The sequence below is a fragment of the Candidatus Methanoperedens nitratireducens genome (assembly GCF_000685155.1).
GTDB classification, from domain to species: domain Archaea; phylum Halobacteriota; class Methanosarcinia; order Methanosarcinales; family Methanoperedenaceae; genus Methanoperedens; species Methanoperedens nitratireducens.
The window spans coordinates 109,821-156,638 of record NZ_JMIY01000001.1 but is presented as its reverse complement, the minus strand read 5'-3'; the positions used below and the strand labels follow the sequence as shown (position 1 = coordinate 156,638).

The 46,818-nt window shown below is 43.6% G+C and carries 55 protein-coding genes; 26 read left to right on the top strand and 29 right to left on the bottom strand.

Annotation, left to right across the window (positions count from 1 at the left end; translation table 11 throughout):
- Positions 1 to 246: 246 nt before the first annotated feature.
- The 4 genes from mntA to ANME2D_RS00790 are packed head-to-tail and all read left to right on the top strand — an operon-like array spanning position 247 to position 1,831.
- Positions 247 to 651, top strand: coding sequence for a type VII toxin-antitoxin system MntA family adenylyltransferase antitoxin (gene mntA, locus ANME2D_RS00805; protein ID WP_048088297.1), 405 nt, complete (start codon positions 247 to 249; stop codon positions 649 to 651).
- Between the two features lies 1 nt (position 652).
- Entirely contained in the window at positions 653 to 1,066 is a 414-nt protein-coding gene (gene hepT / locus ANME2D_RS00800; protein ID WP_048088296.1) for a type VII toxin-antitoxin system HepT family RNase toxin, read from the top strand.
- A gap of 2 nt (positions 1,067 to 1,068) precedes the next feature.
- Positions 1,069 to 1,266, top strand: coding sequence for a hypothetical protein (locus ANME2D_RS00795; RefSeq protein WP_157833889.1), 198 nt, complete (start codon positions 1,069 to 1,071; stop codon positions 1,264 to 1,266).
- Positions 1,250 to 1,831 (top strand): DUF6036 family nucleotidyltransferase, encoded by a 582-nt coding sequence (locus ANME2D_RS00790; RefSeq protein WP_048088294.1) that lies wholly within the window; start codon positions 1,250 to 1,252, stop codon positions 1,829 to 1,831. The genes ANME2D_RS00795 and ANME2D_RS00790 overlap by 17 nt, the downstream gene beginning before the upstream one ends.
- A gap of 82 nt (positions 1,832 to 1,913) precedes the next feature.
- Here ANME2D_RS00790 and ANME2D_RS16625 read toward each other — a convergent pair whose 3' ends face one another.
- On the bottom strand, positions 1,914 to 2,519 hold the full coding sequence (locus tag ANME2D_RS16625) for a diacylglycerol/polyprenol kinase family protein (RefSeq protein ID WP_157833888.1): 606 nt from the start codon (positions 2,517 to 2,519) through the stop codon (positions 1,914 to 1,916).
- A 90-nt stretch (positions 2,520 to 2,609) separates the two neighbouring features.
- On the opposite strand from ANME2D_RS16625, the gene ANME2D_RS00780 reads away from it, so the two are divergent.
- Together ANME2D_RS00780 and hypD are read left to right on the top strand one after the other, a co-directional pair.
- On the top strand, positions 2,610 to 2,825 hold the full coding sequence (locus ANME2D_RS00780; RefSeq protein ID WP_048088293.1) for a HypC/HybG/HupF family hydrogenase formation chaperone: 216 nt from the start codon (positions 2,610 to 2,612) through the stop codon (positions 2,823 to 2,825).
- Positions 2,822 to 3,895, top strand: coding sequence for a hydrogenase formation protein HypD (gene hypD, locus ANME2D_RS00775; RefSeq protein WP_048088292.1), 1,074 nt, complete (start codon positions 2,822 to 2,824; stop codon positions 3,893 to 3,895). The genes ANME2D_RS00780 and hypD overlap by 4 nt, the downstream gene beginning before the upstream one ends.
- Positions 3,896 to 3,911: 16 nt before the next feature.
- On the opposite strand, the gene hypE is transcribed toward hypD, so the two are convergent.
- A complete protein-coding gene (gene hypE / locus ANME2D_RS00770; protein ID WP_048089212.1) occupies positions 3,912 to 4,925 on the bottom strand; it encodes a hydrogenase expression/formation protein HypE in 1,014 nt (337 codons plus the stop codon).
- A 42-nt stretch (positions 4,926 to 4,967) separates the two neighbouring features.
- Positions 4,968 to 7,250, bottom strand: a complete 2,283-nt coding sequence (gene hypF, locus ANME2D_RS00765) for a carbamoyltransferase HypF (RefSeq protein ID WP_048088291.1) — start codon at positions 7,248 to 7,250, stop codon at positions 4,968 to 4,970.
- A gap of 430 nt (positions 7,251 to 7,680) precedes the next feature.
- Between hypF and ANME2D_RS00760 the strand changes: the two genes are divergently transcribed.
- Positions 7,681 to 9,168 carry an MFS transporter gene (locus ANME2D_RS00760; protein ID WP_052368492.1) on the top strand — a complete coding sequence of 496 codons (1,488 nt, stop codon included), beginning with the start codon at positions 7,681 to 7,683 and terminating at the stop codon, positions 9,166 to 9,168.
- A gap of 17 nt (positions 9,169 to 9,185) precedes the next feature.
- On the opposite strand, the gene ANME2D_RS00755 is transcribed toward ANME2D_RS00760, so the two are convergent.
- The 8 genes from ANME2D_RS00755 to purM form a co-directional block, all read right to left on the bottom strand.
- The gene (locus ANME2D_RS00755) at positions 9,186 to 9,890 is read right to left on the bottom strand and encodes an ABC transporter ATP-binding protein (RefSeq protein ID WP_048088290.1); all 705 of its coding nucleotides are present in this window, start codon (positions 9,888 to 9,890) and stop codon (positions 9,186 to 9,188) included.
- A 37-nt stretch (positions 9,891 to 9,927) separates the two neighbouring features.
- Positions 9,928 to 10,662, bottom strand: a complete 735-nt coding sequence (locus ANME2D_RS00750; RefSeq protein WP_198527320.1) for an ABC transporter permease — start codon at positions 10,660 to 10,662, stop codon at positions 9,928 to 9,930.
- Positions 10,663 to 10,665: 3 nt separating this feature from the next.
- Positions 10,666 to 11,532, bottom strand: coding sequence for a substrate-binding domain-containing protein (locus ANME2D_RS00745; RefSeq protein WP_052368491.1), 867 nt, complete (start codon positions 11,530 to 11,532; stop codon positions 10,666 to 10,668).
- Between the two features lie 93 nt (positions 11,533 to 11,625).
- Positions 11,626 to 12,171 (bottom strand): TOBE domain-containing protein, encoded by a 546-nt coding sequence (locus ANME2D_RS00740; protein ID WP_048088289.1) that lies wholly within the window; start codon positions 12,169 to 12,171, stop codon positions 11,626 to 11,628.
- A gap of 64 nt (positions 12,172 to 12,235) precedes the next feature.
- Positions 12,236 to 12,535, bottom strand: a complete 300-nt coding sequence (locus ANME2D_RS00735) for a hypothetical protein (RefSeq protein ID WP_157833887.1) — start codon at positions 12,533 to 12,535, stop codon at positions 12,236 to 12,238.
- Between the two features lie 16 nt (positions 12,536 to 12,551).
- Positions 12,552 to 12,779, bottom strand: coding sequence for a hypothetical protein (locus ANME2D_RS00730; protein WP_048088287.1), 228 nt, complete (start codon positions 12,777 to 12,779; stop codon positions 12,552 to 12,554).
- A 48-nt stretch (positions 12,780 to 12,827) separates the two neighbouring features.
- Complete coding sequence (locus tag ANME2D_RS00725; protein ID WP_048088286.1) at positions 12,828 to 13,088, bottom strand: hypothetical protein; 261 nt, start codon at positions 13,086 to 13,088, stop codon at positions 12,828 to 12,830.
- An 86-nt stretch (positions 13,089 to 13,174) separates the two neighbouring features.
- Positions 13,175 to 14,167 carry a phosphoribosylformylglycinamidine cyclo-ligase gene (purM, locus tag ANME2D_RS00720; protein ID WP_048088285.1) on the bottom strand — a complete coding sequence of 331 codons (993 nt, stop codon included), beginning with the start codon at positions 14,165 to 14,167 and terminating at the stop codon, positions 13,175 to 13,177.
- A 190-nt stretch (positions 14,168 to 14,357) separates the two neighbouring features.
- Here purM and ANME2D_RS00715 point away from each other — a divergent pair, with 190 nt between their 5' ends.
- From ANME2D_RS00715 to ANME2D_RS00705, 3 genes are all read left to right on the top strand, one after another.
- Complete coding sequence (locus ANME2D_RS00715; RefSeq protein WP_048088284.1) at positions 14,358 to 14,642, top strand: hypothetical protein; 285 nt, start codon at positions 14,358 to 14,360, stop codon at positions 14,640 to 14,642.
- Positions 14,643 to 14,830: 188 nt separating this feature from the next.
- Positions 14,831 to 15,070, top strand: coding sequence for a type II toxin-antitoxin system VapB family antitoxin (gene vapB / locus ANME2D_RS00710; RefSeq protein ID WP_048088283.1), 240 nt, complete (start codon positions 14,831 to 14,833; stop codon positions 15,068 to 15,070).
- Positions 15,051 to 15,473: a type II toxin-antitoxin system VapC family toxin gene (locus tag ANME2D_RS00705; RefSeq protein ID WP_052368490.1), complete on the top strand. Its 423-nt coding sequence runs from the start codon at positions 15,051 to 15,053 to the stop codon at positions 15,471 to 15,473. Before vapB ends, ANME2D_RS00705 begins: the two co-directional genes overlap by 20 nt.
- Positions 15,474 to 15,592: 119 nt before the next feature.
- Here the strand turns inward: ANME2D_RS00705 and ANME2D_RS00700 are convergent, their stop codons facing one another.
- The 7 genes from ANME2D_RS00700 to ANME2D_RS00670 all read right to left on the bottom strand — a co-directional run bounded on the left by ANME2D_RS00700 (position 15,593) and on the right by ANME2D_RS00670 (position 20,921).
- Positions 15,593 to 15,856, bottom strand: coding sequence for a hypothetical protein (locus ANME2D_RS00700; RefSeq protein ID WP_048088282.1), 264 nt, complete (start codon positions 15,854 to 15,856; stop codon positions 15,593 to 15,595).
- Between the two features lie 58 nt (positions 15,857 to 15,914).
- Entirely contained in the window at positions 15,915 to 16,124 is a 210-nt protein-coding gene (locus tag ANME2D_RS00695) for a hypothetical protein (RefSeq protein ID WP_048088281.1), read from the bottom strand.
- 1 nt (position 16,125) lies between these two features.
- The gene (locus tag ANME2D_RS00690; RefSeq protein ID WP_048088280.1) at positions 16,126 to 16,578 is read right to left on the bottom strand and encodes a hypothetical protein; all 453 of its coding nucleotides are present in this window, start codon (positions 16,576 to 16,578) and stop codon (positions 16,126 to 16,128) included.
- A 27-nt stretch (positions 16,579 to 16,605) separates the two neighbouring features.
- Complete coding sequence (locus tag ANME2D_RS00685) at positions 16,606 to 17,874, bottom strand: COG1361 S-layer family protein (RefSeq protein WP_048088279.1); 1,269 nt, start codon at positions 17,872 to 17,874, stop codon at positions 16,606 to 16,608.
- Positions 17,875 to 19,014 (bottom strand): MMPL family transporter, encoded by a 1,140-nt coding sequence (locus tag ANME2D_RS00680; RefSeq protein ID WP_048088278.1) that lies wholly within the window; start codon positions 19,012 to 19,014, stop codon positions 17,875 to 17,877.
- A gap of 1 nt (position 19,015) precedes the next feature.
- Positions 19,016 to 20,197, bottom strand: a complete 1,182-nt coding sequence (locus ANME2D_RS00675) for an MMPL family transporter (protein WP_048088277.1) — start codon at positions 20,195 to 20,197, stop codon at positions 19,016 to 19,018.
- A 94-nt stretch (positions 20,198 to 20,291) separates the two neighbouring features.
- Positions 20,292 to 20,921 (bottom strand): TetR/AcrR family transcriptional regulator, encoded by a 630-nt coding sequence (locus tag ANME2D_RS00670; protein WP_048088276.1) that lies wholly within the window; start codon positions 20,919 to 20,921, stop codon positions 20,292 to 20,294.
- A gap of 199 nt (positions 20,922 to 21,120) precedes the next feature.
- Here ANME2D_RS00670 and ANME2D_RS00665 point away from each other — a divergent pair, with 199 nt between their 5' ends.
- Positions 21,121 to 21,354, top strand: a complete 234-nt coding sequence (locus ANME2D_RS00665; protein ID WP_048088275.1) for a hypothetical protein — start codon at positions 21,121 to 21,123, stop codon at positions 21,352 to 21,354.
- Between the two features lie 63 nt (positions 21,355 to 21,417).
- Positions 21,418 to 22,071 carry a DsbA family protein gene (locus ANME2D_RS00660; protein WP_048088274.1) on the top strand — a complete coding sequence of 218 codons (654 nt, stop codon included), beginning with the start codon at positions 21,418 to 21,420 and terminating at the stop codon, positions 22,069 to 22,071.
- On the opposite strand, the gene ANME2D_RS00655 is transcribed toward ANME2D_RS00660, so the two are convergent.
- Genes ANME2D_RS00655 through cca form a run of 3 tightly spaced genes read right to left on the bottom strand, consistent with a single transcriptional unit; the run spans position 22,068 to position 25,092 of the window.
- The gene (locus ANME2D_RS00655) at positions 22,068 to 23,117 is read right to left on the bottom strand and encodes an urease accessory protein UreH domain-containing protein (protein WP_052368489.1); all 1,050 of its coding nucleotides are present in this window, start codon (positions 23,115 to 23,117) and stop codon (positions 22,068 to 22,070) included. The genes ANME2D_RS00660 and ANME2D_RS00655 overlap by 4 nt on opposite strands.
- Complete coding sequence (locus ANME2D_RS00650; protein ID WP_157833886.1) at positions 23,114 to 23,713, bottom strand: hypothetical protein; 600 nt, start codon at positions 23,711 to 23,713, stop codon at positions 23,114 to 23,116. Before ANME2D_RS00650 ends, ANME2D_RS00655 begins: the two co-directional genes overlap by 4 nt.
- A 26-nt stretch (positions 23,714 to 23,739) precedes the next feature.
- Positions 23,740 to 25,092 carry a CCA tRNA nucleotidyltransferase gene (gene cca / locus ANME2D_RS00645; protein ID WP_048088271.1) on the bottom strand — a complete coding sequence of 451 codons (1,353 nt, stop codon included), beginning with the start codon at positions 25,090 to 25,092 and terminating at the stop codon, positions 23,740 to 23,742.
- Between the two features lie 401 nt (positions 25,093 to 25,493).
- Between cca and ANME2D_RS00640 the strand changes: the two genes are divergently transcribed.
- Genes ANME2D_RS00640 through ANME2D_RS00630 form a run of 3 tightly spaced genes read left to right on the top strand, consistent with a single transcriptional unit; the run spans position 25,494 to position 27,082 of the window.
- Positions 25,494 to 25,913: a hypothetical protein gene (locus tag ANME2D_RS00640; RefSeq protein WP_157833885.1), complete on the top strand. Its 420-nt coding sequence runs from the start codon at positions 25,494 to 25,496 to the stop codon at positions 25,911 to 25,913.
- 1 nt (position 25,914) lies between these two features.
- On the top strand, positions 25,915 to 26,220 hold the full coding sequence (locus ANME2D_RS00635) for a hypothetical protein (protein ID WP_048088269.1): 306 nt from the start codon (positions 25,915 to 25,917) through the stop codon (positions 26,218 to 26,220).
- 16 nt (positions 26,221 to 26,236) lie between these two features.
- Positions 26,237 to 27,082 (top strand): hypothetical protein, encoded by an 846-nt coding sequence (locus tag ANME2D_RS00630; RefSeq protein ID WP_048088268.1) that lies wholly within the window; start codon positions 26,237 to 26,239, stop codon positions 27,080 to 27,082.
- Here the strand turns inward: ANME2D_RS00630 and ANME2D_RS00625 are convergent.
- The 3 genes from ANME2D_RS00625 to ANME2D_RS00615 are packed head-to-tail and all read right to left on the bottom strand — an operon-like array spanning position 27,061 to position 29,965.
- Entirely contained in the window at positions 27,061 to 28,764 is a 1,704-nt protein-coding gene (locus ANME2D_RS00625) for a radical SAM protein (protein WP_081810065.1), read from the bottom strand. The two genes, ANME2D_RS00630 and ANME2D_RS00625, sit on opposite strands and share 22 nt — an antisense overlap.
- Positions 28,765 to 28,789: 25 nt before the next feature.
- Positions 28,790 to 29,431 (bottom strand): YkgJ family cysteine cluster protein, encoded by a 642-nt coding sequence (locus ANME2D_RS00620; RefSeq protein WP_048088267.1) that lies wholly within the window; start codon positions 29,429 to 29,431, stop codon positions 28,790 to 28,792.
- Positions 29,432 to 29,443: 12 nt separating this feature from the next.
- Complete coding sequence (locus ANME2D_RS00615) at positions 29,444 to 29,965, bottom strand: helix-turn-helix domain-containing protein (RefSeq protein ID WP_048088266.1); 522 nt, start codon at positions 29,963 to 29,965, stop codon at positions 29,444 to 29,446.
- Positions 29,966 to 30,210: 245 nt separating this feature from the next.
- Here ANME2D_RS00615 and ANME2D_RS00610 point away from each other — a divergent pair, with 245 nt between their 5' ends.
- From ANME2D_RS00610 to ANME2D_RS00585, 6 genes are all read left to right on the top strand, one after another.
- Positions 30,211 to 31,269 carry a 4Fe-4S dicluster domain-containing protein gene (locus tag ANME2D_RS00610; RefSeq protein ID WP_048088265.1) on the top strand — a complete coding sequence of 353 codons (1,059 nt, stop codon included), beginning with the start codon at positions 30,211 to 30,213 and terminating at the stop codon, positions 31,267 to 31,269.
- A 3-nt stretch (positions 31,270 to 31,272) separates the two neighbouring features.
- Positions 31,273 to 32,118 carry an FAD/NAD(P)-binding protein gene (locus tag ANME2D_RS00605; protein WP_048088264.1) on the top strand — a complete coding sequence of 282 codons (846 nt, stop codon included), beginning with the start codon at positions 31,273 to 31,275 and terminating at the stop codon, positions 32,116 to 32,118.
- A 1-nt stretch (position 32,119) separates the two neighbouring features.
- Complete coding sequence (locus ANME2D_RS00600) at positions 32,120 to 32,872, top strand: NADH-quinone oxidoreductase subunit B family protein (RefSeq protein ID WP_048088263.1); 753 nt, start codon at positions 32,120 to 32,122, stop codon at positions 32,870 to 32,872.
- A complete protein-coding gene (locus tag ANME2D_RS00595; RefSeq protein ID WP_048088262.1) occupies positions 32,865 to 34,190 on the top strand; it encodes a Ni/Fe hydrogenase subunit alpha in 1,326 nt (441 codons plus the stop codon). The genes ANME2D_RS00600 and ANME2D_RS00595 overlap by 8 nt, the downstream gene beginning before the upstream one ends.
- Positions 34,191 to 34,194: 4 nt before the next feature.
- Positions 34,195 to 34,647 carry a hydrogenase maturation protease gene (locus tag ANME2D_RS00590; RefSeq protein WP_048088261.1) on the top strand — a complete coding sequence of 151 codons (453 nt, stop codon included), beginning with the start codon at positions 34,195 to 34,197 and terminating at the stop codon, positions 34,645 to 34,647.
- A gap of 81 nt (positions 34,648 to 34,728) precedes the next feature.
- Entirely contained in the window at positions 34,729 to 35,091 is a 363-nt protein-coding gene (locus tag ANME2D_RS00585; protein ID WP_048089206.1) for a DUF1284 domain-containing protein, read from the top strand.
- Positions 35,092 to 35,351: 260 nt separating this feature from the next.
- Here ANME2D_RS00585 and ANME2D_RS00580 read toward each other — a convergent pair whose 3' ends face one another.
- The 3 genes from ANME2D_RS00580 to ANME2D_RS00570 all read right to left on the bottom strand — a co-directional run bounded on the left by ANME2D_RS00580 (position 35,352) and on the right by ANME2D_RS00570 (position 37,457).
- Positions 35,352 to 36,020: a hypothetical protein gene (locus tag ANME2D_RS00580; RefSeq protein WP_048088260.1), complete on the bottom strand. Its 669-nt coding sequence runs from the start codon at positions 36,018 to 36,020 to the stop codon at positions 35,352 to 35,354.
- Between the two features lie 109 nt (positions 36,021 to 36,129).
- Entirely contained in the window at positions 36,130 to 36,585 is a 456-nt protein-coding gene (locus tag ANME2D_RS00575; RefSeq protein ID WP_048088259.1) for a PGF-CTERM sorting domain-containing protein, read from the bottom strand.
- A 320-nt stretch (positions 36,586 to 36,905) separates the two neighbouring features.
- Positions 36,906 to 37,457, bottom strand: a complete 552-nt coding sequence (locus ANME2D_RS00570) for an O-acetyl-ADP-ribose deacetylase (RefSeq protein ID WP_048088258.1) — start codon at positions 37,455 to 37,457, stop codon at positions 36,906 to 36,908.
- Positions 37,458 to 37,561: 104 nt separating this feature from the next.
- On the opposite strand from ANME2D_RS00570, the gene ANME2D_RS00565 reads away from it, so the two are divergent.
- Positions 37,562 to 38,845 carry a multiheme c-type cytochrome gene (locus ANME2D_RS00565; protein ID WP_048088257.1) on the top strand — a complete coding sequence of 428 codons (1,284 nt, stop codon included), beginning with the start codon at positions 37,562 to 37,564 and terminating at the stop codon, positions 38,843 to 38,845.
- Between the two features lie 6 nt (positions 38,846 to 38,851).
- Here ANME2D_RS00565 and ANME2D_RS16620 read toward each other — a convergent pair whose 3' ends face one another.
- Positions 38,852 to 39,394, bottom strand: a complete 543-nt coding sequence (locus ANME2D_RS16620; protein WP_157833884.1) for an SAM-dependent methyltransferase — start codon at positions 39,392 to 39,394, stop codon at positions 38,852 to 38,854.
- 226 nt (positions 39,395 to 39,620) lie between these two features.
- Here ANME2D_RS16620 and ANME2D_RS00555 point away from each other — a divergent pair, with 226 nt between their 5' ends.
- Together ANME2D_RS00555 and ANME2D_RS00550 are read left to right on the top strand one after the other, a co-directional pair.
- Positions 39,621 to 40,562 (top strand): vWA domain-containing protein, encoded by a 942-nt coding sequence (locus tag ANME2D_RS00555; RefSeq protein ID WP_048088256.1) that lies wholly within the window; start codon positions 39,621 to 39,623, stop codon positions 40,560 to 40,562.
- 11 nt (positions 40,563 to 40,573) lie between these two features.
- The gene (locus tag ANME2D_RS00550) at positions 40,574 to 41,683 is read left to right on the top strand and encodes a BatD family protein (RefSeq protein ID WP_157833883.1); all 1,110 of its coding nucleotides are present in this window, start codon (positions 40,574 to 40,576) and stop codon (positions 41,681 to 41,683) included.
- Between the two features lie 2 nt (positions 41,684 to 41,685).
- Here ANME2D_RS00550 and ANME2D_RS00545 read toward each other — a convergent pair whose 3' ends face one another.
- Positions 41,686 to 43,977: a heavy metal translocating P-type ATPase gene (locus ANME2D_RS00545; protein ID WP_198527319.1), complete on the bottom strand. Its 2,292-nt coding sequence runs from the start codon at positions 43,975 to 43,977 to the stop codon at positions 41,686 to 41,688.
- Positions 43,978 to 44,175: 198 nt separating this feature from the next.
- Here ANME2D_RS00545 and ANME2D_RS00540 point away from each other — a divergent pair, with 198 nt between their 5' ends.
- Both ANME2D_RS00540 and ANME2D_RS00535 read left to right on the top strand, forming a co-directional pair.
- Complete coding sequence (locus ANME2D_RS00540) at positions 44,176 to 45,348, top strand: alpha/beta fold hydrolase (protein ID WP_081810063.1); 1,173 nt, start codon at positions 44,176 to 44,178, stop codon at positions 45,346 to 45,348.
- A 3-nt stretch (positions 45,349 to 45,351) separates the two neighbouring features.
- Positions 45,352 to 46,776, top strand: coding sequence for an acetate--CoA ligase family protein (locus ANME2D_RS00535; protein WP_048089202.1), 1,425 nt, complete (start codon positions 45,352 to 45,354; stop codon positions 46,774 to 46,776).
- The last annotated feature ends 42 nt before the right edge of the window (positions 46,777 to 46,818 follow it).

Here is a 46,818-nt window from a genome sequence, read left to right as displayed (position 1 = left end):
ATTCATTTTGCATGTGCTTGGATAACATTCAGAGCAGCAGGACTTTTCGGATAGGCTCTTAATGCATGGGATCTGCTAATGATATACCTATTTATTTGTATTTTATACAACAGAAAACAAATATATATGGGTCGCTATATGTAATGCTCATTAACTAAAGATTCCATTATCCAGCGCTCAAACATCGGCGCAGGCACAAGGAAGTGCCCGACTGCGGCTATATCTTAAAATATTAATGAGATCGACATGGACAAGAAAGAAGTAATAACAAAAATAAGAGAAATAATATCCAGATTTGATTATGTGGAAATAGCATATATCTTCGGCTCTTTCCTGGAAAGTGACAAATTTAACGATATAGATGTGGCTTTAGTAGTTTCTAAAGGATTAAATTCATATAGAAGATTCAAATTTGCTATGGAGGTCGCAAGAGAGTTGGAAAGAGCAATTAAGCCGAGATTTGAATTTGATGTAAAGATACTGAATTATTCTTCAGTAGAATTCCAACACGAGGTACTGAAAAAGGGGAAGGTTATATTTGTGAGGGATGAAAATAAAAGAATTGAGTATGAATCTAAACTTATTTCGACTTATCTTGATCTTAAAGTAATGTATGATTTTTTAGACAGAAAATTTTTAGCGAGGGTTTAGTATGAGGATTTTAACTTATCTGAGGGAGTTAAACGATGCTTTGACAGATTGGGAGAAGTATCAGAAGATCTCAATCGAAGAACTAAGAGCAGATAGAGATAAAAGAAACATGGTGCTACATGCGATGCTGGTAAGCATTCAGGCATCAATAGATATTGCTACATATATAATTGCGCAAAGAGGTCTTGAGAAACCCTCTACCTATAGAGAAACTTTCGAAATTCTTGGGAGACAAGGGTTAATTTCCAAAGAACTTGCAGATGAACTTTCAGACCTGGCGGGTTTCAGAAATGTTTTAGTACATATATACTGGGGATTAAATCTCGATGAGGTTTATGGTGTTTTGCAGAACGATTTGAGAGTATTAAAAGAGTATATCACGTATGTTAAGAAGTTGCTGCCTGAGGAATCATGACAATGAATTTAATAATTTCTGAACCTGAAAAAAAGATAAAGGAACTTAGAATAAAAGTTAAAGAAACAACAGAAAGGGAGCTAATCAGGGAAGCGCTCAGGGCAAGGAGTTTTTCAGGTATAGAAACCCTTCGCCAGGGTATGAACTTAATCGATTTTGCTCTGCGTGCAAAAAAGGTGATGCATGCGAACAATCGATGAAATTTTAAAGCTCGTATGTAATTTCCTGAATGAGAACAATATAGACTATGTGATCGTTGGGGGATTTGCGGTTTTATTCTACGGCAATCCAAGGACAACTATGGATATCGATTATGTTATCCAGCTTGTTGATGAAGATATACCAATATTGATCAAATTTTTGCAGGAAAACGGTTTCTATGCAGATGAGGACGACATGCGCGCTGCGCTCAAAGAGAAATCCCACTGTACTGTTGAGGATAAGGAAACGATGTTCAGGCTGGATATCAAAGGAGTTTACAGTGAGATGGATGAAAGGGTGCTCAGGAATAAAAGGAAGCTCAAATTCAACGATACTACAGTCTATCTAGCATCGCCAGAGGACACAATTGCAAATAAGCTACTGTTTGGAAGAGAGCAGGACCTGGAAGATGCTCTTGGGATATATGTAAGGCAGTATGGTACTCTGGATATGGAATATTTAGAAGGCATATGCAAAAAGACTGGGGTATATGATGCCTTTCAGTGTTTAAGAAAGAGGTATGAAAAGTACGAGAATAAATACGGTGATAAATATGCCAGGTAAAATTGAGGGCAGGATGTATAAGGTTGCGGTGGTGCCCAGGGAGATCAGGGCAGGGCTTGCGGAGATATTGTAAAAGACCTCTTCAAATCCACCGGGTTAAAATCATTGCTATTAACGCGGCATACGGTACTGTAATATTATCCTGCTTACTAACAGCACCGGCCAGCATCCCGAAAACACCTCCGACTATAGCTATGGGACCGGCAAAATAAAAACCTGCAAATGATGCCGCTATAAGACCTGATATTGAGCCTTCCCATGATTTATTCTTATTAAACGGGAGTTTATGCCTCCCGTATCTTTTGCCTATAACTCCTGCAGACCCGTCCCCTGCGGCAAGAATCGCAATGGCTGCAAAACATATCTTTTCATCGATGAAAAAAGAGAGAGAAAGGAGTGAAAGAATAGATACAAAATATGATAAAGGCTCGATTGAAAATTTCTCTAATTCATGATCTTTATAAACCATGGAGAGAATATCATTGCTTATTTTTGGTTTTAAGGTCTCAATAGTAAGATAAATAATAAACCCGAACATAACCAGGGCGATTGTTTGATTCTTTTCCCAGAATGTGGCTAATACCGGAATAAAGATGCCTGAGATATGGATTACTTTTCGCAGTTGCACAGTAATACCATCTTGTTTCTCAGGTATTAAAACCAGTTTCTTGCTAACAGAGCTTACCAATCAATTAGTAACGGGTGAGAAAACTTTAAACCGTAGTACGGAGAATATAGTATAAAATAGTATAAAACCATAATATAGAGAACTATAAAGATGTGCCTTGCAGTACCAGCCAGAGTAATAGAAGTAAATGGAGACATTGCCATTGTAGAGTTTGGGGGGGCTAAAAGAAAAGTGAATATTACCCTTATAGATACCCCGAATATAGGAGACTACGTGCTTGTGCATGTAGGATACGCCATACAGCGGATGGATCCGGATGAGGCACATGAGACACTGAGAGTATGGGAGGAAATACTGAAGCAATGAAGTTCCTATTCAGGGAAAACCACATCGCCAGACGCGTAGTAGAGCGGATAAAAACCCTGAACCAGCCGGCAAGGATCATGCATGTCTGCGGCACGCATGAACAGACCATAACAAAACACGGGCTAAGAAGCCTCCTGCCTGGGAACATTGAAGTGGTTACAGGGCCGGGATGCCCGGTATGCATAACTCCGGCTCATGAGATAGACGAGGCAATATATTTATCTGAGAATAATATCGTCGCTATATACGGTGATATGTTCCGTGTTCCGGGAACTACACTTTCCCTTTCAAGGAAAAAAGCCGCTGGTGGAGATATAAGAGTTGTCTACAGCCTGCAGGAAGCTACGGATATTGCTATAAAAAACCCGGAAAGAGAGGTAGTATTCTTTGCTATAGGCTTTGAGACCACTGCGCCCATGACCGCCCAGGTTCTTCTTAACAATCCTCCTCGTAACTTCAGCATCCTCTGCTCCCACCGTGTGATACCTCCAGCACTGGACTTCCTGCTCAGAGAGGGAACAGGGATAGACGGGCTCATCGACCCGGGCCATGTATCAACCATAATCGGGGCCAGACCCTATGAGCCGCTCAGCAAAAAATACCATATACCCCAGGTGATCTCGGGATTTGAGCCTCTTGATGTACTGGTATCGATATACATGCTGCTTAAGCAGATAAAAAATGGCGAAGCTAAAGTCGAGAACGAATACACCCGCTCGGTAACCTATAATGGCAACATAAAAGCCCGGGGAATGATGGGAGAAGTGTTCGAAGCAGCAAGCAGGGAATGGAGGGGACTGCCGGTAATACCGGACGCAAGCCTCACGTTAAAAGAAGAATTCGAGAATTTCGATGCCAGGAAAAGATTCGAAATCCCCACCATATCCGACGAATCATGCGGTCTTGATTGCCCTGCATGTAAAGACATAATCAAAGGCATGGGCAGGCCAGAGGATTGTCCCAATTTCAGGAAGACCTGTACTCCTGATAACCCGATAGGCGTATGCATGATATCAACAGAAGGGACATGCAACATCGCATACAGGTACGGGACCAATATTATAGAATAATAGAATAATAGAGAAACTAGCAGATCCTTGGGATCGGGTCTCCGAGTGGAGGTTCAATTATTCTTTTTCCGCCAACTGCGGTATTGAGGATCACTTTCCCTTTATATTTGTCTTTGACTTCTCCTATGATCCGGGCTTTACTTCCAAGCTCTGTGGCTCGGATTGTTTCCAGGACTTCTTCTGCTCTCTCTGGCCTCACGCCTATGATGGCTTTTCCCTCATTGGTTACAACAAGGGGATCGATGCCCAGCATCTCGCTTGCTGCGATCACCTCATCCCTGAGGGGTATACTTTCTTCATCTATCACTATACCTGTGCTGGATTTTCTGGCCCAGTCATTCAAGGCTGCCGATAATCCTCCGCGCGTCGGGTCTCGCATGGCAGTTATACCCCCTATCTTCAGGATTCCCTCTATCATGGGCCAGAGGGGAGCTACGTCTGATTGGAGGGTGGTCTCAAAGCCAAAGCCTTCCCGGAAAGACATGAGTGCAATGCCGTGATCCCCGATAGTCCCTGTCACTATAATCTTATCTCCAACTGCAAGGTTTGAGTCCTTTATAACCTTACCCCTGTCCGCGAACCCGATACCTGTGGTTGTTATCACGATCTTATCTATGGCATTTCTCTGCATCACCTTGGTATCGCCTGTTATCACGCTGATCCCAACCTCCCTGCATGACGCATCCATAGAGTGCATAATTTTTTCAAGATCCTCTGTGAGGAATCCTTCTTCTAATATGACCGCGCTCGCAAGGGCGATAGGTCTTGCGCCCATGACCGAGATATCATTTATTGTCCCGCAGGCTGCAAGCTTCCCTATATCCCCTCCCGGGAAGAATACGGGGGATATGGTGTAGCTGTCCGTGCTTACCACGATCTCTTTATCCCCCAGGGATATTGAAGCGCCATCATCCAGGTCTGCGAGCTCGACCTCTCCAATCCTCCTGCTGGTCAGGTTCTTTAGAATCGATTCGGCTAAGAGCCTGTTCATAAGCTCTCCGCCCGCACCGTGCATCATCTGGATTTCCATAATAATAGATATTAGCAGCTTTATTATCATTTAATCTTTGAGTTAAAGATTAAACGCAGCAAGAGCCGCCTGACCCAGGGATATGCCACCGTCCCCGCACGGTGCCTTATTCTGGGTGAAAAATCCAAATCCCTCCTCAAGAGCTTTTTCTTTCATATACCTGACTATGGCATCATTATAGGCAACACCGCCAGAGATCCCTGTGGAATCAATCCCTCTCATCCTGGCTGCCTGAATTGCAATCTCTGCTAAGCCTTCTGCAAGGGCTTTCTGGGCAGATGCTGCTATATCCTCATACCTGTACTTCTCCCTGGCAAGCAGAACCGCATCAAGCAGTTCAGTCGTATCAAGCACGAATCTATTATCTATTTCTTTAATCACGACCGGTATCTCCACTTTGGCTTCGCCTTTTGAAGCAAAAGCTTCAAGCCTGAGGGCTGGCTCACCCTCATAGGTTCTCTCATGGCAGATACCCAGAACTGCTGAGATCGCATCAAGCACCCTCCCTGTGCTTGATGTCACGGGTGTATTAAACCTCCTCTCGATCTGCCTTAGAACTACATCGATCTCTTCCTCATTCCTGAAGCCTCTTATCCCGATCAATACATCCCTTAGCTCATCAGCCGGGTATTTCCTGGAGAGTATCCCGGCCACCATACGAGATGGATACCGTACAGCAAGATCACCACCAGGCATGAACTGTGGCATAAGACTGCCAGTTCTTTCAAAATCATTTTCTATACCATTTTCTACAGCGAAGACCTCACCTCCCCATACAGTCCCATCCAGACCATAGCCTGCGCCGTCAGAGGCTACGCCCACTATCCTATCAATACCATTCTCTGCCATCAGAGAGGCTATATGGGCATGGTGGTGCTGGCATCTGATAAATCTGGCATCAAACCTGTTAGCAAGTTCCTCCCCCAGCCTTGAGGTATTAAAATGCGGATGCAGGTCAACTGCAACCACATCTATACTCCCGACCCTGTTTATTTCCATGAGATTATGTATGGCATCATCGAGATATTCAAGGGTCTTAAGCCGGGTGGTGTTCCCGACATACTGGGACAGGAACGCTCTTCTGCCTCTGAGGATGCATGCCGTGACATCAAGTTCCGCTCCCAGTGCCAGAATATTTTTTATGCTCTCTCTCCTGAGTTCAACAGGCCGGGGAACAAAACCTCTGGATCTTCGAAGAAAAACTTCCCTGTCAGCGACGACTTTCATAACCGAATCATCGCATCTATTCTTGATCCTTATGTTATGAACTAATGAATACTCAGCCCCGAGCGACAGGATCTCGTCTCTATTTATGGCCATGGGCTCACCGGGGATGTTTGCAGATGTCATAACAAAGGCAGGTTCCTTCGAATAATAGAAAAGAAGGTGATGAATGCCGGAGTAAGGGAGCATAACCCCGATATTGTCAAGCCCTGGTGCGATATGCCCTGAGATTCCGGCACCTGCCCTCTTCCTTAAAGCAACGATTGGCCTCCTGAAGGATTCAAGCAGTCCCTTCTCTATCCGGTTAATATAGGCAAACTTCGCAGCAGTATCGATATCTCTTGCCATTACTGCAAAGGGCTTATACCTCCTGTTAAGTATTGTGCGGATCTTCAAGATCGGCTCATCCTCTGTGGTCCTGGTAACCAGGTGAGTCCCGCCCACACCCTTAATAGCCACGATCTTCCCGTTCTCAATAGCATCAACCGCCTCCTTTATGGGATCCGGGACATCAAGCTTCTCTTCATCTCTATATAATTCGTACTCTGGTCCACAGTCAGGACAGCAGGTCGGCTCTGCTCTGAATTTTCTGTCTTCAACATCCAGATACTCATGTGCACATGCCCTGCACATCGGGAAATCCCTCATGGTTGTTTTCTCACGGTCGTAGGGAAACGTCTCAATAGTTGTAAAACGGGGACCGCAGTCCATGCAGACAGTGAAAGGATATAGATATCTCCTGTTAGTCTTATCAAAAATGTCCTTTACACATGATTTACATACGGCTATATCAGGGGGGATAATCGAGTTACCTTCTGTATCTCCCCGGCTTTTCAGGATAACAAAATCTTCAAATCTCTCACCTGTCTCTGTATCTATTACAGTAATTCCCTGGATATCGGCCATCGGGGGGTGCTCCCACCTGAGCCTCTCCAGGAAGTCCTGAATGTTTCTCTCATCTCCATCAAGGAGAAGCTCAACGCTATTGCCGGCATTTCTTATATAGCCATTGAGGCCATGCTTCTTTGCAGTCCTGTAAACAAAGGGTCTGAACCCCACACCCTGCACGATTCCTGTAACAATTACTCTGCTTTGAGACATTAGATATTTCTATTTTAAGTTAATCGGGTCAGAAGATCTCAATATTGGAACTAACCCGATATCATTATTATAATGAAAGTATGGCTTAAATAATTTTCGATAACCAGGGCTGTGGGACAGAATCAGGAGGGAGACAAATATTGAATTGAAAAACATAAAAATTCAATCTACAGTTATGAGGTTTCTAATGTAATGGATAGCTATAGCCAGGTTTAATAAATAAAAATTTATTAAAATGTTTGAGTAATTTGGCGAATGGTCTCCGGCTAACCGTAAGATTTATCAACTCTTATTACATTCAACCACCCTGATTGATCTATCAGCATTATAACAAATACTATGCTGTTAGGTTACTTGTATTCAAGAAGGAGATGTGTATTACTGTTAGCTGCAAAAGGTACCCCCTTTAGATCAGCGGATAGTATCTGAAATGAAGATTGTAAAACAATTTACAGTTAAAGATGATCTAACGGAAGAAGAGGTTCAATCAGGTCTGAGGAGTGCTATCAAAGACGGCTTAACCTCCCAGGCGATGACTACATTGACAAGCGGGGTTTTCCTTGTAGCCTTTGCGTTGAAGCTTGGAGCTTCTAACATGGTTATAGGAGTCCTTGCTGCTGTTCCATTTTTAGCGCAACTTATCCAGATTCCCTCTATCTATCTGGTAGAGAAGTACAGGATCAGGCGGGCGATCTGTGTATATTCGATCGCCTTAAGTAGAATATTCTGGCTTGTAATCGCCCTGATACCGTTCCTGTTCTCCATTGAGACAGGATTGATAGTTCTCATTATAGCGCTATTTTTACATTCAGCGCTCGGCGGTGTCGGAGGATGTGGATGGAACTCCTGGATGCGGGACCTGGTGCCGCATGACCGTCTGGGTTCATTTTTCTCAAAACGTATGAGCCTGGCTGCTATAGTGGGAAGTATTCTCAGCCTGGCTGCTGCATTTTATATAGATCGCTGGAAGAACATATTTCCTGAGTATGAGCTATATGGCTATTCGGCTCTTTTTTTCTTCGGGTTCCTTGCAGGTATGCTTGGCGTTTACTTCGTATCAACAATACCTGAACCCAGCATGGCAAAGTTAGAGAAAAGACAGAAATTTCTCAATCTGATCTCACAGCCTTTCAAGGACGTCAATTTCAGGAACCTTATTATGTCTCTGGGTCCGTGGAATTTTGCTGTCAATCTGGCAACTCCCTTTTTTATTGTCTACATGCTTAAGAGCCTGGAGTTGAGCATGTCGTTTATCATCACCCTAACGGTACTGAGCCAGATAACAAATCTTGCATTTCTACGGATATGGGGAAGGTATTCAGACCGTTTCAGTAATAAATCCGTTCTTACCATCTGCGGCTCTTTATTCATGCTGTGTGTTCTCGCCTGGACCTTTACAACCATGCCCGGAAAATACATACTAACCATACCGCTACTGATAACTATACACGTCTTTATGGGAATCTCTACAGCAGGGGTTGCCCTTACTTCAGGGAACATCGGATTTAAACTGGCGCCAAAAGGACAGGCAACAGCCTATTTATCTTCTTTAGGTATTGTCAATTCGCTATCAGCAGGCACAGCACCTATCTTAGGGGGCATTTTTGCAGATTTCTTTACAGAACGTCAACTCTCCTGGACGCTGAGCTGGAAGAGCCCTGGGAATGAGTTGCTTTTTCAAACACTGGACTTGCAGTCATGGGAATTCTTCTTTTTCTTCGCATTTCTGATCGGTCTATATGCCATCTACCGATTAACCAAGGTAGAAGAACCCGGAGAGGTCGAGGAGAAGGTAATCATCTATGAATTTATCTACGATACGGGAAGATTAGCCAAAAATATACACTCGAGAATAAGTAAACTCCAATCCCAATTTGCTCTACTTGCGGTTATAAATTCCAGAAAGAGGCTAAAATAGGGAACATGTCCGAGGCATCAGTATATCATCTCCCCGTTTATAAACGCTGATGATCTGGCATCAAGAGGTGATGAGAATATCCCCTCTTTACTGTTGACTTCAATCAATTCTCCGTTTAGCAGTATGCCCACCCTGTCAGCAATGCGCTTTACCTGGTATATATTGTGTGTTGCGATAACGATGGTCGTACCATGCTCGCTGCGTATTCGCTTTATTATCTCCTCTATTTTAGCCACGTTGGCTGGATCAAGGTTAGCAGTCGGCTCATCAAGAAGAAGGACATCGGGGTCATATACAATAGCCCGTGCAAAAGCCATGCGCTGTGCTTCCCCTCCTGAGAGGGTCAAGGCCTTTTGCTTCTCCTTACCTGCAAGTCCAACTATACTTAATGCATTTCCTACCTTTTTCTCTATAGTATCCTTATCCGCTTTGCGGATCTTCAATCCATACGCCACATTATCAAATACGGATGTATTGAAGACAGCAGGTGTCTGGAAAAGCATCGACATTCTGCGCCTGATATTATTTTTTTCCCCGAATGTGCTGTTGTTTAACAGCATCCCCCCAAACATCAGGTCTCCACTGGCAGGATCATCAAAAAGGTTCAGGATGCGAAGAAGTGTGGTCTTTCCAGCCCCGCTTGGCCCCATCAGGGCGAATAATTCACCCCTGTATATTGTCAGGCCTATGTTCTTTAATATATCTTTTTTTCCAATGGACATACAGAGATCTTCTATCCTGAACAGCTCCTCTTCCAGCTCAATCCCTCCTCTGGATAAGGTTAGCCAGCAGGTTCACAGATAGATTAAGGGAGATAAGGATTATCCCAAGAGCAATGGATGTTGAAATATCGCCTTTGCTTGTCTCTGATGTTATCGCAGTGGTAAGCGTACGCGTGTAAGAGAGCCCTTCACCTATTCCACCGATACTGCCTGTGTATGCGATATTTCCGCCCACAATGAGAATTGCCCCCACCTCTGCAAGCGCCCTTCCAAGTCCTGCAAGTATGGCTGTGATGATGCCTGATTTTGCCTCTCTCAGGGTAACAATGATAGCATCCATCTCCCTGCCTCCGAGGGTGTAAACTGTCTCTATTATCGATCCAGGGACTGCTTTTATTGCTGCAAGTGAAATGCCTGTTATTATCGGCGTGACAAGGATGTACTGGGCAATGATCATAGCCTCTGGCGTAAATATCATTCTGAGGAACCCGAGCGGACCTGCTGGCACAAGCATCACAAAGATAAAGAGTCCAACAAAAACCGGGGGCAAACCCATACCTGTATTTACAAGTGTAATCAATACCTGCCTTCCCCTGAAATCCAGGAAGGATAAAGCAAATGCCAGTGGTATGGCAGTAAGGGCTGCAAGTATAGTTGCAGTACCTGATACCCTGATAGAGACGCCTGTTATGCTCAGTACATAGGGATCTAAACCGATTATCAGGTCAAACGCTTTGATGATCCCTTCAAATAGAAAATCAACGCTGCTCACGATTCACTTATCCGAAGCATCGGCTGCGGGAATGAAAAGCCCTTCTCCGTATCTATCTTTTCCATAGTCTCTTATAATATCCTGCGCTGAAGCAGAGGTCAAAAAATCAACGTATCTCTTTGCAAGTTCATATTTCACATCCTGGAACCTATCAGGGTTCACGGCCATGATATGGTATGGATTGAAAAGATACTCTTTATCAGATTCAAAAAGTATTCTCAGTTTTATCCTGTCCTTCATTGCAAGGTATGTGCCTCTATCGGAAAGGGTGTAGCCTTCCATGATCTCGGCTGTTGTTATAGTGTCGCCCATGCCTTTGCCTGCCGATTTATACCATGCTCCGGCAGGTGTTATGTTTGCTGCTTTCCAGATGGATTTTTCCATCTTATGCGTGCCTGATTCATCACCGCGCGAGATGAATGGCGCTTTTATGGCAGCGATCCGACCGAAAGCATCAGTTGCATTCTCTGCATCTCTTATCCCTGCAGGGTCGCTCACAGGTCCGATTATTATGAAATAGTTATACATTACGTAACTGCGGTCGATGAAGCTCCCGTTGGCTACCGCTTTTAGTTCAGATCTCACATCGTGAACCATCACCGCATCTGCGCCACCGAGCTCCCCTGTGGCAATGGCTTTACCTGTGCCCTGGCAGATAGTTAATACCTTTACGTTATTTGCCTCCTCGAACCTCTTGTTGAGAATGTCCAGTAACCCTGTATCACAGGTGGAGGTTGTGGTAGATAGACGCAACTCCTCGGCTGTCGATACAGTCTGAGATGTATTCCCTGTTAGTGTCTGCTGGATACAGCCCGAAAGTAAAGAGAGCAGAATTGAAAACAGTATTATCTTTGCGAACAGATTTTTCATATTATCACCTTATGTTCGCTCAAACATAACGCACATTAATAAAGATTTCGAAAAAATTGCACTTTATTCATATAAAATGCAAAGAGGGAAAGGTCATTCTTTTCCTATCATCACTTCTGTTGCTTTTACGATTGCCACTGCTTTATCATCTTTTTTGATGTCCAGGGCATCAGCAGCCTCTTTTGTTATAACTGCAGTTATCGTTGTTGGTTCAATAGAGATTTTGATGCTTGCAATAAGACCCTCTTTCTTAACCTCAATTATTTTACCTCTCATCTGGTTCCTTGCAGAGATTTTCAACCCTATCACCTCCCAGAAAGTATTGTCATAAACGGTCTGTGCAAGTATATTCTGATATGTATTATATGTATCAAGTAAGCTTATTGCTTTTTCGGTCAGAGATGTGCCCTGAGCTTTTCCACCGCGTTTTTTTATTATTATAGGCTCACCCACGCTTTCTTCAATTTCTTTTAGCATGAGCCAGGCATGCTTGTATGAGATTTTTACTTTTTTACATGCTTTGTTCAGCGAACCTTCTTCTTCAATAGCCTTCAGGAGGGCCGCCTTTCCATCTCCCATGATTGGCTCATCTTTGTTGTCTGCCAGCCATAATTTTGCTTTAACCTGTGTTCGTTCCATTGTGATTTCTTTTAAAAGAACACAGCTATAAATAAACCTTCCGAAAGCTGTTATTAGCCAGCGGCTATCTTTTATATACGAGCACTCCAGCCAGTGCTGCCAGTATGCCTATCAGGACATACCCAAAGCCTCTCATTTCAAAGAATGTATCAATACCGGTTGCTATTCCCCAGAGAGTCAAGAAGAACCCGGTGCCGATGAGTGCGATAGAAACTCCAATCGAGAATAATCTCTGACTGGATTTCTGCACACCATCTGCTATGCCATCGCCAATCGCCTCACTTGTAAGCTTTTGTGCCTCGCTGGAGAATCGCTGTATAACCAATCTTGAAAGGCTGCTTATAAGTTCTATTATGTCTGGCACAGGCACACCGGGCACACTAGCTTTTCCTGGACATTAAGTAGCCAAGAGTGAGTCCACCGAAGAATGCTGCTCCCATGCAGGCAAAAGGTTTCTCCTTGATCCTCTCCTCAGCTCTATATTTTTGCTCAACAAGTGCGCTGGATAGTACATCCATTCTACCTTTTCCCTCAAGAAGTGCCCTTGATAGCTCATCTATTTTATCGCTTAAGGTTTTTAACGCCGCCGCTATGTCCTCTTCTTCCATAAAACATCCTACTATCTAATTTTTTGAAGGCTGCAAAGAGATCTTATCCTATCTACGCTTACCTTTCCTGGACATCAGGTAGCCAAGAGCTAATCCCCCGAAGAATGCCCCCCCCATATAAGTAAAAGGCTTCTTACTGACTTTCTCCATAGCTCTACCCCTTTTCTCAGCAAGTGCACCAGATAGCTCACCCATTCTCTCACCCATTCTCTCACCCACTCTACCTTTTTTCTCAACAAGCACATCGGATAGCTCATCCATTCTTGCGCTTAAAGTCTTTAGCTTAGCCGCTACATCAGCTTCTTCCATAAAAACCTCCCACTAAGTCTATGTCATATGTATACTTAAGTTTTTCTCAGTTTATATAGAAAGAGGTTATGGGATTGGTATATTTTCTATTCTATCTCAAGCCCTCTTACCCGGATTCCCTCTTCAACTATTTTTCCCACGATCTTTCCACCCAGCATCCTTGAGGCCTGATCGGCTTCTCTCTCTGGCAGCACGATTACAAAACCCATGCCCATATTAAATGTCTTATACATCTCATGCTCTTCCACTCCACCTTCCTGCTGCAGGAAGGTGAAGATTGGTTGCGGTTCTAGTGGGTCCGTGATATCGAACCCATATCTGGTGATGCGGTGAAGCTTCATAAGGCCGCCACCGGTTATATGCGCAAGGCCATGGATGTCGAACCTGTTGACTGCATCGAGTACTTCAATATATATCCTTGTGGGAGTTAATAACTCATCCCCAATGGTAGTATCTGTGTTGCATGGGAATGGATTCAAGTATGAGTAGCCTGCCTCTTTTATAATCCTGCGTACCAGGGAATACCCATTGCTATGTACGCCTGTTGATGGGAGTCCGATAACAGCATCCCCCGGTTCTATACGCTCACCTGTAATGACCCTATCCTTTTTTACCATTCCAAGACAGGTACCTGCAAGATCAAAGCCATTGACAATATCAGGAAGGGTTGCGGTCTCACCTCCAACGATAGTTATCCTTGAGATCCGGGCACCTTTTTCCAGCCCCTCCCCGATCTGTCTCATGATCTCATCATCAGCTTCACTTATGGCAATATAATCCACGAACGCAAGAGGTTCTATGCCCATTGCCAGAAGGTCGTTTACATTCATGGCAATGCAGTCAATCCCGATTGTGTTCCATCTTTTCATCTCATTTGCGATCAGTACCTTTGATCCCACTCCATCCATGGTAAGCGCAAGAGCATACTCGCCAAAATCGATAAGGCCAGCGTAATGACCCACATCGGTTATAGGAGCCCCAAAACCTCTACGTTTATAAGTAAGCTGTTTTGTCAGGGCTGAGATTGCTCTATTCTCCTGCTGGATATCAACACCGGATTTTGCATAGGTTAAAGCCATAAATCGCTCAATAAAGGTGATTATATAAAGATTTTATGATTAGGAATAGGAAAGAGCAGGCAATGGGTGGAGTTGGGAGTGACATATAAAATAGTCGCCTGCTCACGATCATAATAATGAGCATAAATTATATAAAACTTTTGGCTAAACGAAAAGTTATTTGGCGAATTGGCACAGAAAGGATGAAATTATGAGCCCACTCGAAAAGTTATTTGGTAAAACAGCACAGCTAACCGTGCTGGAATATCTTATGAAAAATAAAGAAGAAATTAATTATTTATCAGGAATTGCGCAGGGTACGGGATTATACCATTCCAGCGTGGCAAGAGTACTTGAGCCTCTTCTGGAGAATAACATAGTTATTGAGAAAAAGATCGGAAAGCAGATTCGAACATTCTCTTTAAATGAAGAGCATGAAGCCACAAAGCTTCTTATAACATTTTATGAGGGATTAAAACCAGTAATGGGCGACTGATTACCCTCTTCCAGCATGTCCCCGGCAGTGATTTATACGGCGTGAAAACCGGGAGAGAGCTTTCTAAAAACAGCCTTTTTATGAAGGTATTTAAGAATAATAGTCAGTGATTTTATCACACGTAATCCTATAGAAGCAAGATACAGCAATGTTTATGTTTATATACATCATAGTAGTAAACATAACTTATGCCTACAAATAAATCAGTATACAGCATCAGAATTCCGGCAGAATTGCGCAAGATGATGGAGGAGCTTGGGGAGATAAACTGGCAGGAGGAGATAAGGCATATGCTGGAAGAACTTGTAAAAAATAAGAGCAAAGAGAGACTGCTTGCTAAGGCAAAAGAGCTGAGAAAGGAAATGAAAGTTGGAGAGAGTGCAGCCCTGCTAATAAGAGAAGATAGAAATGCCAGAGCGAAAGCGTGATGAAGTGATCCTGGATTCTGGTGTTGTTGCGGCTATATTTTTCAAAGAGGAGTCTTCTGAGATAGCCGAAAAGGCGGCAGAGAATTACAGCTTGATAACGCTTGATCTTGCGTATGTTGAGGTAGCAAATGTTGCATGGAAGAGAGTTGTATTTTTCAACGAACCCGGGGAACTCATGCTAAAAGCGCTAAAGAACAGTAGAGATTTCATTAGCGGCGCATGCAAAGTTATCGCTTCAAGAGAACTGCTTGATCGTGCTTTTAAAATCGCAGTTTCAGATAAGATTACTATTTACGATTCTCTTTTCATAGCCGCTTCAGAGAGAGAAAAAGTTCCTCTTTTAACAACAGATGGAAAATTGCACGAAAAACTGAAAAATACGAGGAATATAAGGCTGATTTAGAACCTGTCTGAATGCAATTACCAGCATAATGCTTTGGCTTGGGATGAAGGACTGAGAGCAATGCGCATGCCGTACGTATAGAAAAATTTTTCAGAGGCCGTCCAATAATTGATGGAATTTTATTGTTTTTGCTGTTCGAAAATTATAATGGATATCAAGCAGCCTAAACCGCCAATAAAAAAGAGAACTGCCCCGATTATATAGTATGAATTTATAGATGCTTGAAGAATAGCTGAAAATGTATCTGGAGACGTGACACCAGGTCCTAGCAATGCTCCTACTGTTTCTATTCCCAATTTGGGACTAAATATAATTATTACCAGTCCTGCAATGAATGTTATTAAAGATACTTTAGGTAAAATTTGAAGTTTTAGTTTATTCATAATTATATACTCTTATTCTAGTATTCATCAATTTTTTACATAATCTCAATTATTTACATTAACGTACCAGCACCCCTTCACGTAAGACAGCGTTTGCCATTAATCCAAATGACAATGCTGCTGCCAGCAAATATATTCCTGCACTTAAAAAATCCCCGTTAAAAAAAGGGAAAAGCGCCATTATAAGACTGGCAAATCCTGTAATACCACCGCCGTACAAAGCAATGAGCTGGATTGTCAAAATCGTAATTCTCGGGTCATTACTCATTTTATTTCATCTCCTTTTCCATATCACGTTGAAGTGTTTTTAACTGCCCGTCTTCCATCCAATCGAACTGGATCGTTACGTTCACCTCTGTTTTTGGTATGGTCTTCTCTCTTAAATATTCTGAATCAAATTCTACTATCAACCCTTTGTTCGGAAGCAGGTCCACTCCCTCTTTCACTACTTTCCTGACAACTTTATTATGCGCTGCATCTGTAAATATTACTGTGGCAGTTAAATTTTTAGCAGTCATATCCTCCTCATTCCAGAATGTTCCGCCTACCTTTATGCTCTCCATTTCCGTATCATTTTCTGCTTCTCCAATACCAACACTGCTAACAATAAGTACCACTGGAGTTCTTTGCAGAGGAGCAAACAATGCCAGTATGATTATCACAAAAACTGCCAGAACTGCCAGTGCAGTGATAATCAGTTTCTTTCTTGCTACCTTTTTCATATCTCGATCTCATAGGCATCTATGTTTTCAGTTGTGGCCACTATCATTCTTTCTCCGTCCGTTTCTCAAGTAATGCACAGCTACAACCGAGCCGATCACTAAAAACCCACCCATGAGACCGAATGTTTTTAAGGGGAAACTCTCTGTTTCCTCGTTTGTAACCAGGGGGACTGTCCGTCTGAATATCATCACATTACCATTCTTATCAATCCCTCTCAATTCCACATCCAGCAGGTACTTCTTGGCAACAGCATTCCTATCAACGGTAAATCGAATTGCAGCATCACCATTCTCACCGGGTTCCAGTTTTCCAATGAAATCTGATTTTTCACTGAATTCAAAAGGCTGGGCAGCATCCTTGAATACCCGTAAAGAAACAGATTCAGCCTTCTCATTACCTGAATTCTTAACTTTGACCATGATAACAGCTTTGCTCCCGGGTACCAGGTTCTCCGGGGTAAAGGTCACTGAGTCTACTATAAGATAAGGAGCAGGCTTTACAGGTATCTTAAGATCAAGGGTTTTTGTCCTGTATGTGCTGCTCTCATCGTTTTCATCTTTATAGGTAATTTCAAGTGCTGCGTTATATTCTCCTTCCCTTAAATTTTCATCGATGTCTACATAGAAATTTGCCTGTTTACTTTTGCCTCTTTCAATCATGCCAAGGCTGTCCTCATCCGAGTAGCTGTATGACGGTTTGAATCCTGATGGCAGCAGAAGTTTAACTTTAGTATTCTCTGCATTGCCTTTTCCTATATTATCGATATTCACGGTTAGTTTCGCATCATCTGTATCTGAAACCAGTTTCTCAGGCGATGTCATAAGAGCACCGATTACGAAATCTGCCCGTTTTGAGTCGATATGAACAGGAAACTCTTTTTTCATCCAGCCGTCCCCTGTTGTCCATCCAAGGGTCACGTTATAGGTCCCTTTCAGGGCATTATCAGCTACCCTGAGTTTGTAATGCAGGACATAATAGATCCTGTCATCATTTGTCCCTGCAGATGTTCCCAGATACTTATCTTGCGAATCACCTGCTTCAAATAAAAATGGATAGTCAGCATCAAGGCGGAATCTCAGGTTCTCTGTTGCACCTGGTATGGTGTTAATGATCTGCCATCTCAGATCTATGTATTTTCCAGCATCACCTGGATCAGGGTCCTGATGCATGAAATTTACCTGTATCCTGCTTCCCTGCCCTTCCTTGAGCGGAGCGCCGAAAACCGGGCTGGCAATTGCTGATAGAAATACTACCAGCAGCCCCAGCATAACGATCTGTTTTATTCTGCTTCTCATTTATATACCTCCTGTATTAGTTTTTAGATTTTTTATTTTAATTGTATCAAATATGAGAATAAGCGCAGGAACGACTGTAATCGCTGCAGCCATACTCGCGACCACTCCATAGCTCATCATGGTCCCCATGTCTGCTAAGAAGGTCAATTTGCCAAGGGACATTGCCTGAAAACCTATAAGTGCAGCAATGGCAGTGGTGGACATGGGCATTATTACGCTGTTTAAAGTCACGCTCATGGCGTCAGCAGGATTCTTATTTTGCAGTTCCATCCTGTATCTTGTGACCACCTGTATACCGAAGTCTATCCCTATGCCCATTATCATTGATAGGACGCCTGAGGTCTGGGGACTCAGTCCCATACCTATGAGCCCCACATAGCCCATTGCCCAGAGGCTCCCGAATATTATAGTGGTCAAAGGCGTGAATCCGTATTTGACAGAGCGGAAGATGAACAGTATAACCGCCAGAATCCCGACCAGTGAGTACAGGGATGTTTTTGCCATATCAGGCTGTATGGTTCTATCCGTGACCTGCATTTCCATAACAGTACCTCCGAGACTGGCCTTAATACCGGGAGGCTCTGGCACCTGCATGAGTATTTTTTCAAGCTCTGTTTCTATGTTTTTAAGATCAACATCATCCGTTGTACGGATCCTTACAAGAGCAGTGGTGTAATCCCTGCTGATAGAGCTGTCCAGCAATCCATTCTTATTCGACAGAACCTGAACCTCACTGAGAGATTGAGGTAATCTTCCATTGTTTATGTTTTTAAGAATCTGTGCAGGACCTGTGATCGCCACAACATCATCGGTATGCAGCGCAAGCTCTGAGAGCTGGTTCATATACCTTATAGCTCTTGGATCGCGAATATCGCGTACCTCATCAGAGCCATTGTATGCAGGATCTATCTCTACTACAAAAAACACGTCGTTAGTACTGCCAAACTCATCTTCTATTATGTTCAGGGTGCGTATTGCCTCTACATCCTGGGGCAGCATGTCCTTGACATCAGACTTCTTTGTCTCAATAGAGCCTGCCATCTGGATAGCAAAAGCAGATACCACGATAACAAGTATCAGTACAATGAATGGGTGGCGGGTAACAAAGGTAGAATATTTCCCGATGATTTTCTCAATCATGCTATCCACCTCCCGGAACGTGTGCTTCATCTCTTGCTGTGAGTTTCAGCAGCATCCTGCTGAAGTTCCAGTGCTCGTAATCCTCCACCAGCAGTATCATCACAGGGTTGGCCAAAAGGGCAGCAAGAAGACAGTAAGCTATGCCAAGAGCAAGAGTCTGGCCAAGATGCTGTATCATGGGCATGGTAGCGAATGAGAGGACACCAAAGCCCACAATCGTTGTAACCCCTGATCCTATTATAGCCGTACCTATCCCGTGTACTGTTGTCTTCAGGGAATCCAGCTGGCTGAACTTTTTTGCCCTTTCTTCCTGGTATCTGCTCACCACGAATACGCCGTATTCGACTCCAAGTCCGAGGATCATTGAACTCAGTGCTACTGTGGCAATCGAGAGCGGTATTCCAAGCCAGCCCAGTGTTCCCATCGTCCATATAAGTCCAAGAGATAAGGGAATAAATATCAGTAAGGCACGGATAAATGAGCGTTGCACCGCAATAAGCAGGAGCAATATAAGAACTGCAGCAACCATGAGTGTAAAAACTGCGTCCCTTTTAAGTAAATCAAAGATAGTCATCCTGAGGATCGGCTGGCCTGTTATGCTGAATTTCACACCTGGCGGCTTTGGAGTGTAATCTATCTGCTCCTGTATAAGTTTACTAAAGCTCTGTATCTTCTCCTCTCCCGAGCCTATGTCTGCTGCAACATACATGATCGTTGTACTGTAATCGCGGCTGAAAAAAGTGGAAGCCTGGGGATTGTTTCGCAATGTTTCTGTTATCTTCTCTGGAGGTACAACCTGCTCACCCCTGAAAAAACTTGCAGGCGAGGCTATACTGGTTATACCCTCCTCTCCCTGTAATGCTTCATCGAGAAAAATTAGAGATTGTATTACCCTGGGGTCGCGTATATCCCTTACCGCGCTTTTTGAATTTACAGATTCATCAAGCTGCACTGCTATTACGACTGTATCTGCGCCGCCAAATTTTTCGGAAATGCGGTCGTTGAGTTTATAGATGGGCAATTCCAGGGGCATCTCTTTCCTTATATCCGAGTTTATGGAGAGATCCTTAAGCCCGATACCAAGTACGATTGTAGTGAGAATTATGAATATAGCAAACAACTTAGTATGCTCTCTCTGCATTGTGGCAAGTTTTTTCAGATTTGTTTCAAGGAAATTCGCCATACCTATAGCCCCCGGAACCACCGAAATAATTTCAGTGGCAATATACCGAATATAGCATATGCTAACTGTTTACTCATATGTTCCTCCTATTATTCTAATCCGTTTTCAGATCTGTTTTATACTCAAGTATTCCTTCACCTAGAATTGTCAAAATTATGTTCTTGATCTTCTGCCAGTTAATGTCCTGATTTGTCGTTGCTCTGTGGAGTAGTAGACCGTCTATTGTAGCCAAAAGGAATGATGACACTGCATCTGCATCGACATCTTTCCTGAATTCTCCTTTCTGTATGCCTTCCCTGATGATCTCAGCTATGAACCCGTGAGCCTTTTCATAGCGATTATCCAGCCTTTTCTGCAGAGATGTTATCCTGGGAGCTTCAACCCAGCACTCAAGGCTCATTTTACATATCTCTATGGATTGTTCAATATAATTGAAATGAAACTCTCCAGCTTTCTCAAGCTTCTTTAATGCAGAATCATCCGGTGAAAAGCTTGACTGCATCGTGTCCATAATAGATGCCACACGTATTTCAGATAATGCAAGGAATAGATCCTGCTTACTTTCGAAGTAGCCGTATATTGCACCTTTGCTGAGCCCGCTTTCCTTAACGATATCATCCATTGAGGTCTCATGGTAGCCCTTGTGGGAGAACAGATTCTCAGCCGATCGCAGTATCTTATCACGAACAGATTGCTTGTATTTTTCTGTAACTTTAGGGGACATAACTTGTTCACCTTACCATCATATCTCAACCTCTTTAAATCCGTACAATAAACCGACCAGTCAGTTTATATTGAGATTAGCTTACGTATTTATAAATCTTACGATTGGCTTGAATGGTCTCATGCAGCCCGTAAAATATATATGAAATAGCATCATACGTTTATCTGTTCTATAGGGATAAGTCGAGTGGGGAGATGGTATGAATAGATCAAGCATTGTTTTGACAGTATTTATTATATGGGGGGTTATGGCAGTAGCAGGCCAGGCATTGTCTTCTCTTTCTGCCGAACAGCAGCAAATCGCAGATGATACGGCCCTGGATAAACTGGGACTGGCTGATAATCGTACAATCAGGCCTCCTGGCCAGGCTGATGACCGTATAAACAGGCCCCTTGGCCAGATTGGAGATGTTATTCCAGGCAATACTGTATAGTACATCGCTTCTTCCTGGAAAAAAACGAAATAGTTATAACAGACAAACCCAATAGACCAGATAATGGCAAAAAAGAAGCGGAAGCTCCCTGAGAAGAAATCGAACCTGGGTCTGGTATATGCGGGATTGGCAATACTTTTAATTGCAGTGCTGCTTGTATATTTCTTTTCTGCGCCAGGGGAGCCCCAGGAGAAACTTCCGACTGCAGGGGAGTATGCTAAACTCAATATGCCGACTACATATGAGCCTGGCAAGGTAAAGATCATGGAGTTCCTGAAATTCGACTGTCCTCACTGTTATGATCTTGATAGGGATATGCCCCAACTTCTGGATAAATACGGCGATAAAATACAGGTTACATATGTTCCAGTCGTATGGCCAGGGCAGTCCACAAAGAGCATAGAGGCCTATATCATCGCAGAGCAGATGGGGAAGGGTGAGGAAATGCGTGATGCCCTGTTCAGGGCCGTGAATGAAGATAAAAAGGATATGTCCAGTATAACAGTACTTGAGGATACAGCAGCAAGTATAGGGCTTGGTGCAGATTTCAATACAAAGCTTGAGAACAATGACGCCAGGGAAGCTGCCATGTCAAACCTCAAGCTTATGAATAAATACGGTATACAGGGTACTCCTACTGTTATTATTAATGGAAATCTTGATGTAGAACCCTCCATAGCAAACCTGGATGCGGTTATCGGTTCACTCCTGAGTTAAATTATCCCAGCATACATCAGCACAGCAATAACAATCAGCGCCGCCCCTGTAACCAGGCGTATTGCAGACCTTCTCTCTTTCCTGAAGCTCTCAACTTTTTCAGGGCTCAGACCAAACGCGATCGCTGCGCCCAGTACGAGCACGGGGAGCACCACGCCAAAATTATAGGCTGCAAGGTACAGTATCCCTGCGCCCTCGCCGCTCCTCACCATATCAAGGATCACAAGATATACTGCGCCCACGCACGGGGCTTTTATGAGTGAGAAGAGTGCTCCGATGAAGAATGATGCTGGAAGGCTCACCCTCTCCGTCACGCTCTCTGTCAGGCGGATAAAGGCTTTCGGGGTATGGAAGGATGATTCCGCATTCCTGCGCAGATGATAGGCGTCGTACACATGCCAGAGCCCGAGAAGACCTATCAGAACTACAAGGAAATCCCTGATAGTGGTCTGCAATGCTGCCGATTGCTCAAATACCCTGAGAAGGCCTATTCCCACGATTAAATATGTCACGAAAATACCGAGGCTGAACATAAGGACGATCAGGAGGACGTTACGTTTTTTACCTGTGGTCGCAAGCGTGATGGATGCTATAAAGGCAAGTATGGCAAGAAGGCACGGGTTAAATCCTGCAAGGAGGCCAACAACAAGAACAGAGGGCACAGAGAGAACGACCGGTCTTGCTGCTGTACTGGAGGCGGTTGATGCAGCCTGGCTATCAATCGCCTCTTTTAAAATAGCCTCAAGCTTTGCTGTATCTTTCTCGTAGATAATCCTATCTCTGTCTTTGTTGATGACAAAAGAAGGCACACCCGGAATCTGATATTTTTTAGCCAGTTCAAGTCCTTCATCAGTATGGATATCATATTTTGTAAAGCTTATCCTGTCCCCGTAAGAATTCACCACCCTGTCAATGATCGGAGATGCTCTCTCGCATATCTTACATGCCGGGTCATAGAAGTATTCTATACTTACTTTCTCGATCTGGGCACTGGAGATCAAAGATATGAGTATTGCAAGAAAGAATACAGCAAGTATTTTCCTCATTTCTCGCTCTTGAGTGTTATTCTCCTGTATGTCTCAAAGGTCTTTCCGTTTGTATTCACCGTAGCATTGATGCTGTACTCACCCGGCGTCAGGGTAGAGCACTCCTCACATGATGGGGTCGTGAACTCAAAATCAAATCCATTGATGCCTTTTCTTATACTGGCCTCCCTTGTTTCGTCTATTAATGCCCTGTCAAATGCGTTCCTTATTCCTGATACCTTCACCTGCGCCTGCGTATTTTCTTGTGAGATAAAGTCTATGTGTACCTTCAGGCTCTCGTTTGAGCTGTAAGTATCCTTCTCTGTCAAGATCGACAGGATCGGATCTATAGAATCGGCATCTATTCTGCCTGTACTATATATACCGCATACAGATGTGAGAGTCCAGTTCTTATAATCGCCTGTAAAGCTCCCGCTTTTTCCTATCAGTATGCCAGAGATGCTGCCGTCCTCAACCACTCCACTAATGCATACCTTCTTACCATCATATGCCCCGGGATTCAGCATCAATTCCGAAGGTGTAATCTCTTTACTTGAGCCAAGGCATCCAGGAGATGCGAAAAAGAAGAACATAAGGATGATAGGTATGTATTTCATGATCATAATTTCACCCTGGTACTTTTCTATTTTTCGAAAAATTTCCTGAGAGACCTTCTGAAATCCTCATCCCTGATACTCAATATATCATCGTTCTCCAGGACACGGTACCCCTCTTTGATACTCAAAGCCACATGCTTTCCAAGGCCGCATTTTGTGATCTCTGATTCAACAAGTCTATTTGCCCTGGTATATTTTCTTTGAATCTCAACCATATATTTCCCATCCCTGATGTATATACTGGAGAAGGTATTCGATTCCCTGTACTTGGATTTGAACGCAAGGGCATGTTCTCCTGACCACACATAGGGGCCTGTGTGTTTTTTGACATCGGGAAGCTGTGCAGATTCAAGCTCAAATAGGATAACTGCTCTCTCATCAGCCCAGATGCTGCTGTTATATACACGGAAATCGTACCTCTCCAGCATCTCATGGACTGATTCCTCCATTTTATGAAGCTGCGGGAAAAGCACATCCTCGACAACATCAGGAGCCCTGAAATCTATTGCTATTAACGAAGTCCCCCTTGCATGCAGGGTATTCCTGAAACTAGCATCATCCAGAGGCTCCGGGACCTGCACGCTAAAGAACGCCTCAGAAGGGTTTTCCAGGAATTCGCAGGCCCTATCGATAAAGATGCACATATTATCAAGGGATAACGCGGCTGCTACATTCCGCGCCGGGTCTGTGGGATCGATCACGATAAGAGGATCCTTATGAGCCACGCTGGCATGTTTTTCCAGATCAATGGTTGTGCCGTATTTCCAGTTGCATGCTGCCCTGAGTACCTCTATGAACGAATCGTAATGGATGATCAGCAGTTCCACAAGATAGCCTGAGAAACCGTGCGTCTTCAACTCGGAGCCGTAAACACCTGCACCTCTCATGAACTGTTTTAGCAGCAGTACCTCATCCTTAAGTCCTTTTATCCTGGATATAACATAATCGTTATGAAACGGTGTCCTGTCCACCGCAGATCTTATAGCAGCCGCGCTCGGTACACTGAAGGCAGGGACAAGATCAACTTCAAAACCATCGAAGATTGCATTGATATACGGGTGCTCTGCATATCTCTCCTCATAGCTTTGCGCTCCTTTCGCTATTTTCCGCGCAACATACAGCCCTTTCTCCTCAAGATATTCCCGCGATACGTCGGGCGGGAACATGATAAAGATATCAAGGTCATGCTCTCCTGATAGCCATGTCCCGCGTGCTGATGATCCCACCAGTTTGCCGCTTACAGGCAGCCCTTCTTCTTTACCGATGGCATTAATCCTGTTAATTATGCTGTGCGCAAGAGCCGCAAGCCTGGTTTTTTCTGCATCACATGGTTTGATCCGCGAAAGGACTGAGGCGCAGATGCTGTTAATGTTGTTCATGGTTCTACCATTATAGAATCGTGGTCAAGGGGTAAAAGAAAACTCCTGGCTTCGGTTAATGTATCAAAACAATATAAAACTGTCGAAACGTCAGGCTGTTGGACAGAATTAAGAGGGTCTTTTGCTCTTACGTAATAACAACCAAAGATGTTATGGAATGAGTAGGTTCTATTTGTGTCCCCACAGCCATCATAATCATAATGCTTATATAGTATAAGATTACTATATTAATTTACAAAGAGTTGATATCATGGTAAGAAAAACGGGAAATTAACCATTGGTATCCAGCTTAGACACTGGTTTCCTGGCGCACGGGATCTCACGGTGCTGAAAACGGTATGATATACTATTAAAGAGGTAACAGTGAAAAAGAGTGATAGCGTATGGAATCGAAAAATTATATGAATAATATTTATATAATAGCCGTTATTGTATCAATGATATTTTTCTTGCTCGCAGGTTATGCATATCCGGCGACCGCAGAGGATATTGCAAAAAATAAAGCTTACCCGTTTAACAGCGGAGGGAAATATGACAGGGGTCTGTTCACTCAGTTTTTTACGTCTTTAGCATTCACAGCTGCGATATTATTACTTGGATTTTATGTGAATTCGACTTTTGTAGCATACGGAGCAAAAAACTGGAATACTTTCGCTCTGGGCATTTATCTTATGTTCTTATATGGACTTGGGAAAATAGGGGAATTGACCTACAATTATGAGATATTTGATACGTTCAAGGATGTGACATTGCCGGTCGCATTGATTGTACTGGCGTATGCTTCATACAAAATAAGTGTCGATTTCAAAGGAGGAAAGTAAAATGTCCATAAGCGAATATTATCCGGTATTGTCCACGATCAACTTCATAGCCGCACTGTTCGGTGTATATTATGGAAGGAAATTATATGCTTCGACCAAAGGTGCAACAGATTTCTGGTTGTTCCTTTCTGCTTTCATTGCAAGTCTTGGAGCATATACACTGTTTGCTTTTGTTAGAAAAGCACTTCTAATGTCGTATGATGCTCCCATGAGGTCGGCGCAGGACCTTGCAGTTGCATTTGCCGCTGTATTTGCATTGATGGCAGCGGTATATGCGAAGAAGATGTTTGACAGATTGTTAGGGTAGTAATGTCAGGTGTTATATGTCTGCTAATTCCCTGGAGATGATTAAAGATCATCTTGGAAAAAGTATTGGCGAAATAGGTATCAATATTTACTTGAAATCAATCTCCAAGCTGAAGATCCCTGAAGCTCCATCAAAAAATGATATTGAAAAATTGACATTAGAGCTTGAGAAGGCAGTTATAACACTTTATGGAGATGTAAAATCTAAAGAGATTTTCGACAGCCTGAGAAAGAAATTGGTAGAGGATGATAAATCTAAAGCGACTGAGGTTGCTACAGGCAGCGATGTTGATAGAGAAATAAGAGATTTTTTAATGAAAAACACTCTTCCTTCTGAAAAAGACATTACTGATTACACAAAATATCTGATAATAAAATACGGCGGTAATGCTAAAGACGTCGAAAAAGATCTCATTGAAAAAGTTAAGGTACATGTCAGGACCGGAATTACTAAGAAAAAGATTAACGAAGAAATAAGCAACTTCCTAGCACGATATCATGAACCGTCTGAGAAGGATATGAATGATTTTATTAATTTCATCCGCCTATCAGATATCGACTATCCTGAAAATGAACTGAAAGAACAGGTCGAAAGAGCAAGGCTTTTCAGGAAATTCCACGGGGATCAGGAGGAAGTACTCTCTGAACTCGATAAATTCTACGACTTTGTTAAAGTGAATAAAGATAAAGAAACTGTCGGCAGAGAGATTAAGAAACAGGGGCTGAACTACCTTATTATGAATAATTCAGGCGTTTCTGATAAATCCTTATCCGAATTTATAGAGTTTGTAACTCCCATCGAGGAAGATATTAAAGAAGCACTTGAAGGCCTCGGTCTTGATCACATGGTCAAAAAGAAATAGGACAGTGGTGAAGGAGCCCTGCCAATCCTCTGGCTTTTGCGTGAAATTTCACTATTTTCGATATAGTCCAGCAGCTCTTTTTTAATCCCGGCTCTCCTGGCAATATCTTCTTTACTCTTATACGGTCTCCCGATCACTATCTTTCCGGCCTGTTTTTTCCCCACGCCCGGTATCTGCTCTATTATCTTCAGCGGCGCCCTGTTGATATCAATGGGCACAGGAATCCCTGTTATCGATCTGCGGCCGTAATCTGTCACCATTATATCATAGAACCTGTTCAATTCAAGCTTCTCCGGAATTCCAACCAGCAGGGGATATGTTGCGAACTGGCGTCCGAATGTTACCCTGTCGAACACCTCTGTTCTAACATCCCGAAGGACAGTCCCGGTCGGAACAATGTGGCGCAGCATCGGCAGATCGATCTCGTTCCTGATTCTTTCCTTGTAGCGCAGGAACAGGTCCTTGTGCTTTATTACAAGCTCCTCATAACCGTGCATCGGCGTACCTGCAAAGGTCATCACCTGCCTGATATTCACGCGGCGAAGCATGAGACCGCTGTCAAGCACTTTTTTCAGGAACTGGAAGTTGAGTTCAAAGGTCTTTTTAGTCTCACCTCTCAACCCGTGCACGAAGTTTATTCCTGGCAAAAGTTCAGGAAGACCGCTTGCTCCTCGTGCTGCGCCCGCTTCATTTAAGAGTTTTATGGCATCGAAGACCTCATCAGGCATAGCTTTCAGGTTGTTTGCCCTTATCACCTCAGGGTCAGCGCTTTCCATGCCAAGAGCAGCCACATCCCCGGAGGTATGGTATTTTACAATGGTCTTTACAATCTGGCGTGACTCTTCAGGGAACCTTGCAAGTGTAACGGGGTTTGCGTTATCCATATGGAGCACTTTAAGCTCCGGGGCTGCGCTTCGAATGCCCCTGTAGAGTTCCTCGATAGCATCAGGATCAGGCCGCCCACCTTTTGCCCTGTACATGAACAGATCAGGCTGCCTTCCTACCCTGAAATACCGCGTCCCATGTGAGTAGAGGGCTGATGCCTCATCTATAACATCCTTTATCTCGCGGTAATCAGGCAGCCCATAGAACGGCTCGGTGCAGAAAGAGCAGTGGATATGGCGCGGGCAGCCGCGATATGTCTCAAGCTCGCACATCACGTAAGGATAGTCAGGATGCTGCCTGATTATGAAAGCACCTCTCACTCCCCATCTTCCTATCTCTGATGTTGTCCTCATCCTGTGCCTTACACTGTCAGGGTCTGTATCGCCCGGCATATCATAAACAAAAGCCTCGATGTCCTTTTTTGCAAGTGTGATACCTGATACTGCCAGTTCTTCTGCGGAAGTTCCGCCCTCTTCGCCGAAACCCAGCCTGATAGGCCCGCCTATGATCTTTATCCCCTCAAGATGCGACAGTTCCCTGATCTCACTCTGGCTAATCGGTGCAGCTCTCAGGTATTTTCCAGGGACTGTCATACCTGCAATAATTACGATAAGATCAGCCCTGAGCCTCTCTTTGCTCTGGCGTATCTGGTCTATAGTGCGGTAGGTAATATCCTCCTGCTTTATCCCTCTCTCAACCAGGGCCCCGGCTATGTACCTCGGATAAGGTGCAATATAGGGCGGCACTCCAAAGCATGCCGGCTCATCCACGTATCCATCAATAATTAAAACACGCATAAATCATCTATATCATGCTTTGATTTTAGATAAGCCTTATTTTGTCCCTCTCTGGAACCCAGTGCTCACCCTCGCTGTCATGGACGCAGATATTTCTCATGCTGTCCGGGTTGAGGCAATTGAGGCCATTGAAGCCGTTGAAGCCGTTGAACCTCTCAAGAAGCAGGATCGATTCCTTAATCTCGGTGATGTATCGTTCTTTAAGCAGCGTCGCAATCCTCTGGCTCTCCTCACTACTGATAACGCCTCCAAGCCCCATGCATTCAGAGACCATCAGGCGCCCCTCCAGTAAATAGAATGGATAGGTTTTACAGATATACGGCCTGCATTCGTATATCTTGCACAGACCGCTCTTCAGGAAGATGCAATCCCCATCTTTCCTGAGTACCCATTCAAAAGTATGGATATTTCCTTCTGAATCCGTGTCTAGAGATGGTGTCGGAGTGACTATATCCTCTGGCTCAAGTCCTGTCCTCTCGCATATGCGCCTTATCTCAAAGGGAAATATGGATACTGTATTATCGCCATGCTCCGCTCTACAGCACTGCGCACACTTTCTACATCTAAAGCCTATAGCTCTTATACTATCTGCAAGCTGTCTTTCGTCTATCCTGATGGCCTCATCGAGCTCTCCTCTCAGGTTCCTGATTTTCGTTTCTTTCATCATTTTGTTGGGCAATCATCCCATTTTTTTTGCAGCAAGCTCAATCGCCGTGATAAGGCTTTCCTTGGGGGGCATGATCGTAGCAATGGGGATGCGCAGTACCTTCTCAATCGTGGTACTTACTATGGGGGCGCACACCGCTGCTTTTGCCCCATCCCTTTCAGCTTTTATTGCAGCTAAGATAGCATCTTCCATCGATGTTGCCGAGTACTCCCTGATCGTGAGAAGCCTGCCCTGGATTTTTATTTTTTTCTCAGTTATACTCTCAAGAACCGGACGTGCTGCTATGACCGCGATAAAATCAGTTTTTTCAGTTCCCTCCATTCTCCTGAGTACTGAAACGATCTGCCTCAGGGTCTTGATATTGGGTTCACGATGGCCTGATAATAATTTGTAGATCGTGCTTTGCGGTATGCCTGATTTTTCGCTAAATTCAGATGCGGTCATCTGCAGCTCTTCTTTAATTATCCTTGAGAACGCCTTGATAAAGGCTTCATCCGACTCTATTGCTGCCCTTATTAACTCATCTGCTGTCATTAAATCTCTTATCACGATTGTACATATATTAATAATTATTGATACATTTGGGTTATTGAATTTATCCAGGCCGTTGCAAAAAACTACTGGAAAACTAGCGATTGGTCTTGCGCATAGCGAAATCTATTTAAACGATGATAATATCATGATTATTATCCAGGGTTAGTACGACTAAAATCTTCTAACTCTACTGACTGATACCCGATAAGGGATAAAAAGACCTGGAGAGATAGAACAAGAACAAAATGAAAGATTCACAGTACGTAATTCTTAAAAAAGAGAATTTTAACGGATTTATCACAGGACTTTCAAAGCTGCACAAACTGGTAGCACCTGTATCTAAAGGGTACAATAATTATTCATTTGAAGAAGTAAGCTCTGGCAAGGAAATTGCGATTAAATATATACCCACTATCCTGCCGCCAAAAAAATTCTTTATGCCTCAGCAAGAGACACTGCTTGAGTATGACATAAGCAAAGATCTGCATACTGAAGCGGTTGTAGAGCCTGAGGAAATGGTGCTCTTCGGGGTTCATACCTGTGATATTGCTGGCATCCAGTGTTTGAACATGGTATTCTCAGAACATCCGAAGGATTACAATTATCTCACCCGCAGGCAAAGAATAAAGATCATCGGACTTGAATGCAATGAGTACTGCGATGAACACGCGGTCTGCTGCCTGATGAATACGTATATGCCCGACGGCGGGTATGATCTATTCTTTACAGATCTGGGAGATTATTTCATCGTACATATCAATACCAGGGCAGGAGAGGAGATCATTGAAGCTATCAATCTTTTTGAGAATGCTGAGAAATCCCATCTGGAAGAGCTTGAAAAACTCAGGGAGAAGAAAAGGACTGTATTCAAGAAAGAACTCCCCATCGAATTGGGTTCTATCCCTGAGCTTTTTGACAGGTCGTTTGAGAGTAAGGTATGGAACGACCTTGATGAGAGGTGTTTAGCCTGCGGTAACTGCACCATGGTATGCCCTACCTGTTACTGCTTCGATATAAAAGATGAGATCAACCTTGATCTCAGTACAGGAAAGCGATATCGGGTATGGGACTCATGCCAGCTTGAGCCGTTTGCAAGAATAGCAGGAGGGATAAATTTCCAGAAGACGCGTGCAGGAAGGCAGAGACACCGCTATTACCGCAAGTTCAGGTATCCGGTAAATAAGTTCTCAAGATTTTTCTGCACAGGATGCGGCAGGTGCAGCCGTGCATGTATGGCAGGAATAAGACTCAAGGAGACGCTTGGGGCTCTAATGGAATCGGAATCAAGGGAGGTCAACGCTTAAACTATGGAACGAGTGGTCTTAAAAGAATCTGCATATAATATTAAGAAAGGTAAGATTCTCAGCATAAAACAGATGACAGAGAACGAAAAACTCTTTGAGATAGCACTGGAAGGAGGGGAAAGTCTCGGCCACCAGCCAGGACAGTTTGTCATGGTCTCTTTATTTGGTGTGGGTGAAGCGCCCATATCACTATCTTCCTCTCCAGTAACCGGTGGATCTTTTGAACTATGCATAAGAGCCGCTGGAAAGGTAACAAATGCACTGCATAGATTAGAGGCAGGAGCTGAGGTTGGAATCAGGGGACCGTTCGGAAAGGGCTTCCCTGTCAGGGCACTTGAAGGAAACGACCTGCTAATTATTGCATGCGGACTGGGGCTTGCTCCCCTTCGATCTTTAATTAGATATATCTTTGATAACCGCGGCGATTTCGGGAAGGTTCATATTCTCTTTGGATGCAGAAGTCCTGGAAATATACTCTTCATCGATGAGCTAAAGGACTGGAATAAGCGCACGGATATATCATTTGAGTGCACGGTAGATCAAGTCGATTGTGCCAGACCTGACTGGATAAGATATGTGGGACTTATAACCACACTTATCCCGCGCGTTCAGATTGAGCCAGAGAGAACTTTTGCCGTGGTAGTGGGACCTCCTGTTGTGTACAAATATGTAATAAAGGAGCTTTTGTCCAGGAATATCCCGGAGCGCCAGATTTTCTTATCACTTGAGAGGCATATGAAATGCGGCCTGGGTAAGTGCGGCCACTGCCAGATACAGGGTATATACTGCTGCCAGGACGGACCTGTTTTTAATTATGGTGAGATCAAGCACTTGAAGGAGGCGTTCTAATATGAAAAGACCAAAACCAAAGGTGGCATTCTTCGACTTTGCATCATGCGAGGGCTGCCAGTTGCAGGTTGCAAATACAGGGGAGACCCTCCTTGATGTACTGGATGTAATCGATGTTGTTGAATTCAGGGAGATCATGTCTGAGAAATGGGACAGGGAGCTTGATATTGCCATTATAGAAGGGAGTATTACAGATCATCATGCTGAAGAGCGTTTAAAACAGATCAGGGAGAGATCCAGAATATTGATTGCCTTCGGTTCCTGTGCAGCCATCGGTGGCGTGAACGGGATGAAGAACAACTTTGATCCTGACGAGATCGGGAAGTATGTATATGGTTCAGATTACCACTTCTTCCCGACTGAAAAGACAAGGGCAGTTCACCAGGTCGTAAAGGTTGATTACTCAGTGACCGGCTGTCCTGTATATATCCCTGAGTTCGTGGAGGTACTGAAGGCTGTTCTTCAGGGTATTCCTTACTATGTGCCTGATTATGCTGTTTGTGTTGAGTGTAAATTGAATGAGAATGTCTGCATGTATGAGAAGCGGGTTGGCTGTCTGGGTCCTGTCACAAGGGCCGGATGTAATTCATGGTGTATAAATAACAGGAACATGTGCTACGGCTGCCGTGGCATTGTGAGCAACCCGAATGAAAAAGGGGCGAAGGACGTTCTCTCCAGATATAATATCCCGCTTGATCTTGTTTTAAAAAAGATAGATATGTACAACAAATGCAGGGAAATTAAAAATGAGTAGAGATATTAACATCAATGTAGATTATTTAACAAGGGTTGAGGGTCACGGCAACATAGTCGTAAATGTAAAAGAGGGCAGGCTTGAGACCTGTCGTCTGGACATTGTGGAGGCTCCCCGCTTCTTTGAAGGTCTCCTGAGAGGCCGCTCTATCTTTGAAGCACAGCATATTACAAGCAGGATCTGCGGTATATGCGCCTGTGCACATTCCCTGGCTTCGATCCAGGCTTCTGAGGATGCCCTCTCTATCACGCCTTCTGAACAGACAGTAAAACTCAGGAAGCTTCTCCTCCATTTTGAAACGCTTGACAGCCACTTACTGCATATCTATCTTCTGGCATCACCTGACCTTCTGGGAGTTAAAAGTTTTATTCCATTGATTGATACCCATAACCAGGTTGTGAGGCGTGCCTTGCGGCTTAAGAAGACCTGCAATGATATGTGCAGCATCCTTGCCGGGCGCCATGTACACCCTATAACCGCAACAATAGGCGGATTTACAAAACTGCCGGGAAAAAAGGATCTGGACGCTATACTCAATATGCTGGAAGGCATGCGGCCGGATATTGAGGCTACAGTGGAGTTCGTTTCTACAATGAGATTCCCTGAATTTGAGCGGGATACTGAGTATGTTGCGCTTGTCAGCGATGATAATGAGTATCCGCTCTTGACCGGGGATTTGGGCTCTACCGACGGTGTGAGAAAAGGTAAAAGAGAGTACAGGGATGTTACAAATGAGTTCGTTGTCCCACACTCTTCTGCAAAGCATACAAGACTGAGCCGCGAGTCCTATGCTGTGGGTTCACTTGCACGGCTTAATTTAAGCTATGACAAACTTCATCCAGAAGCCAAAGAAATCGCCTCTGCCCTTGGATTAAAGCCAAAATGTATCAATCCTTATATGAATACTGCTGCACAACTGGTTGAGAGCGTGCACTGCCTTGAGGATGCCATCTCAACAGTAGAGGATCTGAAGAACATGGGTATAGATTATGACGAAGAGATCGTGGTCGGGTTAAATGAACAATCGAGGATACCTGTAAAGGCAGGCAGCGGTGTAGGAGCGGTTGAGGCGCCGCGCGGTACTCTTTACCACAACTACGAGATAGATGAGAGGGGGATCATACAGCATGCCAACTGCATCATTCCTACAAATCAGAATCTTAATAATATTGAGAGAGACATGGAAAAACTGGTTCCCGAAATCCTGGATAAAAGTGATGAAGAGATAACCCTGTACCTGGAAATGCTGGTAAGGGCGTATGATCCGTGCATCTCATGCTCAACACACATTGTTAATGTGAAATTCGTTAACCGGTGATAAAATGAGAAATATGAGCATCATAGGCATCGGAAATATGATTATGGGGGACGACGGTGTTGGAATACATGCCATCGAGAAGCTAAAGGAGATGGAGCTTCCGGCAGGCGTTGAGGTTTTCGATGCCGGGACAGATGCTTTCTATGCCCTAGGGGCTATGGATGGAATGGACAAGACCATCATACTGGATGCCTGCCATGGGAATAACGCACCGGGTACGCTCTACAGATTCACTTACGATCAACTGCAGGGAGAATTGAAACAGTCTCTCAGGCTTAGTATGCACGGCCTGAACCTGATAGATATCATGGCAGGGGCCAAAGAAGTATACAGGCTTCCGGGCGAGATAGTGCTTCTTGGTGTTGAGCCTCAAATACTCGAATGGGGCACAGAGCTGTCAGCGCCAGTGAAAGATGCCCTCCCCGCACTGATAAAGATGGTGTTGAGGGAAGTGTAATTGAAACTATAACTTTTTGTTTACCTCAGATATAATACAGGGCTATTGAGTTAAAATATGCGAGTTCCTATGTTATCATCCATGAATACAAAGCTAAGGGGCCATCATCTTATATGTCTTAATTTTTTCAGAGGAGAGGGCTATTCTGAGGATTTTATTAAAAATCTTTACTCAGTCCTCCGGAAAGAGAGCATTGAGATCGTTAAAGGGCCTGATGAGGTGTGCGCCAGATGCCCATATTTAAAGAATAACAGATGCTCAAGTGATGAATATACCGATGAAATGATCCTGGATCAGGATAGAGAAGCCCTGAGACTTCTTATGTTCAAACCGGGCGAGGTAGTTGACTGGAAGATTATTGCTGCTAAGATACCGCAGGTTATAGAAGAATGGAAAGCCCGTTTCTGTCTGGATTGCAGATATCAAGAGGTCTGTTTTGGTTGATACCAATAGGTATATCCGTGTAATCAGAAGAACCGAGCTGCTACTTCAGGTCTAAATTTAGGATAAATTTGGGTATAATACTGGAAAAACGATTTATATTGTAAAAGAACTTATCTTATTGAGAGGAGCCGGAACAATTTCCTATCCTATCCATAAATCCTATCCATTATACTGAAATAGTTTTTTTGGCTCCTCCTATCTTATTGTTTAATTCCATTATACCAGTTAAACAAAAGATGAGATAAAGATTACCCATACTGTTATTGTGGATAATCCTTTCGTATAGTCTTTGCAATATCATCAAAAGATGGTGGTCTTATCTGGAAGACATCCGTACCCTGCGGGAATTCGATCGGTCTTCCGTCGGTTATAATAAGAACCCCATTTCCAGTCTCTCCAAGCGTCTCTTCTATAGTTTTTGATGCATGCTCGCTCATTTTATCCTGGGTTTCCATAATCCTTTTTACAAGGTACTCTCTCCACTTATCGAAATCAACGTTCTTACCATAGAATCCCTCATGGAGTTCTTTTACCTCAGGCAAAAATGATCTAGAATATTCTTCAAAAAGAAGTCTGGATAATTCAATGTACTCATCTTTTTCTATTCCTTTGATCTTTATACCTCTATCAAGCAGGCTTTTTATTAATCTGTAATGGTTGCTATCTTTTCCGAACCTCTCAAAAAACTCTATGCCTATGTTCTCCTCCTCGTTTATTCCTTCAAGATACAGGATGCTTATATCTCCGTAGGTTGAGACAAAATATTCTATCTTCCCTCTGACCTCACCCCAGAATCTTTCGACTTTTGCCTCATCAATCTTAAATTGTGAAGCAACCTCTTCAAAAGGGAGTGTAGGCACTACATAGAGTTTTCGCTTCTCTTTGAAGCTTGCAGCATCGGGTTTCTCTATTTTTCCAAGCTCTGCCATGTTTTAACTATTATTATTAAAGAAATATAAACGTTATCCATAAGTACAATAGAAAAAAAAGAATAAAGCCGGGGTTCCAGCTTCAGTCTTTATTATACCGATTCAGTCTTTAATTACGCCGCTTCAGCAGGAATAACACTATCAATAATCCGGCCAGAGTGACCATCAACCCAAATCCAGGAGCAGTTGGAGTTGGTGTAACTCTTGGAGTCTCAATTGGAGTCTCAATTGGTGTTTCCACTGGAGTTTCAATTGGTGTTTCCACTGGAGTTTCAATTGGTGTTTCCACTGGAGTTTCAATTGGTGTTTCCACTGGAGTCTCAATTGGTGTTTCCACTGGAGTGACTTCTGGAGTCTCCATTGGTGTAACTGCTGGTGTTTCCATTGGTGTAACTTCTGGTGTTTCCATTGGTGTAACTTCTGGAGTCTCCATTGGTGTGACTTCTGGTGTTTCCATTGGAGTAACTCCTGGTGTTTCCTGTAGCCTATATGCCATACCAGGTGATACACCAGCTAAAGCTACTAATATCAGCACAAGTAATAGAGGTATTATTTTCCTATTCATTTATTCATCTCCCTTCTCTCTTTTTAAGATTATTACGTGTTGCTGGAGGGATTTTGAATGACCTGGATAGGATATACATGACTTGTATGGTCGCTATATCCTGAAACGGTAATCCCCGGTATTTTATCAACACGAATTAAACATCCCCATTTTGATGTTGGTCTTTTGTACTAATAAGCCTTACGGTATATCTTTTTTATTTTTATTTATAAATAAAAATAAAAATATGTGTCGGCCTCTTCTGGTGAAGAAGAGTTAAAAGTTTTAATAACTGCTTCTCCCATTACTTCCTGCTGTTTTTCATAATAATTACGTGTATATTATATCATGTACTCTGCTAATGCTTTTTCGTATACCTGCAAATCATTATAACTGTGAAGAACGAACCGCACCTCCTCAATCCCGGCATTTCTCTCCGTGAATCCAATGACAGTTTTGATGGCGACTCTGCTCGCTTTTTCTATTGGATATGCGTATGCTCCTGTACTGATAGATGGAAAGGAGATTGTCCTTAATCCCATCCTCAGGGCTAGAGTAAGACTGCTTCTGTATGCCTGCGCAAGCAAATCAGGCTCTCCCTTATTTCCTCCGCTCCAGATCGGACCGACTGTATGTATTACCTTTTTTGCCTTTAATCTCCCACCTGTTGTTGCTACTGCTTCTCCCGTGGGCAGACCATCAGGCCATAATGTTTGTCTGATAATCCTGCATTCTTTCAATATATCGGGCCCTCCCTTACTGTGTATGGCGCCATCTACCCCTCCTCCGCCCATGAGGCCGGGATTAGCGGCGTTGACTATGGCATCGGTTTCCTGCTCGGTGATGTCTCCAGATATCAGGATGACCCTGGTGGTTCCAATTTTAGCTTCCATTGTTAGCTACAAACTATGTACAACTATTTATTTGTTATAATAAACGCAAAAGATTTATAACCTATGATAGTGATGATAGTGATAACATACATGGAGGAAAAGATTTGAAAAACATAAAAAGGATAGGCTTCCTGCTTGTACTTGCTATGATATTCTCCGCAGCAACACAGCAGGTATATGCAGAAAAAACGTACGTGATAGGTGAACATATGGCTCCGGTAACTAAACCCGATCCAGCATCGACATACGTTGGGTCTGAGAAGTGTAAGATCTGCCATTCGGATAAGTACAACGACTGGAGAACATCCGGGCATCCGTATAAATTAAACACCCCGGCTGAAGCCCAGGCGTTTAATTCACCGGCCATACCAGCTCCTGAGGGATATACATACAATGATTTTTATCTTGTTATAGGAGGATGGACATGGAAGGCACGATTTTTAGATAACAACGGGTATATCATCACAAAGACCGGACCTGGCAAAGATATCAACGGCTCAAACCAGTATCTTCTGGCAACAAAAAAATGGGCAGATTACAGCGCAGGCCAGACTAAAAAATTTGATTGCGGTAACTGCCATACTACAGGCTATTCCCTGACCGGAAGCCAGGATAACAAACCTGGCATAGTAGGAACATGGGAAGAGAAATCCGTAGGATGTGAGGCTTGTCATGGACCTGGAAGCGTGCATGTTGCTAAGGGCGGAGGAAAAGGTGTTGGCATCTTGAAGAATGATTCCGCTGCTCTGTGCGGAGCATGCCACACCAGGGGCGCTGATGATACAAAGATAATGTCAAAAGATGGGTTCATTGAACACCATGAGCAGTACCCTGAGTTCCTTAACAGCCCTCATAAGGAACTGTCCTGTGTCTCATGCCATGACCCGCATAAGGGAACCCGTGTCGGGCAGACAAACCCGACAGCAGGAGCAAGTATTAAGGCTCAATGCTCAACATGCCATCCCAAGCAGAACAATGATTTCACAGGAAGCACGATGCAAAAGGCAGGTATCAAATGTACTGATTGCCATATGCCTGCTGCAGGAAAATCGGCTGTAGGAGATGCTGCCAGTTTCAAAGGTGATGTGAAGACTCATATATTCAAGATAAATACAGATATCAATGCAAAGTTCTTTGACGATACAGGAAAATTCGCCAATGGCTATGTGACGCTGGACCGGGCATGCCTGAACTGCCATAACGATAAGGACAAGGCATGGGCAGGACAGTACGCAAAAGGCATACATAAATTCGTAAAAGCTGAAACAACCGCGACACAATCTGAGACTCCGGTATCAACTTCAGTATCAACACAAAAGGCACCGGGTTTTGAATTGCTCTTTGCAATCGGGGCGCTTCTGATTGTGGCACTGGCTAGAAGAAGGTAAATCTAATTACCTTCTTTTTAACACGGTGATCCTGTAGAATTTCTCAATTGTATCGTATATAGTGCATAATTGGTCAGATTCCATAAATAAGCCGTGGATTGTTCTGGCACCTGGTCTTTTCAGGATGCTTCTCTCAATATATTTACCTTCTATAAGTGCATGAACAAGTATTAACGTGCCTCCTGTATTCAACCAATCAATGATCCTGGCAGATGCTGCATGCAGTTGCTCTAAGTCAAGATAATATAAAACCTCCGAGCAGAAGATCAGATCAAATTTTTCATCCAGGTTATCAGTAACCAGGTCTAACTGCTTGAAGGTCACCCGTTCATCGGATATTTTTTCTCTTGCCCTCTTTAAGGCCTCACCTGAATTATCGATACACAGCATCCTGTCGGAGAACGGCAGTAAGAATTCGGTATGGTATCCTGCACCGCAGCCGATCTCAAGAACATTTTGAAATTTTTGTCCTCTGATCTTTTCAATACTTTTAGCGATTTTAGTCTGCTCATACCTTGATGTATTTATCTGATATGGATCAGGTTTCATCCTGTATTTAAAATTAAAATATGTCTTAAAAAGCCATCTACAGTGTGTTATCATTGACCATATGAATCTCAAACCGCTACCTCTTCTCTCTAGTTTATGGCTGTAGATATAGAATATATCTTTCGGTATTGTTGCTATATATCAGAAACTTTTTATTATCCTCTGGTATCTTACAGATTCAAATCAAAACTCAGATAAGGGATGGAAAAAAAACAGATATAACACGATGAACTTTGAGAACCCTCTTTGGTTTATTGCTCTTTTATTAATACCCCTGATCTGGTATTTTTATAAAGAATCCATAAAAAAGAAAAAGGCTGCAGCTATCAAATTCAGCAATATCTCGTTAATAAAAGAGGCAGGTACAGGAAAATCAAAAGCAAAGGAGGTTCTTTTTTATATACATATAATTTTAATAGCCATATTGATCACAGCCCTTGCAGATCCGCATATACCTCTCAGGCAGACAAAAGAGGGAGTTAACGTGGTGATTGTAATGGATATCTCTGGAAGTATGGCAGTAACTGACTATAAACCCACACGGCTTGAGGCTGCCAAAGAGAGCGCAAGGATACTGATTAATGAACTGAGCAGTAAGGACAATGCAGGCATCGTTGTTTTCTCAAGCGGAGCTACGACGTCCGCCTATCTATCCCCTTACAGGGATAAGGTGCTCGAGAAACTTGCGGCGATAAAACAGACAGAGGGTGAGACAGCACTCGGTGACGGACTTGCACTTGCTGTGGATATGGCAACATCGATCCCCAACAAAAAGAGGGTGATTATCCTCATGAGCGACGGCGTAAATAACGCAGGTGTTATCAATCCGGATGAGGCCATCAGGTTTGCAAAGACAAATGGTATCCAGGTGTATACTGTGGGTATAGGCTCACAGGATGAGGTGATCCTGGGATCTGACTGGCTCGGCAACCCCCAGTATGCCAATCTGGATGAGGCCACGCTGCAGAAGATAGCAAAAGAAACAAACGGACAGTATTTCAAATCTGTGGATAGCTCAACACTTTCGCGCATATACAGTGAGCTGCCAAAAAAAATAGAACGTGAGCCTGAGTATTCAAGTATAAAAGACTGGGTAATCCTGGTGTCTATAGGTATACTGCTTGCTGAACTGTACCTCAGGTTTGGACGATACAGGATACTTCCATGATCGATGGAAATATGAGGCTAAAAATACTGTGCTTGTGTATCTTGCTAATAATTTCAGGTACAGCATCTGCCAAGCAGTTGTATGTTAAAAAGGTAGTGCAGGATACAGATATAACAACTGACGACAGCATAACTATATCCCTTGAGTTTGAGAATCCTTTCGGTCGATCTATACCTGTGGTCGTACAGGATAGTAATATTCTTGGAAGCAACGGGCTTGAGATACAGTGCTATGATTATACCCTGCTCGGTAATCAAAACACTACAGTAACGTATAATCGTAAGATACAGGCGTTCTCTGCTGGTGATTTTACGCTTGACCCTGCTACTGTCACCTATACAAATCCAGACACAGGAGACCGTGAATCAATAAAATCCGAACCATTAAAGATATCCATAAAACAGGGGGCATCCTCCGGACTGCTGCAGGGTATCACCAGCATCTACAACTGCGATGGTGTGATCAAGCGCAGTACATCATATTCTACATCATCATCAGTATTGATAATCGATGGACAGATCAACCGTCAGCAGCAGGGTTCATCACCCGGTGATATCCAGCAATCGGATCAGGATATGCAGAACCTCAAGGATGAGATGGATCGCAAGCAGCAGGACGATCAGGGGATGCAGGATGAGCCAGGCAACAGGATTGAAAATAACAGTGAATTTTTCAGGATGAAGGAAGAACCCAGGTCCTGGCCCTACTGGATGCTCATCTTTCTTGTAATTCCGCTGCTAGGGATATACCTATATAAGAGATACTTGAGCAGTAATGAGCTTTTACCTGTCCAACTTTCCCTTCCGGTGCAGGCAAATCCCGGGGAAGAAGCTCTGGCGAAACTGGATCGGGCAGTTGGGATGTTCAACAGCGGTATGCAGAAAGAGGCATACCTGGAGGCATCGGGTGCCCTGAGAACATACTTTAAGGAAATGCTTGGAATCAACGAACTCACAAGCGATGAGATACTCAGGGTTATTAAAGGATCAAAGGATGAGATATATATAGAAGATACAAGGCAGTGTTTCATGCTCTGCGATCTTGTTAAATTTGCAAGATATGAACCAGATCCTGATGATTTTAAAAGGATGATCGAGTATGCAAAAAGGATTATAGTTTGAATTCAGATTCTTGCCCGTCTCATCAGAAGAGCATTGGCGACGACGCTTATGGAGCTTGCGGACATGATCAATGCGGCAAACTCAGGTCTTAGAACTATCCCGTAGGGAACAAGTACGCCTGCTGCTACCGGGATTGCCACAACATTATAACCTGTTGCCCAGAACAGGTTCTGGTTCATCTTGCGCATGATTATATTGCTTAGCCTGATGAGCCTGGAGACATCTCTTGGGTCGTTCTTGATTAGAACAACATCAGCAGATTCAACTGCAACATCTGTGCCGGCGCCGATCGCTATTCCGACATTTGCTTGAACCAGGGCAGGTGCATCGTTTATGCCATCTCCCACCATTGCCGCTCTCTTTCCCTGATCTTGCAGTCCCTTTATTGTATTCGCTTTTTGTTCTGGAAGAACCTCGGCAAAGAAAGTGGTCAGGCCAAGCTCTTTAGCAACGTAGGCTGCTGTCTGTTTATTGTCTCCTGTAAGCATAGCTACTTCCAGATCAAGTTCTTTTAGAGATTTAACTGCTTCTCTAGATTCATCCCTTATCAGATCAGCCATTGCTATTAAGCCCTGTAGCCCCTTATCAGTTGCAACGTAAACAACTGTCTTACCCTGAGAGGAAAGTTTTGAGACCACATCCTGGTGTTCTTCAGTGTTTATCTTCAGGTCCCTCATAAGATTAGCATTGCCTATGTAAACCTCGTTCTCACCAACCGTCGCCTTAGCGCCCTTCCCCGGAATAGCCGTAAACTTCTCAGCTTTTATATCCAGTATGTCTTTTTGCTGTGCTCTTTTTACTATTCCTTTTGCTATAACATGCTCTGAATTGACCTCTATGGCCGCTGCTGTTCTCAGGATTTCTTTTTCAGCCCAGTCCCCTAACCTGATAATGTCTGTAACCCCGAACTCTCCCTTTGTCAGTGTTCCTGTCTTGTCAAATACTACAATGTCGATCTTTTTCGCAATTTCCATTGCTTCAAAATTCTTTATCAGGATCCCGTTATGGGCAGCTATGGTCGTAGATACCGATGTGACGGTTGGGATGGCCAGGCCTAAAGCATGAGGGCAGGTAATGACTATGACCGTGATAGCAAGTGTAAGAGCGAAAAGGCTTCCTGCTCCAATCCCGAACCAGAAAGCGAACGTTCCTCCGCCTACAAAGATCGCTGCAAGAGTCAGGTAGCTGGCTGCTCTGTCTGCCAGTTTCTGAACCTTGGGCTTGGAAGCTATGGTCTCCTCAACAAGCCTGATAATCTGTGCAATCGCTGTTTCTTCACCGGTTTTTGTCACTTGAGCCCGGATAGCGCCTTCAAAATTTATGGTTCCTCCAATAACCTCGCTTCCTTTCTTCTTTTCAACCGGCTTTGATTCACCTGTGATCATAGCTTCATTAATCGATGTTTCGCCCTCTGTCACCACACCATCTATCGGAACCTTCTCACCCGGTCTGACAAGAACAATATCTCCAATTTTTAGATCTGAAGTAGGAACCTCGACAACCCCGCCGTTTTTTATCAGATTGGCAGTGGGCGGGATCAATTTCACAAGCTCTCTTAAGGCTCCTGCCGCGCTCCTCGCTGCCCTCATTTCCATCCAGTGCCCGAAAAGAATGAATGTAGCCAGGGTGCTTATCTCCCAGTAAAAATCAGGCGCTTCGAATACGAAAGTAGCACCCAGACTGTAGAAATACCCTGATAACAATGCAATGCTTACCAGAACGTTCATATCAAGCGTACGCATTCTGAGGGCTTTGACCGAGCCTGTATAGAAAACAGAGCCCGCGTATAAGATCACGATGGAAGCTGTGAGAACAAGCAGGATATCCCAGGCAGGAGATGGCGGCAGAGTGTACCCAAACCATTCCTGGATCGATGGTGACAGGATCAATGTCGGGATAGTGAAGATTGCGGCGATAATAAAGTTCCGCTTCATCTGTGCTTCCATCATAGCATGGTGGTCATGTACAGCCGGCTTCTCCACGGCAGCTCTCATCTCGCGATAGGGTCTTGCCTCGTGTTCCATATGTTCCATATGCTCAGTTTTAGCCTCAGGTTCCATACGGGCAGTTTGACCCTCTTCGCAGCGCACCATGCATCTTTTTAACTCATCTATTATATCCCTGGCATTGACCATGCCCTTATGAGCTTTAACCATCAGTATGTTGTTCACAGGATCAAAATTAGAGTCAACAACGTGCTCAACAGACTTCGCTATGTCCTCTACCTTACAGGAGCACTCTGGACGTATGTAATCGCGAACTTCCAGCCTTATCGTTTCGTATTGATTTTTCATAGTGAACCCCTGCAGAAGACATCAGCGTATTTATGCTGATATACAATTATAGAACTCCTCTCCATTATATAATTTTTCTTTAGTTCTATTTTTAAGGATGCAATCCCTGATCCGGAGCAAAGCGATGCTGGACTGCAGATTCTTACATATATTAATACGATGGGAACGACAAATACTTCATGAGCGGAGTGAGTTAATATGATTAAGGCGATCAAGACAGGCGAAGAAAGAGAGATTAAAGGTGTATCTAGATTCACTGAAAACGGGAATCCATTCGTGCTGCCACCTGTAATCTATACAGATTATATTAAAAAGAATACAGAAGTTACAAAGGAGAATATAGAAGCTCTCAGAGATTATCTCAAATTCTTAAAAGTGTTTGAAAAAACGCAGATTGAGAGACCGGAGCCGGCATGGGCAACAAAAAATAGCATACGAATAGATCTGCATACATTGAAACTGAGGGATTTCTCCCGTGGAGGGAACGGTATCTATACGCTTATAATACCGCCTTACGCGGGTCATGCTTCAGCAATAGTTGACTTTAACACAAAACAGAGCCTGGTTGAAACGCTTATTGGGAATGGGATTAAAAACGTATGTTCTATAGACTGGAAGAGCGCAACCGAGGAGATTAAATATTACAACATAAACAACTATCTGAGTGAGCTGGATATCTGTGTTGATGAATTAGGCGGGCGCGTCAATCTCGCAGGAATGTGCCAGGGTGGATGGCTGGGTGCTATGTATGCTGCAAGGTTCCCGGATAAGGTAAACACACTCATTCTTGGTGGTGCTCCTATAGATACCGATGCTGGAGATGGTACAATAATAGAGTATGCGCACAGGTTTCCCATGGAATTCTTTGAGGGGCTTGTGGCGATAGGAGGAGGAGTTCTGAAGGGCGATTTCATGCTTGATGGCTTCAAAAGCCTTCACCCGAATGAACAGTACATCGGTAAGTACGTGGCGCTCTACGAACGCATCAATAACCCGGCATATGTTAAGAGGTTTGAGATTTTTGAGAGATGGTATGAATATACCATTGATCTTCCAGGAAAGTGGTATCTTCAGGTAGTTAAAGAGCTTTTTAAGGAGAACAGGTTTTTCAAAGGGGAGTTTATTGGACTTGGGAAGAAGTTGAGCCTGGGTGATATAAAGTGTCCTGTATACCTGCTGGGTGGAGAAAGAGATGACATAACTCCGAAAGAACAGGTCTTCAATGCTGAAAAACATCTCGGGACTGATAAATCCGAGATTGTAAAGGATACAGCCAACGGCGGTCACATCGGATTATTTATGGGTTTAAAGCCCCTCGGGGAGAACTGGCCAAAGATTGTTAAGTGGATAAAGGCGCATTCAACCGGGTAAGTTATGCCAGGAAGAATGTTAAGCGAGGCTGAAGGATATGGTCTGCTGAAGAGACATGACATTCCGGTTCCAGAGTATAAGATTGTAAATAATGCAGATGAGGCTGTAAGGATTGCAGAAAAAATGGGCTACCCTGTTGTGGCAAAAATAGTCTCTTTGCAGGTTGTTCATAAAAGTGATGCAGGCGGTGTTGTAACCGGGATAAAAAATAAGGATGAGGTGAAAAACGCATTTGAAACGATAATCCAGAATGTGAAGAAAAACGTTCCTGACGCTGACATAACCGGAATAATCATTGAAAAGGAGATGCCCTCTGGATTGGAGCTGATAATAGGTGGAAAAACCGATCCATCCTTCGGGAAGGTCATTACTTTTGGGCTTGGTGGTAAACTTGTCGAAATTATGAGGGATGTATCATTAAAGGTACTTCCTATCGGGGAAGACGAGATAGAGAAGATGATACGGGAAATAAAGGGATACATTTTAATAAAAGGTTATAGAGGTGAGCCACCCAGGGATGAGAAGGTGCTGACTGAAATTATTGGTAAAGTATCTGAACTATTCTATGAGAGTAACAAACTGGTTGAATTTGATATCAATCCATTGATATTATACGAAAAAGGGGCATGCGCTGTTGATGCAAGAATTTATGAAGGTGATGAGGTGACTGAGCCCGGGGAAAAAATTGAAAAGGAAGTCCAGGCAGGGATTTTTTACCCCGGATCTATTGCCGCTGCTGGTGCCTCTTCTGATCCCAAAAAGATCGGATATGCAGTCTTCAGGAACCTGCTGGATTTTCCGGGTAGATTATATCCTGTAAACCCAAAAAGAAAAGAGATACTCGGGCGCGAAGCATATCCATCCCTGATAGCCATTCCTGACAGTGTTGATCTTGCAATTATAACAGTCCCAGCACCAGTCGTCCCGGAAGTTATAGAAGAGGCAGGTAAAAAAGGTGTAAAACTGGCTGTTGTTATATCCGCAGGCTTTAAGGAAACAGGCGAAGAGGGGAGAATCCTTGAAGATAAGGTTTTACAGATCGCACGAAAATATGGCATCCGTATGGTTGGTCCGAACTGCCTTGGAATAATCCTGCCGCATAAAAGGATCAATGCCACGTTTGACCCTGCATCTCCAAGACCCGGCCGCCTTGCATTTATATCACAAAGCGGCGCTACTATTACCACAGCAGTGGACTGGAGCCTGCAGGAAGATATAGATATAGGTTTTTCTGCGATTATAAGTGTAGGCAATCAGGCAGATCTGGGCTTTGATGAATTCCTCAAATTTGCAAGAGACGATGCTGATACAAAAGCTATAATACTTTACATCGAGGAGATCAAGAACGGCAGGGCATTCATGAGAGCTGTCAGGGAAGTAACATGGAATAAACCTGTTATAGCGATTAAGAGCCTATCCGATAAATAGAAGAACCCCAGAGTTAGATTAGAATAGGGGAGTATTTACGGA

Excerpts from the sequence above, each read along its gene's own strand:
- mntA (WP_048088297.1), top strand. The coding sequence starts at position 247 with ATGGACAAGAAAGAAGTAATAACAAAAATAAGAGAAATAATATCCAGA.
- hepT (WP_048088296.1), top strand. The coding sequence starts at position 653 with ATGAGGATTTTAACTTATCTGAGGGAGTTAAACGATGCTTTGACAGAT.
- ANME2D_RS00795 (WP_157833889.1), top strand. The coding sequence starts at position 1,069 with ATGAATTTAATAATTTCTGAACCTGAAAAAAAGATAAAGGAACTTAGA.
- ANME2D_RS00790 (WP_048088294.1), top strand. The coding sequence starts at position 1,250 with ATGCGAACAATCGATGAAATTTTAAAGCTCGTATGTAATTTCCTGAAT.
- ANME2D_RS00780 (WP_048088293.1), top strand. The coding sequence starts at position 2,610 with ATGTGCCTTGCAGTACCAGCCAGAGTAATAGAAGTAAATGGAGACATT.
- hypD (WP_048088292.1), top strand. The coding sequence starts at position 2,822 with ATGAAGTTCCTATTCAGGGAAAACCACATCGCCAGACGCGTAGTAGAG.
- hypE (WP_048089212.1), bottom strand. The coding sequence starts at position 4,925 with ATGGAAATCCAGATGATGCACGGTGCGGGCGGAGAGCTTATGAACAGG.
- hypF (WP_048088291.1), bottom strand. The coding sequence starts at position 7,250 with ATGTCTCAAAGCAGAGTAATTGTTACAGGAATCGTGCAGGGTGTGGGG.
- ANME2D_RS00760 (WP_052368492.1), top strand. The coding sequence starts at position 7,681 with ATGAAGATTGTAAAACAATTTACAGTTAAAGATGATCTAACGGAAGAA.
- ANME2D_RS00755 (WP_048088290.1), bottom strand. The coding sequence starts at position 9,890 with ATGTCCATTGGAAAAAAAGATATATTAAAGAACATAGGCCTGACAATA.
- ANME2D_RS00745 (WP_052368491.1), bottom strand. The coding sequence starts at position 11,532 with ATGAAAAATCTGTTCGCAAAGATAATACTGTTTTCAATTCTGCTCTCT.
- ANME2D_RS00740 (WP_048088289.1), bottom strand. The coding sequence starts at position 12,171 with ATGGAACGAACACAGGTTAAAGCAAAATTATGGCTGGCAGACAACAAA.
- ANME2D_RS00730 (WP_048088287.1), bottom strand. The coding sequence starts at position 12,779 with ATGGAAGAAGAGGACATAGCGGCGGCGTTAAAAACCTTAAGCGATAAA.
- ANME2D_RS00725 (WP_048088286.1), bottom strand. The coding sequence starts at position 13,088 with ATGGAAGAAGCTGATGTAGCGGCTAAGCTAAAGACTTTAAGCGCAAGA.
- purM (WP_048088285.1), bottom strand. The coding sequence starts at position 14,167 with ATGGCTTTAACCTATGCAAAATCCGGTGTTGATATCCAGCAGGAGAAT.
- ANME2D_RS00715 (WP_048088284.1), top strand. The coding sequence starts at position 14,358 with ATGAGCCCACTCGAAAAGTTATTTGGTAAAACAGCACAGCTAACCGTG.
- vapB (WP_048088283.1), top strand. The coding sequence starts at position 14,831 with ATGCCTACAAATAAATCAGTATACAGCATCAGAATTCCGGCAGAATTG.
- ANME2D_RS00705 (WP_052368490.1), top strand. The coding sequence starts at position 15,051 with ATGCCAGAGCGAAAGCGTGATGAAGTGATCCTGGATTCTGGTGTTGTT.
- ANME2D_RS00700 (WP_048088282.1), bottom strand. The coding sequence starts at position 15,856 with ATGAATAAACTAAAACTTCAAATTTTACCTAAAGTATCTTTAATAACA.
- ANME2D_RS00695 (WP_048088281.1), bottom strand. The coding sequence starts at position 16,124 with ATGAGTAATGACCCGAGAATTACGATTTTGACAATCCAGCTCATTGCT.
- ANME2D_RS00690 (WP_048088280.1), bottom strand. The coding sequence starts at position 16,578 with ATGAAAAAGGTAGCAAGAAAGAAACTGATTATCACTGCACTGGCAGTT.
- ANME2D_RS00685 (WP_048088279.1), bottom strand. The coding sequence starts at position 17,874 with ATGAGAAGCAGAATAAAACAGATCGTTATGCTGGGGCTGCTGGTAGTA.
- ANME2D_RS00680 (WP_048088278.1), bottom strand. The coding sequence starts at position 19,014 with ATGATTGAGAAAATCATCGGGAAATATTCTACCTTTGTTACCCGCCAC.
- ANME2D_RS00675 (WP_048088277.1), bottom strand. The coding sequence starts at position 20,197 with ATGGCGAATTTCCTTGAAACAAATCTGAAAAAACTTGCCACAATGCAG.
- ANME2D_RS00670 (WP_048088276.1), bottom strand. The coding sequence starts at position 20,921 with ATGTCCCCTAAAGTTACAGAAAAATACAAGCAATCTGTTCGTGATAAG.
- ANME2D_RS00665 (WP_048088275.1), top strand. The coding sequence starts at position 21,121 with ATGAATAGATCAAGCATTGTTTTGACAGTATTTATTATATGGGGGGTT.
- ANME2D_RS00660 (WP_048088274.1), top strand. The coding sequence starts at position 21,418 with ATGGCAAAAAAGAAGCGGAAGCTCCCTGAGAAGAAATCGAACCTGGGT.
- ANME2D_RS00655 (WP_052368489.1), bottom strand. The coding sequence starts at position 23,117 with ATGAGGAAAATACTTGCTGTATTCTTTCTTGCAATACTCATATCTTTG.
- ANME2D_RS00650 (WP_157833886.1), bottom strand. The coding sequence starts at position 23,713 with ATGAAATACATACCTATCATCCTTATGTTCTTCTTTTTCGCATCTCCT.
- cca (WP_048088271.1), bottom strand. The coding sequence starts at position 25,092 with ATGAACAACATTAACAGCATCTGCGCCTCAGTCCTTTCGCGGATCAAA.
- ANME2D_RS00640 (WP_157833885.1), top strand. The coding sequence starts at position 25,494 with ATGAATAATATTTATATAATAGCCGTTATTGTATCAATGATATTTTTC.
- ANME2D_RS00635 (WP_048088269.1), top strand. The coding sequence starts at position 25,915 with ATGTCCATAAGCGAATATTATCCGGTATTGTCCACGATCAACTTCATA.
- ANME2D_RS00630 (WP_048088268.1), top strand. The coding sequence starts at position 26,237 with ATGTCTGCTAATTCCCTGGAGATGATTAAAGATCATCTTGGAAAAAGT.
- ANME2D_RS00625 (WP_081810065.1), bottom strand. The coding sequence starts at position 28,764 with ATGCGTGTTTTAATTATTGATGGATACGTGGATGAGCCGGCATGCTTT.
- ANME2D_RS00620 (WP_048088267.1), bottom strand. The coding sequence starts at position 29,431 with ATGATGAAAGAAACGAAAATCAGGAACCTGAGAGGAGAGCTCGATGAG.
- ANME2D_RS00615 (WP_048088266.1), bottom strand. The coding sequence starts at position 29,965 with ATGACAGCAGATGAGTTAATAAGGGCAGCAATAGAGTCGGATGAAGCC.
- ANME2D_RS00610 (WP_048088265.1), top strand. The coding sequence starts at position 30,211 with ATGAAAGATTCACAGTACGTAATTCTTAAAAAAGAGAATTTTAACGGA.
- ANME2D_RS00605 (WP_048088264.1), top strand. The coding sequence starts at position 31,273 with ATGGAACGAGTGGTCTTAAAAGAATCTGCATATAATATTAAGAAAGGT.
- ANME2D_RS00600 (WP_048088263.1), top strand. The coding sequence starts at position 32,120 with ATGAAAAGACCAAAACCAAAGGTGGCATTCTTCGACTTTGCATCATGC.
- ANME2D_RS00595 (WP_048088262.1), top strand. The coding sequence starts at position 32,865 with ATGAGTAGAGATATTAACATCAATGTAGATTATTTAACAAGGGTTGAG.
- ANME2D_RS00590 (WP_048088261.1), top strand. The coding sequence starts at position 34,195 with ATGAGAAATATGAGCATCATAGGCATCGGAAATATGATTATGGGGGAC.
- ANME2D_RS00585 (WP_048089206.1), top strand. The coding sequence starts at position 34,729 with ATGAATACAAAGCTAAGGGGCCATCATCTTATATGTCTTAATTTTTTC.
- ANME2D_RS00580 (WP_048088260.1), bottom strand. The coding sequence starts at position 36,020 with ATGGCAGAGCTTGGAAAAATAGAGAAACCCGATGCTGCAAGCTTCAAA.
- ANME2D_RS00575 (WP_048088259.1), bottom strand. The coding sequence starts at position 36,585 with ATGAATAGGAAAATAATACCTCTATTACTTGTGCTGATATTAGTAGCT.
- ANME2D_RS00570 (WP_048088258.1), bottom strand. The coding sequence starts at position 37,457 with ATGGAAGCTAAAATTGGAACCACCAGGGTCATCCTGATATCTGGAGAC.
- ANME2D_RS16620 (WP_157833884.1), bottom strand. The coding sequence starts at position 39,394 with ATGAAACCTGATCCATATCAGATAAATACATCAAGGTATGAGCAGACT.
- ANME2D_RS00555 (WP_048088256.1), top strand. The coding sequence starts at position 39,621 with ATGAACTTTGAGAACCCTCTTTGGTTTATTGCTCTTTTATTAATACCC.
- ANME2D_RS00550 (WP_157833883.1), top strand. The coding sequence starts at position 40,574 with ATGAGGCTAAAAATACTGTGCTTGTGTATCTTGCTAATAATTTCAGGT.
- ANME2D_RS00545 (WP_198527319.1), bottom strand. The coding sequence starts at position 43,977 with ATGAAAAATCAATACGAAACGATAAGGCTGGAAGTTCGCGATTACATA.
- ANME2D_RS00540 (WP_081810063.1), top strand. The coding sequence starts at position 44,176 with ATGATTAAGGCGATCAAGACAGGCGAAGAAAGAGAGATTAAAGGTGTA.
- ANME2D_RS00535 (WP_048089202.1), top strand. The coding sequence starts at position 45,352 with ATGCCAGGAAGAATGTTAAGCGAGGCTGAAGGATATGGTCTGCTGAAG.